Genomic DNA, 55,756 nt, shown 5'->3' with positions numbered 1-55,756 from the left:
CGGGATGGAGGGTTCCCAGGCTGATCAGCTCACGTGGCGAGGCGCCGACTTCTTCCTGGAGCTCCTTGGCGGCGTTCTCCTCGCCGTCGAGGCCGGGACTGCCGCCGCCGCGGGGGATCTCCCAGTGCCAGGACCGGGTGGCATGCCGGAAGTGCTCGATGAGCACCACCTTCCCCTCGTCCAGCACCGGCAGCACGGCCACTGCGGGGTCGGTATGGGGCGCAAGCATGCGCAGGTAGCGGCCCGGCGTTCCGTCGGGGAAGACGACCGGGTCCTGCAGCAGGATCCACCACTGGTCGCGGTAGACGACCTGCCCCTCGGTCATCGGCCAGTGCACGATGCTGATGCCTCCCTCGCCGGGCGGGGTGAGGAACCAGCTCGGCCGGGTGTCGCGCAGGTGCGCGTAGGCGGACTCCGGGGTGTGGTCCATCATGTCCCCGACCTTGACCGACAGGGCGAGCAAGGAAGCGGGAAGCGGCACGGCAGGCGTCACGCGGCGGCCTCCCAGCGGGCCCCGGCCAGATCGGCGGCGAGCTCATCGACGGCCGCGCGGGTGACGTGACCGACCGCGACGAGGTGCGCGATCGGCCCGGCACACGCCAGATGCCACTTCTGAACGACCCACGCGGGCGGCCGGTCGAAGGTGACCGTCAGCGAACCGTGCACCCGCTCCGGACGGACCCCGGCCTCCTCCAGCCGGTCCACCGCGTAGGCGGCGACGTCCTGACAGCGCATCACCAGCGCGGCCATGCCGCTGCGCCCCAGCGATCGCAGCCGTGCCCACATCAGCAGCGACGCCAGGCCTGAGCGCGAGCAGGCCAGGGTGCGGTCGGCCGTCCCGACGTACTCGCCGCCCATGACCTGCGGCATCAGCTCGCGCCGGGTCAGGGAGATCCCGGCGGGCACCGGCAGGCCGAGGATCTTGTGGCCGGAGATGTTCAGGCTGTCGGCGCCGTGCGCGAATGACCAGCTGGGCTGCGGGCTGGTGTGCGCGGCGACCAACCCGCCTGCGGCCGCGTCGACATGCACATGGACCGGGCCGGCCGCGGCGGCCGCACCACGCAGCGCGGCGATGTCGTCGACCGCGCCGCGCATCGTCGTCCCGCAGGTCGCCGCCACGATCGCGCCGCCGGCCGTGCCGCGCCGCAGCAGGACCTGCAGGCGCAGATCGGCGGCGTCCATCGATCCGTCGGGCAGCGACGCCACGGTCACCAGCTCCATGCGCAGCAGCTCGCACGCACGGCCGATGCTGTAGTGCGCCTGGTCGGAGGCGTACACCGGGGCGTCGGGCATGCGGCGGCGGGCTGCGGCGAGCCCGTGCAGGAGAGCCTCGCTGGAGGAGGACGCGACGTACCCGTAGACGTCGGACGGCAGCGCGCCCGCGAGACGGGTGACGTACTCCAGCACGGCGAGCTCGTACAGCTTGGCGCCGATGTCGGAGGCATCGCGGCAGTCCGGGTCTCCGACGTTGTTGAACAGCATGCCGAGCAGCGGCGCGAGCTCCTCCAGCGAGAAGTCGAGGTTCCCGGGAAAGCCGAGCACCTGTTCTCGCTCGTCGCGCATGACAGAGGCCAGAGCGTGGAGCCGGCCGACGTCCGCGGCTGTGTCCGACGGCAGATCCTCGATGGCCAGACCCGCATCCAGCGGGATCGGGGCAGGGTGTGCGCTCACGTCAGCGGCTCCACGCAGGTCGACGGCAAGGGGGCATCCCATCTACGCCCGGCCCGCGCCGTCGTGGGCGTGATGGCGGCCGTGGGCACCGCAGGGCGGGAGAACACGGTGCGCCAACCCCTTCCGGCTCCCGCCCCGCGGACCTCCGTCCCGAGGGCGCCGGGCCGCGTCCGGCGGCGGCCACAGGCCCCGGCATCCGCCCGAGCCCGCACGACGGGACACCCGGCGAAGTCGCCGACCCGGCAGACGGGACAAGCCACTGGACACCCGCGATCGGGCCGGGCACCGCGCCCAGCATCGGCTGCGCCCCGCCCGTCCGCGACGTCCCCGTTGAAAGGCCCCGCCGATGCTCCGCCGTACCGCGATCCGCTCCGTTGTCCCCGCCGCCCTGGCCATGGCCGCGGCCGCCACCCTGACCGTGACCACCGCCCCGGCCGCCCACGCCGTCGGAGAGAACAGCCAGTGCACCGTCAACTGGCCCAACTTCGGCGCCTCGGTGAGCAAGAACGCCTGGAACTACCGCAGCGGCCCGGGCACCGGCTACGCCAGCAAGGGCTACCTCTACCGAGGAGACAAGCTCACCGTCCTGTGCAGCCGGGGCGACTGGAACTACAGCCAGCTCTCGCAGCGCTCCACGTCCGGGATCCCCAAGGGGACCAAGGGATGGGTCCGCAACGACGGACTGGTCAACCTGGCCGGCTGAGCCACCCGCCGCCGCCCCTACCCGACGATGGCAGCGGACAAGGATCCGGCCCAAGCGGCCCCCCAAGCACGGGGGCGCATGACGGTAGAGCAGGCCCTGCAGTTCGACGATTCCCTCTGGCGCCGCTTCACCGCTCTCCACGAAGCCGGGCACGCCATCGTCGCCCTGGCCACGGGCAAGGCCTCCGTCTCCGAGTGCGTGATCGCCCCGACCAAGACCACATCCGGGGACGAGGCCTCCGCGTACACGGAGCTCAGGTGGGACTCGCTCGATGCCCACCTCACCCTGCTGTACGGAGGGGCCGCCGCCCAGCAGCGGTGGCTCCACGAGCAGCAGCTGTGGAGTCCGTTGAGAGACTCCGCGGTGGAGGCCCTGGCGAGCCACGACTACGCGGCGGCCGCGGCAACAGGGGCAGCTCCAGAACAGCTCCGGCAGGCGCAGACCACCGCCCTGGCGCTGCGTGACCGCCACTGGGCGGCCATCCTCGCCGCCGGCGCGCTCCTGGAGAGGAACGGCAGAGTCAGCGGCGAGACCCTCAGCGCACTACTCCACCAACCCCCGGCCACCGCCAGCCCGGCAACTGCACAGACGCCGCTCTCGCCACCGGTAGCCGCCTTCAGCCACTTCATGGACCGGGCCCGGCAGATCGCGGCAGAGTCACAGCGGCGCGCCTCCCACACCCCGGACACCACCGCACAGCTGCCACACGCCCAGTCCGAGTCCCTCGGCAGCCAGCAGCCTGGCCACCGCCACATCCGATAGCCGCCCGCACCCCGGCCCCCTCAGCCGCGACGCCTTCTGCGGGCCCTGGGAAGCGAACCGCCCCCGGGGCGGCCGGGCCCGGGCCCGGTGTCACGTGGCGGACCGACGGCGCCGGTGGCAGCACCAGAAGCTGGGACGCAGCCACCACGGCCGCCCGCAGGCGGGGAAGCGGCGTTGAAGCCCGGCCACGGCCCTGTTGGGCTTGCCGACACAGCGGATGAGCCCCCCGACCCCGCTGCCGCCGCCCGCACGCCGCGCGCCAGCCATGAGCGCCTCGGCGTGCGGGCGGCCTCAACCGACAGGCCCACCCCCGCACCGAGGCAGGCAGCTGATGGCCCACGCGCAGGTCCGCGACGTCCCCCGCACCGCCTCGGCGCGCGGGCCCTTTCCGAAGGCGACGGACTTCCGCCGCCCGGCCCACCCGATGCCCGCTCCGGCCCGCGCCGTTGCGCACACGACTCCGGCCCGGGGGCCCTTCCCGAAGGCGTCCGACTTCCGCCGCCTCACCCACCCCGCGCCCACGCCCGCACCTGCCCCTGCCCCTGCCCGCGCGCCCGCGCCTGCGCCAGCCGGCACTCCGCCGTCCTTCCGGGCCGTACTGCGCCACCGATATTGCAGCCGCCTGCTCATCGCCTCCGTCACCGGCCGCCTCTCGCTGGGCATGGCACCCGTCGCACTGATCCTCGCGGCGCAGGCCGACGGCCACTCCCTGGCCACCGCGAGCGTCCTGGCCGCGCTGTACGGCATTGCCCCCGCACTGGGACTGCCGCTGCTGGGCCGCATCGCCGACCACCGCGGCCTGCCCTTTCCCATCTACCTCGGCGCGGGCCTGGTCGCCGCGGCACTGAGCGTGCTCGCCCTCGCGGGCACCGCCAACCTCCCGCTGACCGCCGTGTGCGTCCTGCTGGCGGGCGCCGGATGCCCGCCCCTGGAGGGTGGACTGCGCTCCCTGTGGCCCACCGTGCTCCCCGACGACGCCCACGTACGCACTGCCTACACCCTGGACTCCTCCACCCAGGAAATCGTCTACGTCACCGGCCCCGCCCTCGCCATCGCCCTGGCCGGCGCGGTCTCCCCGGCCGCCGCCCTCGCCCTGGCCGCCGCCGCGACCCTCGCCGGATCCCTCGCCTTCGCCACCGCCCACCCCGCCCGCACCTGGCGCGCCGAATCCCGCAACCCCGACCGGCTCGGCGCGCTACGCCCGCCCGCCATGCGCCCGCTGCTGGCCGCCCTGGTCTTCCTCGGAGCCACCGTGGGCGCCCTCGACGTCGCCGGGATCGCCTCCGCCGAGCAGCAGAACGCGGCCTGGCTGGCCGGCGCCCTGCCCGCGACGTTCTCCGCCGCCGGAATCCTCGGCGGCATCCTCTTCGCCCGCTTCCAGCCCTCAACCGCCCCCCGCCCCCGCCACCTGGCCCTCATCGCCGCCCTGTACGCGGCCTGCTGGCTCCCGCTGCTCGCCCCGCTGCCCGCCCCGCTGCTCCTGGCCGCGGCCATGCTCCCGGGCGCCCTGTTCGTGCCGCTGCTCACGGTGGCCAGCCTCACCCTGACCTCCCTGGCCCCTCCCGGCACCTCCACCGAGGCCGTCGGCTGGCTCTCCAGCGCCATGCGCCTGGGCCTGGCAGCCGGCACCGCCCTCGCAGGGCCCCTCGGCGGCCACTTCGCCGTACCCCTGCTCGCCGCCGCCCTGTGCACGCTGCTGCTCAGCACCCGCATGTCCCTGCGCCCCTCGGCGGCCGCGGCCACGGCCTGAGTGGCCCCGACGCGGCCCGGTCCCGCACGCCGGGACCACCCCTCAGATGACCGTGCCGGGCCCTGACACCGCACCGCCCTCGCGCCGTTCGCCCGCACTCCGGGCCCACAGGCTCCCCATGAACAGCCTCCCAACACCCCTCTCACCCAGGAGACCATCACCATGAAGATGCGCACCCGCATGGCCGCGACCGCCTCCGTCGCCCTCGCGCTGACCGCCGGCGGCCTGGTCACCGCGACCTCCGCGAGCGCGGCCGGCGGCTGCTACATCACCGCCTCCGCCGCCAACGTCCGCTCCAGCCCGTCGACCGGCGCCCGCATCAACGGCGTCGCCTACCGCGGCTGGGGCTGTACCACCTGGGACTCCGCGTACGTGGGCGGCCAGTCCTGGTACAAGCTCCGCATCGACCGGACGGGCGTGACGGGATGGGTCCGCAGCGACCTGATGCACCACCCCGAGGAGGACATCCACACGTGCATCCCCGAGGACCCCGCCTGCTGACTGTGACTTCCCGCCAGCGGCCGACCGTTCGCAGGCAGCCGCGCACGCGAGGCCCGCTCCCCGTCCGGAGCGGGCCTCGTGTCCATCTGCCGACCAACACGCACGGTCCGTACGACGGACCGCCGCCAGTGGCGGCCGCCGGGTTTCTCCCGCCACCGAGACCGCGGGGCCAACTCCTTTCCCACCCCTAGGGATAAGCGGACTATGCCCCTAAATGTCCCTGGCGGAGCAGGGGCGTCCCTGCTGAGATCACTGCTGTCCGACCACACGTCGCCCCTTCTCAAGGAGCCCCACGATGAACCAGTGCCCGCTCAAGTACCGCCCGTGTCTGACCGTGACCGCCGGCCTCGGCGAGACGCTCTCCGCGCGCCCCTGCTAGCCGGCCGCAGACGCCCGTAGCGACCACGGCGCGTCCCACCCTCAGCGCCCGCCCGGGCCCTCCGTCCAGCCAGTCCGGGCGGGCGCTCTCGCGTCCGGACCCTGCGCATCCCGCCACCAGCACAAGGAGCCCCCTCTCCCCATGCACGCACCTCTCGCCCGCGCGACAACGCGCCTGACCGCCATCACCATCGCCGCCGCAGCAGCCGGCACCCTGTCCTGGTCGGCGGCGGCCGCCCCCGCCCAGTCGGACAAGTACGGCCCCGGCTACGCGATCCCCGACAGCGACGGCAACGCCGCCACTTCCCACATCGGTGCCTACGGCCCCCCGGGCATGACGGTCTACGGCCAGTGGGAGACCTACTGCGCCGACCCCGAGCGCAAGGGGCCCGACGCCGCGGGCGGGTACAGCGGCCCGGCCACCGTCGAGCACTGGACCTCCTCCGTCACAGGCAAACAGGTCCCCGACGCCCACCTCGCCTACGCCTCCTACATCGTCGGCAAGTACGGCCAGACCCAGAACGCCGCCCAGGCGGCCGCAGTCGACGCGGTCGTCTACGAGTGGCTGGCCGGCGGCGCCTATGGCATCGACGGCGCCCGCGGCAAGCAGCGCCTCGGCTACCCGAACGTGTCGTCCACGGCCCGGACCCTGGCCGCCGACTACCTGGAAGAAGCCAAGAAGTACGCGGGCCCCTACCGCCTGACCCTCACGCCGAAGGTCACCGAGACCCCGGCGGGCAAGAAGGTCGCGGTCACGGCCACCGTCACCGCCACGCTCTCGGGGACCAAGGTGCCCGGGGTGAAGGTCCGCCTCACCGAGTCCGGCACGGACGGCGAGAAGGGGCAGGTCACCACCGGCCAGGACGGGACGGCCACCTGGGAGTTCACCGCCGACGCCAAGGGGACCACCACCGTGGGCGCCGAGGCCGACGGGCTGCCCGGCTCCCAGCTCAAGGTCCTGGCCCCCCGCGACGACACCGCCCAGCGGATGCTCCTGGCGGGCGACACCACCACGGCCAAGGACCAGACGGCCATCAAGGTCACCGCCGCGCCGGGCGGTGTCACCATCCGCAAGAAGGACCCGGGCGGCGAGGCCCTGGCCGGAACCTCCTTCCAGCTCCTCGACCCGGCCACCGGCAAGACAGTCGCCGAGGGCAAGACCGGCGCCGACGGCGTGCTGGTCTTCGACAACCTCGCCCCGGGCACCTACCGGCTGCGCGAGACCGACAGCGGCAGCCCCCTGCACGCCACGGTGCCCGACCAGGACATCACCATCACCGAGGGCAAGACCGCGGCCGCCAACCCGATCACGATCGTCGACCCGTTCAAGCAGGGCGAGCTGCTGGTCAAGAAGATCGACAAGGCCACCGGCAAGCCGCTGGCCGGAGCGGTCATCGCCATCAACGCCGACACCGTCGACGCGTCCGGCAAGCACACCAAGGGCAAGGAGCTCACGCAGCTCACCACCGGCAAGGACGGCACGGCCAAGCTCAAGCTCGACGTGACCCTCAAGAACGGCACCACCTACTGGGCCACCGAAGCCAAGCCGCCCGCCGGGTACGAGGCGGACGCCGCCGCCCAGCAGTTCACCGCCAAGCCCGGCGCCCAGGTCACCGTCACCCTCGCCGACACCAAGTCCCCCACCCCGATCAGCCCACCCCCCACCACACCGCCGCCCGCGGCCAAACCCCCGGCCGCCCAGCCGCCGGCCCCTTCCGGACAGCTCGCCCACACCGGCGCCTCCAGCACCACCTGGCTGATCGCGGCCGGCGGCGTGCTCCTCGCGGCCGGAGGCACGGCCGTGTGGGCCGGAAACCGGCGCCGCCTCGCCCGCACCCACAGCGGCTGACGCCGACCTTGCGCTTCGGGCTCCGCACCCCGGTCGGAGCCCGAAGCCACCCGCAGGGCACGGGCAGGCCACCCCTCCCCGCCACTGCGCCGACCCGCAGCGACCCCGCTCACCACTCCACCGGAGCCACTCCGTTGTCCCAGATGACTCTCACCGGCCGCCGCCCGGCCCCGGCCCCGCCCACCGCCCTCAAAGACGTGATGGCCACCCCGCACGTCGCCCGGCTCCTCGCCGGAACGCTCCTGGGCCGCCTGCCCAACAGCATGGCCCCCGCCGCACTCGTCCTCCTCATCACGCACTCCGGCGGCTCCGTCGCCTTCGGCGGCATCCTCAGCGCCCTCTACATCCTGGCCTCCGCCCTCTCCCAGCCGGTCAAGGGCCGCCTGCTGGACTGCTACGGACAGACCCGGGTCTCGGGCCCGGCCGCCTTCATCAACGCCCTGAGCCTGCTCACCCTCGCAACGGTCAGCGCCCAGTCCCAGCCGGTGCTCGCCACCGCCCTCGTCGCCCTCGCGGGCTCCTGCACGCCCCCGCTGGAGGCAGGCCTGCGCGCGCTGTGGTCGAGCGTGCTGCCCGACCCGGGCCAGCGCCGGGCCGCACTGGCCGCCGACACCGGCAGCCAGGGCCTGCTGTTCGTGACCGGCCCCCTCCTGGCCGCTTTCCTCGCCAGCCAGTACGGCCCGGGGACCGCCCTGGCCGCCACCGCCGCCACCGGAGTCACCGGCTCCCTCATCGTCTTGACCTCCGCGCCTTCCCGGGCCTGGAGTTCCCCCGCCAAGCACCACGGCACCCGCAGCGCCCTGCACAACCGCGCGCTGCTCCAGCTTCTGTTCGCCCTGGCCGGCGTCGGCGTCGCCAACGGCGCGGTAACCGTCTGGGCCGTGGGAATGGCCGAGCGCCACCAGATGGACATGCTCACCGGCCTCATCCCCGGCGCCTACGCCGCGGGCTCACTGATCGGAGGCCTCCTCTACGGCCGACGGCCCTGGCCGGGATCCACCGTCTCCCACCTCCTGGCCGGCACCGCCGCCTTCGCCGCCGCCTGGCTGCCCCTGCTCACCCTTCCCGGCCCCCACCCGGCCATCGCCCTCGCCCTCCTCCCGGGCCTCTTCCTCCCCGTCGTGATCACCAGCTCCTTCATGACTGCGGACCGTCTCGCACCCGCCGGGAACATCACCGAGACGTACGCCTGGATGATCTTGTCCCTCGGCGTGGGAACGGCCTCCGGAACCGCCCTGGCAGGCGCCCTCGCCGCCCACCCGCTCGCCGCCGCCACGCTGCCCCTGGCCGGGGCCGCCACCGCCCTGACCGTCCTCACCGCCGCCCGGCGCCGCGCCGCCACGACCGTCACCCGCTGAAAGGCCACAGCGGACACCCGGACCGAAGGACAGCACCGTGCCCGAGACCAGCCGCCTGTACGCGCTCACCAGCACCTACACCAACCCCTGGTGGCCGGCCGAGCCCGGCCCCTCCCTGCTCATCAACGACCCCGTCATGGCCGCGCGCTGGTACCTCGACAACGAGCAGGAGGAGAACCTCGCCGTCGCCGCCCGGATCAGCACCGACAACGGCGCCACATGGCAGGTGCTGCCGCCACGCGAACTGTGGGCGCACACCCTCCAGCACCTCGATTCCGCCGCCCAGAGCCCGGAGGAACCCGTACGGCACGCCGCGGCCGCGCTGCGCGAGCAACTCGACGCGGACGCCACCGCGTGGATCGACCGCCGCATCCGCTTCGTCGAACCCGACAACCCCGCCCCCTACCGGCCGGACACCCCGACCCTCTTCGGCTGGCAACGCGGCGGCGAGGTCTGGGCCCTGGCCCTGGGCACCGTCCCCCCGGACCCCGTCCTCGAACGCCTCACGGCCCAGTACGCCGACCCGCAGCCCGAAGGCCCCGACCAGGCACGCGCCGCAGCCCGCCAGACCCTCGACGCCCTCGCCACCGCCCAGTCACCCCAGGGCACCGACGTGCCCGAACTCCTCCAGGCCTACCAACGCCTGGAACTGCTCACCTTCCCCGCCGGACAGCTGCACGCCCTCGTGCTCCCCGCGCAGGACAACATCCTGAACCAGCTCGCCACCCGCCTGCCCGAGACAGCCGACGTCAGCGCTACCCACCCCGACCCCGAGCACCCCGTGCGCAAGGCCGCGGCGACCTATCTGCACCGGCTCGCACGGCTGGGCCCCGGCCCCCACCCGGACAACCCCTCCGTACGCGAGGCCCACGACGCGCTGACCGCCGCCATCGCCGAATCGGCTGCCCGCACTGAGCCGACCGCCCCGGACGGCCCGCCCACGGCGCTGCCCGGCCACCCCAGGCTGCTGACCGACCTCGAGGCGGCCGCCGCCTGGCGGGCCCGCTCGCCGGCCGCGCGCCGCGATGCCGAGATGTACATGGACGACCTGGTCCGCGCGCACACCCGCCTGGTCACCGCCTCCGCAGATGCGGCGGCACAGGGGGTGGGATGGCTCAACGCCCGGCCGCGCGACCCCGCCGAAGCCGCAGCCGTCGACTCGCGCGACTACTTCGAGCAGAGACTCAAGGACCTCAACGCCCGGCACAGCGTGCTCATGCACGGCTCCGTCCTGGCCGAGGCAGAGACGGCCGCCGTGCAGGCCAAGCACCAGGCCGTCGTGGACGCCGCGCAGGCCACCCTGCCGCTCACACCCCGCACGACCGTCGCCGAGACCGAAGCCGACCACGACGCCTTCATGGCGCACGTCACCACAGCCGAACAACGCATCGACCAGGTGCTGGCCGAGCAGCGCCAGCATGCCCGCAACGCCCTGCAGCGGCACTTCCCCCAGACCGCCATGTACGAGCTGCGCACACGCCTCATGGACCGCGCAGGCCTCGGTCCCGACTCCTACCAGCAGGCCTACCAGGCCGTCGGCGACACCGGCCGGGCCCTGGAAGAGCTCAGCAGCCGGCTGGCGAGCGGGACAGCGGAGTTCGGGCAGCCCCCGGTCACCGCTGAGCAGGTCGCCGCAGCATCCGCCCGCCATGCCGCCGCCGAGCAGCACTTCGACGACCTCTCGGTGAGCCAGCCCCGCACGCTGGAAGCGCTCAACGCACTCGACCGGATCAAGGGGCTCGCCCCGACGGGCCCGGAGGGACGAGCCGCCCGCATCGCGCAGATCACCGCCCAGTCACGCGAACGAGCCCAGCACACACCCTCCGAGGCCGAACCCGTCGGAGGCCTCTCACGCAAGGCCCAGCCGTCCGGGCACATCCACGACGGCCAGGTCCCGCAGAGCGCTCCGCGCCCTGGAATGCGCTGAAGCACCAAACCCGGCCGCCAGGATCCGGCTGCTGCGCTCAGGCGCCGGCCGGGACCGCCTCGGCGTTCTCCTGCGCCGGTACCTCTGCCGCGGGAGCGGAGGCCTTCGGCCACGTGTAGAACACGGTGCCCTGCTGGTTGCTCTTCTCGAGCACGCCCTTCGTCGCGAGCTTCTCCAGAGCGGCGCGGACGACGGGGTCTGACTTTGCGCGCTCGGGATGCGCGGCCTCCAGCTCGGTGCGGATCTCGGTCACCTTCTTCGGCTCGCCAGGCTGCAGGGAGAGCACGTCCGACAGGAGCTGCCCGAGGGTGGGCTCCGACGGCTTCACGGCCTCCTCAACTGCAGGAACCGTGGCCGCGGCATTCTTGGCGGCCGCGGTCTTCTTCGCCGGGGCCTTCTTGGCGGCCGCCGTCTTCTTGGCCGGGGCCTCGGCGGTCTTCTTGGCCGCGGTCTTCTTCGCCGGACCCGCGCCGTCGGCTTTCTTGTTCGCCCGGGGCTTCGGCACGGCAGCCTCCGCTACGCCGACGGCCACCGGAGCGGCGGCCACCAGATCGGCGCCCGTGGGTGCCGGGGCATCACCCACGGGCGGCATGGACTCCATCGCCGCGGTGAGCCACTTCTCCTCGGCATGGAGCTGGGACAGGCGGGCGGTCAGCGTCGCCTGCTCGGCCTGGTTCGATGCGAGGTCGGCGGCCAGCTGCTCCGCATACTTGCTCTGGATCGGGGTGTTGACCGGTTCACTGGCCACGGCAGTCCTCGCTCCTCAAGGGGATGTGCGTTGGTGCCGGATGCTACTCGTTGCAGGCCACAGCCGGTTGGCGTATCACTCATACCGTCCTCTGCCCAATCCCCCGACGGTCGCGTACTTCCGGCGGGGGACTGCGCACACCACACGCAGCGGGTTGCCGCGCGTCGGGCCGACGGAGTGGGCGGGTACTCAGCGGGGGAGCAGTGCCACGGCTTCCTCGGCGAGCCCCGCGACCGCCCTCTGGTACCGCTCCTGTGATCCGCTGGTCGGGTAGTTGCTCATCAGCGGCAGGGCGGTGGAAGCAACGGCGTGGCCCAGGGTGTCGCAGGCGGCGCGGATTTCCGGGCTGGGCTGCGCGGCCCTGTCCGTCGTGGGCACCAGCACATACCGGTGCCGGCCGCGGAGTGGGGGAAGGCCGTCCAGACACCATCCGGCGGATTGCGCGACCCTCGCTTCGGCAGCGGCGGTCTGCTCCTCAGCGGATAGTTCGCGGGTGACGTCCGCGCCGGCCTCCGTGTCCCACCCCCTGGGGCTGCTCTCCACCCGCTGCAGGTGAGCGGCCCATCCGGCTAGTGCGTCTGCCCACCTCGCACCCCAGCGGTCGGCGGCGAACGGTTCCACCTCGTCCAGGAACTGCTTTTGGATCCGGGCTTCGAGATCGTCGAGGTGCTGGTCGCTGGGGGAGTAGGTGTCTCCAGCGCCAAAGGGGTTGTCGTCCTCGTCGAGGTCGGAGGGCTCCTCGTCCTTGCCGGACAGAGATCCCGGTGACCAGCGCTGGTAAGTGTCTGACAGCCACGTCCAGATCTCGCCGCGTTCGGTCAGCTGGCGCTCGGTGACCGTGGAGCCGGGCGCCTTCGTGGGCGCGTTTCGCCAGGGCACGAGAACGAGGTCCGCGCCGGATGCTGCGGCCGCCGGAAGTCCGGTGGGGGAGGCGTCGATGACGACATGGCTGAACCGGGCGTCGAGGTCAGGGTGGCGCAGCAGGAGCGCGAGCTGGCGTGCTTGTTCCTCGCCGTCTCGGTCTACCGACACGCTCGCGAAGGTGTGGGAAGAACCAGGGGGCTGGTGGAGATGGGCGGCTGGGTCCTCGATCATCACCCCAAGTGGGGACGGGGCATCGGGACCGTGGCTCTGGTGATCGCCATCCCACGACCGTTGCCCCGTCCTGGCGACGGCGGTCCGTAGGAGGAGGACACGGTGCCCCTGCTGCGAGAGCGCCTCGGCCAGACCGGCCGCGAGGGAGGTACAGCCGTGGCCGCCACTGGCGTTGCAGACCGAGATGATCCGCGGGCGGGCGGCAGCGTGCAGCTGTTCGGGGTGCGGCCCGTCCAGGATGCCGGGCGCCGGCAGGTGTTCGCTGAAGTCCAGCAGGCCGGATTCGGCGAACAGGCGGATGCGGCGCAGGACGGTACTGGCTGCCCCCTGGCCGTCAGGCCGGTTCATCCAGGCTGGATACGCCGGCGCTGACGGTGCCGGTACAGCTGCCTTCGCGGCGGCAAGGGCCTCGCGATGGTCCGCCGGGAAGAGGAGCGCGCCCCCGCCTACTGTCAGCTCGAGCACGGTGCTTCGTCCGCCCTGAGGCTCGGGATACTGCCCGCCGGCCGGGTTGGTGGGCAGGTGGCTGAGCAGGCGGCGCAGTACTCGCTCGCGGTGGGGCTCGGCGATTGAGAGGAGGAGTGAGTCCTCTCGGGGGCCCACCCACGACAGCGCGAAGGGACCGCCGAGGGCGCCGGGGTGATGGGCGCCGAACTCTGCGACGAGGGCGGACAGCGTGCGGGCTTCAAGAGCGCGCTGGGCATCACTGGCGGCTTGAGGAACGAGGCCGCGGTGGCTGCGCACCTGGTGGAAGGCGGTCTGGTGCGGCTCGCCGGTGTACGCGCTTCGCAGGCGGGCGCGGCGGCTGGTGTTGGTGGACATGGCGAACTCCTGGCCAGCCTGCGTCCCGGCACCGCAGGCTCAAGGAGACGTCCTGTGGGTGTGAGGTGAGGCCCGAGCCCGTGGCACGGTTCGCCGCCCGAAGAAGCGCCAGGTAGCCGGGGTTGGGCGTTGGCGCAAGCGGTCGGGCCGCTCAGCAGCGGCCTGAACCGGCACGGTAGCAGCTTGGCATCCGTCACCGTGCCAGGACGTGCCCGCGGGCAGCCGCCCGGCGTGGATTCCGTGGAGCGCTACGTCCCCAGGTGTCGGCTCCGCCGGACCTCCCGTCGTACGGGACGACAGTTCACGACCTGCCCCACAGCCTCTTGTTCTGCGGAGACTGCGGGCAACGACGGCTGGCCATGGAGGGGAACGGGTGGGCACGGCAGGCGGGATGGGCGCATGAGTACGCAGGGGCAGAGCGGTCACGCTGACTTCCCTCGGGCATTTCAGCAGGAGAAGCGGCAGGTGTGGGCGCGTGACGGGGATACCAAGGCGCTGGTGTACCTGCCCGACGGCCAAGCCGACGGCGAGATCCGCCCGGGAGTGACCTGGCGCGCCTACATCCGGGGCGGCATGCTGCTGTGCCCGATGCCCGGCTGCGGGCCGTTCGCCCGCGTCGTCGCGAGCCCGTCGAGGCGGCACCACTTCGCCCACCGGGCTGGTGCTGACCACGCCAGCGGCACCGGCCCGGAGACCCTGTGGCACCTGAGCGCGAAGGAACTGCTGGCCCGGTGGGCCGCCGCAGAGCCGAGCCTGCACGGTTGGCGGCTGCATATCGACGACACCCCTATCTCCATGCCCGAGGGCTGGCGGCGCCCCGACGTGCTGGCGGTCTCTCCGGACGGCTCCGCCCGAGTGGCGCTGGAGGTCCAGTACTCGACACTGACCGGGGAAGAGTGGCGCGCACGGCACGGCTTCTACGCCCGGGCCGGTGTGGTCGACATCTGGGTCTTCGCCCATCACGGGCCCCAGTGGCGCAGCCGGGCAGCCTCCGGCCCAGCCCGCCGGGAGGAGCTCGCCCACCGCGATCCCGGCTGGACGGCTGCCGTCGGCCTCAGCGGCCTGCACCAGGCGATGCTCCAGGACGAGGTGGTCCCGCTGTGGCTCGACCCCACGGCCCGCACCATAGGTACCGCCACCGCGCTCTTCGCCCCCGCCGCACCGCCCCGAAGCCGGACCAGCCGGCTCGTCCGCAACCCTGCCCTCTACGCCCTGCCCCCGGAACACAACTTCCGCGCCTGCTACATCGCGGCTGATCCACTGGAGGAGTGCCGTATCGACCTGTCTGCCGGCGAGCTCCTCACCTCGGCACGCGCACGGCACCGCCAGGAGCGCATCCGGCTTCTCGCCGATCAGGAAGCCGCCCAAGAACGCCTGGACGCGCTGCAGGAGCGGCAGAGCCAGGACACCGAACGCCGCCGCCAGCAGGAGCAGCAGCGGAGACGGGAGAGAGCCGCGCAGTATGCCGCCGAGCTGGAGGAGGAGATACGGCAGGCGGACCTGCGCGCCCGCGAGGACCAGCGCCTCCGTGAAGAGGAGCTGGCCGCAGTCCAGGCCCGGCTGCAGACGCCGCTGACGGAGGACTATCCGTTGCAGCTCACCCCCGCCCCCACCCCCGCCCCAGCACCGGACCGGCCCAGGGGCTGGTGGCTTCCGAGGCGGCGGCGCCGGAAATGACCAGGCGCACACATCGTGGCGGGACCACCATGGGCAGTCCCGCGCGACCCCGCTGGTTCGCTCATCAACAGATGGCGCCGGAACGGCATAGGCTCGCTGTGGGGATCATGGTTCGACGGGGGAGGGCAGAGGTGCCGAGCACGGGAGCGCACTGGGACGAGGACGCGGCCTGCCGGAACACAAACACCGACGAGATGTTCGTGGAGAGCACGCAGCAGAAGCGCGCGAAGAGCGTCTGCACCGGATGCACGGTCCGCACAGAATGCCTGGCCGAAGCCCTCGACAACCGCATCGAGTTCGGCATCTGGGGCGGTATGACGGAACGCGAACGCCGGGCACTGCTGCGCCGCAGGCCCGACGTCACTTCCTGGCGCAAGGTCCTTGAAGGCGCCCGCGATGAGCAGGGGCATCCACAGGCGAGCTGAGGGGCTCACAAGGCCCGTGGGGTGGAGCCTCAGCCACGGTCGGCCCCTCCACGTAAGTGCTGGTCAGAGCGTTGCGGCTCTCCGGGAAGGGGCTGAAGGGGCCGAGGGCATGCAATCCTCACCGGTCGTGGTGTCAGCGGGGGCAGTGGCTGAAGGGGCCGGGTTCCGCCAAAAGTGCGGTCAGAACAGCATGCCGTCGGAAGGACCGGACTCCGCGCTGCTGGAATCGGGCTTGCCCACGCGACGGCCCCGGGCGCGGTCGGTGAGTTTGCCCTTGGCCCCGGGCTGCAGTGTTCGGGGGTCCACGGCCTCGTGCGGGGTCGCGTCCTGATACTGGCCACCGGGTTCGCTTCGGTCGTTGTCCTTGACGTAGAAGACGCGCCGGCGGTAGCGCCGTGACGGCTCCGTGGGCTCCGCGGTCTCCTCGAGCTCGGCGTACCCCACGATGCGGCCTGCCCTCATCGCTCCACGCGGCTTCCCCGTCCGGTTCCGTGTCTTCTCGAACATCCAGCGGACGTAGTCGTACTTGGCGTCGACGGTCGCCCAGCCCTCGACCCAGACGATCTTCACCTCCTGGGAGAGGCTCGTCGCCCCTGCGTCGGACATCGGTGTCACTCCCGGATACGTCAGTTCGTGGCGGGGGGCCGGCACAGGGGCCGTGAAAGGGGCTGACTCGCGCCCTGCGCCCCTGCCACCCTCTTGTGAGGAAAACAGCAGGTCAGAGAGGTTCTCAGGCGTCATTGGAAAGCTCGCAGGGGCTGAAAGGGGCTGACTTCTTAGATTGTTGAGCTGCAAAGGTGGGACTAGTGATTGGAGGAGATTCCCCAAAGTCGGCCCCTTTCAGCCCCTGTGGGAGGGTCGGGAAGGGCTCTGACCTGCGGTTTCCTGAGGGCGGGACGGGGTGTGCGGACAGCCCCTGCATCGGCCCCTGGATGAGCCCCTGCCTCATGCTCCAGTCCTCTCGTCCGCGCCCGGGGCCAGCAGCCCGAGGCCGGGGAAGTAGCGCTGCCCGTTGGTCTTGGGCAGCTCTCCGGAAGGAATGTTCAGCTTCTGCCGGACGGCGCCACCGAGGTCCCGAGGGGACACGGGCGTCAGGCCCTCCGACTGGCACCACGCCCGGTAGGCCTTCCCCAGATGCGGCTGGAGCACGCGGTATTCGCTGCCGATCACGCAGCAGTCCTTGAGGAACCGGCCGACGGAGTCCTCCGACTCTTCGTAGTCCTGCGTGGCCAGCCTCACCCGCTGAGGGCCGTTGAGCTGGAGATCCTTGCCGTTGAAGTACTGCTTGGCCCCGTCGACCAGCCACTGCAGGATGCCGGGCCCCTCGCTCTCCACCAGCCGGTGGCCGAGGTTGTCGACGACCAGTTCGCTGGGGACGATGCGGTTGAACTCGATGATGCGCATCCGCCGCCAGAAGCCGAATCCGCCGGCCTGCACGACAGGCCTGTGGTTGCCCACGAGCCACAGCTTGTGCGTGGGCGCGAAGCTGTAGAAGTTTTCGTACATGCGGCGTGCCTTGATGCGGTCGCCGCCGGTGAGCAGCTTGAACTTCGCCTCGTCGAACCTGGATCCCTGATTGATCTCCGAGCACACCACCAGCCGCCGCCCCTGGAGGTCGGCCAGCTCGGTCGGGTGGTCGGCATAGGGGGAGGCCATGAGGAAGTTGGGCGGTGCGGAGTCGGCGTACTCGCCGAGCAGGGACAAAAGGACGTCGACCAGCACGGACTTGCCGTTCTGCCCCAGGCCGTAGAGGAAGGCCAGGATCTGCGCGGCCTGATCGCCGGAGATCGAGTACCCGCACAGGCTCTGCAGGTAGGTCTTCATCTCCTCTCCGGCCTCGTCGTCGCCGAAGGTGTCGGTCAGGAAGCGGTTCCACATGGGTGTGGGCATGACCCGCGGCGTGACGGCGGTCGCGTGGGTGTGGCTCTGCGATGGGGAGGCCGGCACCATCCCGCCCGTGCGCAGGTCCACCACCCCGCCAGGGGTGCACAGGGCGTACGGATCGGAATCCAGCTCCTCGGGCTCCAGGGTGAGCTCGGGCAGGGTCTCGGCCATCTTCACCAAGGCGGCCGCCCCCGCTGCGCTGAGGGCGCGCTTGCGGTAGCGAGCCATCTCGCCGTCCGGGTAGCGCACGTTCTCATCGGTCCGGGGATCCCTGCGGGGCATGCTGTTCGCCAGCTGCATGGCGGAGTACCGGATGCCGGTGGTGTTGCTGTCCGGGAGCCATCGGTAGTCCGCCCACCGGTACCAGCCCATGTCGCGCACGTACCGGTAGTAGTCGCCGTACACGGACAGGAACAGATGGGCCATGCCCCAGTCGGTGAGGCTCTCGGGAAGCAGGAGCTGGGGCTGCGCAAGGGCAGTCCCAGCCGTCAGCTGGTGGGCGGCGCGGCCCGGCTGGTAGGACGCGTCGCCCGGGACCCGGCTCGTTGGTACGGCCGAGCTGGCGCTTGTGTAGCTCATGACTCAGCGGTCTTTCGTCGGGTTCAGGGGGCGTCGCTGCCCAGCGATCAGCCCGGACTGGATGATCCGGTGCGCTTCTCGTTCACGGTGCGGGCGGGCCTGCACAGCCGCCTCGATGAGGGCGTTCCGGGCCTCCGCATCGCTCGGCACCAAGCCGGCCGCGACCAGCCCCCCCATGGTGAAGGCGGCCTTGTTGAGCTTGCTGCTCCAGCCGCTGCCCTCCGACAGCCGCTCGCACTCGGCCACCTGCGCGAGCGCCGTGGTCACCACCGCGCTCGCCCACGCGGACTCCGACTGCGGAGCCGCGATCCGCCGAGCCAGGTTCGGAACCCGGGCTACGCGCGGCCGGGGAGCGGCGCCAAGCAGGTGGCCGGTGCGCTGGAGGGCACCGGCCAGCCAGCTCGGCAGCAGGGCGGGAACGCGGACGTCGCCGAGCGCCCGGTAGACCCCGGCGTCGGTACGGGTCCCCGGCGCCACGATGTAGCCGCCCTGAGCACGCACGTCCAACTGCCAGCCCAGTGCCCGTCCGTCGTGGTCGCCGCCCGCGGAGCTGGCCCAGCGGGTGTTGCGGGGAGCGGCGAACCAGAGGTGAAGGCCGCCGGACGGCGTCTGCACCGTCAGCGTCCCCATGTCCTCCACCGCCTCCGGCCCTCCGGCCAGGCGTGCCAGAAGCATGAGGGTGTCCAGCCCGGTGCGCACCTGGCGCGCGTCCTCCGCCGAGACCTCGAAGCCGGGCAGCACACGCTCTGCCTCCACCGGGCCGTCGACATGGCAGTCCACGTCGACCACCACGAGACCGGCCGCCCCCGTGGAGACGCCCACGCCGGGGACCGGCTGCTCGCTCCACCACCGGGCGATCCGCTCGGGCTCGACCGTGGCGGCATAGAAGCCGTGGCACCAGCGCCCCTGTTCGATGCAAGGGCACCCGGCCGGTGCGTGCGGCTCGTACTGGGTGCTCGACAGCCGGCACCGGCCGCAGCCGGGCCGGGGCGTCTTGTGGCCAGCGCGCAGAGGGAAGACCGGCCACCCCCGCCGGGCGCACCAGGCGGCGACTTCGCCCGCCCTACTCTCCACGGCCGCCCGCCTCCCCGTACGGCAGCGCGCCGCCGCGGCCGGCTCCGGCGCCGGGAGCGCCTTCGGGCCAACCGGCCGCCGTCGCGAACGAAGAGGGGTCAGCCGACCAGAGCGGGAACGCTCGCAAGGTCACCATCCCCTTCCTCCGCCACGACCTTCAGCATCGAGGTGGCCCACCGGCCGAGAGGGATCAGGACCAGGGGCTCGGGCGCCTCCACGTCCTGATGCATCCAGTCCGCGACAGCCTCCAGGGCGTGCTGCGCCTCCACCCGGTTGCCGTCGACCACCAGGGTCGTCCGCGCCTCGACGGAGCCGGCCTCCAGCATCTGCCGCGCCAGCGCCATCACCTGGTGGTCGCGCGCGAGAGCCTCCTCGGTCCGCGCGCCGGCCTTCGTCCTGCGGTTCGTGGAGCGGTTGGCACTCAGGGTGGTCGCACAGAGCGCCAGGACGGCGTCAACGGCCTGCAGTTCCTCGGCGGCGGGCATCAGCCCGATCCGATGCAGGTTGCGCAGAGTCTGCGTTCCCACCCCGGCGCGCGCAGCGACCCACCGCTGCGACCGCGGCCGCATCAACTCAGCCAAGTCCAACATCACAAAAGCCCTTGATCTGCGAGCGGCCGCCACCGGCCGACCGTGAAACGAACAGGCCCCAGAGTGAGTGACCCTCTGCCACCTGAAGCTGCGCGTCACTTAACTCCAGAAACGCATGTCTGGTCAAACAACACGCGGTAGATGAGCACACAAGTCCTGCGGGCATGAAGAACCGGCAGGTCAAAATACTTCAATCCGCAGGAAAAGCGGCAACAGGATGCCGATGGGCTTCCCTGGAAGGCCGGTTGCCGTCAGCCGGCCAGTGGATGACCGTCACCCGGGCAATCAAGATCAAATGCCACTGCCCGGCCAGAGACACCGACGGAACCCGCGCCCACCGAGAGCAAGATCCGGCCTGCCCCAACCGGTGCCCGGTCCGGCCCCGTTCCCGCCCTGCGCAACCGGAAGCACATCAACCCGCCCCCTCGTCCCGCCCGACGGGACGAGGCTGCCGCCGGGCTCCCGGTCGGCCCACCTCTGAGCACACTCGCCGTGAAGGACAGGACCAAAGGCGCCTTGGACCCGAACGGAAAGCCTCCTCTTGATTCACCACACCCCCGAAGCCATCCAGGCCGAGATGCAGGAGCGGCTGCGCGTCGCCGGCCATCAGCGCCTCGTCGCGGCCGCGGCCGCGGAGCGCCGCCGCCAGCGCCGTGCCCGCCGCGCCGCCCGTCCCGGCTGGATGCGTCGCGCAGTGCGGACCCTGCGCCGGGCCGCGGCCGAGGGCCTTCGCGTCCACGACAGCATCAAGCAGCAGGAAGGCGCGCCCCGATGACCACCCCCTCCCACGACAACCTCCAGCAGGCCCCCGGTAGCGGCCAGGCCCGGAGGACCGCACGACGACGCGGCGGGCGCCGGGTCCTCGCCGCAGGCCTGGGCGCGGTCGTCCTCGCCGCCGCGCTCACGGCCTGCGCGAACAACGCCGCCCCCGGCCCCGGCAGCAAGAAGAAGCCCACCGCGACACCGAGCACGAAGACGAAAGCCCCGAAGGGCCCGTTCGCGCCCCCGCGCCTCGAACAGGCCTGGAAGAGCGCCCCGGTCACCGGCGACCTCCTGCGCACCAAGCTGCTGGGCAGCTGGCGCACCGACACCGCGCTCTACGTCGGCCGAGGCACCGGCATCACCGTCCTCGACCCGGTCACCGGAAAGCAGCTGGGCACCATCGAGCCGCCCGAGCCCGGCATGAGCCCCTGCGGCATGAGCGACGGCCTGAGCAAGGACGGCCTGGGCGCGCTCGCCTGGCTCAAGGGCGACCCCGACAGTCCCAAGGCCACCTGCGACCACATCACCCTCATCGACACCCGCAAAGGCAACACCGCCCGGTGGACGACCACCGTCAGCGCCGAACTCCTGGGGGGCAAGCCGCTGACCGACGACACCACCCGCCTCGGCTTCACCGGTGACGTCCTCGCCGTCATGACCGGCAACACCGTCGTGGGCCTGCGCACCGACAAGTCCACCGCCTGGACCTGGAAGAACCCCGGCGTCCGGACCGACACCTACGTCCTGAACTGGGACATGGCCATCGGCCCCGACCGCATCGTCGTCCTGCTCGGCACCGAGCACGGTGCCACCTGGACCTACGAGATCGCCACCCTCGACGCGAACGGCAAGCAGCTCTCCGCCACCCCCGAACCGATGCCCACGCCCAAGGACGGAAGCATCGACCTGGTCTCGGCCGCGCCCATGACCGCGCTGGTCCGCCCGGACTCCTTCGACCACACCACACCGCCCGAGCTGGTGACCCTCACCCGCGAGGGCGCCGTCGCCCGGCGCATCAAGCTGGCAACGCAGGCCGGGCCCGCGACCATCGGCCAGTTCAACCTGCTGGGCCGGGCCGAGAAGTACAACGTCCAGCTCACCGACACCACCGTCTACGTCGCCGCTGGCGACAGCCTGAGTATGGAGGGCGCCCCCACCCAGGTCGCCGCCTTCGACCTGGCCACCGGAGCCCACCGCTGGACCCGCCCCGTCGGCGCGGCCGCCCAGCCCCGCTTCGTCGGCGCGGACGACGACACCGTCTACGTCCTCGGCGGCAAGAGCATCTCCGACATGGAGTTCTACGCGTACTCGGCCAAGACCGGCGACCGCACCAAGATCAGCACCGTCAAGGCCCCCGACAGCCTCTTCATGCTGAACTCCGCGATCATCGACTACGCCTCCGGCAGCCTGGCCACGATCACCACCGGCTCAAGTCCCGGACCCGGCGTCTTCATGTTCCGCGCCCCCTCCAGCTGACCCCCAGCCCCGGGCCGCACCACGGGTCCGCGGGCACCTGCAGCCTCCTGCGCCCCGCGGTGTTTCCGCTGGGGGCCACCGCAACACCCCCGCCCGCTCGGCGGGATGCCTTCAACAGCGCGCACCCACAAGGACCTTGGGCCATGCCGGGTGTCATGCGCAACGTCCAGCGGCCAGCGACTGCCGCACCCACCCACCTTCCGGAGACCGACATTCCCGCCATACGCAAAACCCTCGCCGCCACCGCTGTCGCCGCCGCCGTCCTCGCGGGCACCGCCGCCTGCGGCACCGCCGAGAACCTCACCGCCGCGCAGAAACTCGACCAGTCCGTCGACAAGCTCGGCCGGCAGAAGGCCATCTCCCTCGAACTCGGCCTCGACACCGACGCCGCCACCCTCAAGAAACTGGACTCCGGCTCCGCCCCCGGCAAGGAGATGCCCGACCAGGTTGCCCAGCTCCTGGCCGGCGCCCGCGTGTCGGTCTCCGTGCAGTCGAAGAAGCCGCTCCAGGACTCCTCCGACACCGACATCACCGGCATGGCGGTGAAGGTCTCCGGCCCGGACGGCGACCTGCTGGAGTACCGCCAGGTCGGCGACTGGGCCTACCTGCGCGCCGGGGTGAAGGCGCTCGAGAAGGCCGCCGGCAGCAAGCTCCCCGCTCCCGGCCAGCTGCCCCCGGACGCCACCGCGCTCAAGGAGATCCTCGGCGGCGGCTGGGTGAAGATGCCCGCCGACAGCCTCACCAAGAACGCCCCGGGCAAGGACACCGGCCCCTCCAGCGACCCCGCCGCCGACGCCCGGAAGAAGAAGGCCATCAAGGGCCTGCAGGACCTGATCACCCGCGAGGTCCAGCTCAAGGACACCGGAACCAAGAACGGCGCCGACCACATCACCGCCACCGCCTCCTTCAAGACCCTCCTCACCGGCCTGGTCGACGAACTCCGCCCGCTGGCGGGCGACCTTCCGCCGGGCGCCAACCTGCCGACCAGCCAGGACCTCAAAGGCGCCCCGGACAAGCCCGTCACCGCCGACTTCGCCATCAAGAACGGTGCCCTGAGCACGGTATCGGTGGACCTCGCCCCGCTCGCGGACACGGCCAAGAGCAACAAGTTCGCCCTGGTGCTGCGCGTCGGCAAGGGCGAACAGGCCACCGCTCCCGACCAAGCCGCCCAGATCGACCCGGGCGCCCTGTCTCAGCAGCTGCTGGGCGGCCTCGCCCCCCAGCACATCACCGGCGCCGGATCCGTCTGATCCAGCCCAACCGCCGCGCCGGGTGCGGCACCCCCGCACCCGGCGGCCCCGCACGCGCAGCACGGTCCTGACCCCAGCCGTGCCTGACCACAAAGAGGCCCCCATGACGCGTCTGTTCGACCGGCAACTCGCCCAGCCCCAGCCGCCCTCGCTTTACGACTTCCTGCAGACCGTGCAGGCAACTGGCGACGACAGCCCCCGAGCGATGAGAGTCCGCAGGCTGCTGGCCTCCCCGGAAGCGGCGCGTCTGGCCCGCCAGGTCCGGCCCGGCGGCACCGGCTTGTCCGTACGCGAACTCCACGGTGCCCGCGTCGTCGCCGCCGAAGCGGTCCACGACAAGGTCTCCCGTACCCCGGCACCGGAGCTGTTCGCACGCCTGCGCCACCAATCCGTTCTTCCCCGGCACCAGCTCACGTTCATCGAAGCGCAAAAGCTCAACTCCCTGGGGCCGGTGACAGCCATCGGCTGGCTCGTCACCAGCCGCCCGGCCGAGGACGGGTACGCCATGGAGGCCTACTTCTCGACCGAATGGGGCAGGGGCAAGCTCTTCTCGCCCCTTGCCGCCTTCCACTTCGCCCTGGACCACAACGGCCGCTACCGTCCCGAGGCCGGCAGCGACCTCCCGCACGTCGCGATGGCCACCCCGGAGGATCCTCAGCGGCCTGGCCTCCTCCCCGAGATCCTCGACCCCATCGCACAGAGCCTCTCGGGCACCACGGCCACGCTCCTGGCCACGCTGGCCGTCCTCGACAAGGCCGTGCACCTGCCGGAGACCATCCCGGACCCGGCGCAGTCCGCCGCCTACCGGCGCCGAGCCGGCCGGGCCCTGGTGTCGTACCGCAGGATCTCCGCCGACACCCCGGCACTGCTCGATCTCGTCGCCCCTCATCCCGCCGCCTGACCTGTCACGGCAGGCGCCCAGGCCGCGCCTGCCGCGTCACCAAGTGCCGCGCCCCGGCCTCGGCAGGACCACGCCGCCGGACCGGACCGCGGCAGCTACGGCACCTTCCACGCCAGCGGATCCTTGTAGTAGCCCTGGGAGTAGGTCACCTTCCCCACCTTCGCGCCCGCGGGGATCAGGTACGGCGCGCACATGCTGCGGCTCTCGCCCTCCTTGAAGACCGACTCCAGGTCCTCACTCGTGCAGTCCGTCGGTCGGCTGCTCAGGTCCCCGAAGAGCAGCAGCCGGGTCGCCTTGGCGCCGTCGGTCGTCTTCGCGCCGACGTTCGTCATGACCATCGGGCCCTTGACCGGCTCCCCGCCCACATGCCGGGCATCCACGTACACCCACGCCACCTTCTGACCCGCGAACTTGCCGTCCTCGCCCAGCCCCTGCAGATCCTCCGGCTTGCCCTCGACGACCTTCTGCGGGGTGATCAGGAACTTGCCTGTCGTGTCCCACCGAGTGATCTCCTGCTCCTCCTGGCTGGGCTGGCCGAGCACGAGCTCCTGCGCCCCTGCCGCGCCGCCGGGCCGGGCACTCTTCGCGGCCCCGCCCGGCGAGCCGCCCGCAGTGGGGCCGCACCCCACCGTCAGAGCCAGACCGCCAAGGAGAGCCGCCGCCACCAGGGGGCGGTACCGCCGGGACCGAACACTGCGCTGCATCGTCATCGCTTCCTGTCATCCGAACACGGAGAACCACTGGGTCGCGGCCATCGTGGGCACCGCGGCCCAGCCCAGCCCGCGCCCGCCAGTACTCCTCCCGCCTCGCGGGCACGAAGCATCCAGTGGCTCTCCCCGTGTCCCGCCTCACGGGCCCGCCCCCGCCGCACGGCGCCGCCACCACCCCCGCGGCCGCGAGCAGACTTCCCGCACCACGCAACGCCCAGCGAGCCCGCGTCCCACCCCACGGGAGGCGCCGCTGCCGGACCGCGCCGGAGCCCACCGCCGGCCCTAGGCTGCCTCGAGGGCCCGGCACCTCAACCACTGGCAGCGGGAGGACTCTTGGACACCAGCATGCTGCGCACCCCCCTGATCGCGCAGACCGTCGAGGCACTCGTCGCGGACGGCGGCGGACTCATCACCTACGAGCAGGGCATGGGCGGACGGGAGACACTCGTCGCCGCGGCAGCCGCTCTCGCAGCCCGCAATGGATCCCCGCTGACCATCGTGGAGTCAGTGGTCCTGCACGAGGAAACCCGCGCGACGGTCGCCGCGCTCCAGCCCGGCGTGCAGTGCACGGTCATCTCCGCCCGCGACGCCGCACTCCAGCCGCAGCCCGCATCCGGCAGCGTCCTGGCCGTCCACGCCGATCTGCTCAGAGACCCGATCGCCCGTGAGTCTCTGCTCGAACTGGCGCGAGCTGCCGACCACCTCCTGGTGGCCCGCCACGACTACAGCGACCCCAGCCTCGACAGCCTCGCCGGTACTGCCCACCGACTCGATCGACCGTCCTTCATTGCCGCCGCGAACAAGGCCTCCGCCCGTTGGGCCCAGACGTTCGCCCCCACCTACGTCCCGCCGCCGATCGAGCAGCGCGACGGACGCCTGACACGCCAAGAGGCAGCCGTAGGGGACAGAGACGACTTCACCGAGTACTTCGAGCGCAAGCAGCGCTTGATCGCCCAGCTGAACCAGCAGACCACTGACGGGCCGGCTGCGGACGGTGTCGAGTACATCGACCTTGCCGACATCGAGGCAGTCACGCACGCCGACCTCGACCGGCTCGCCGCCGAGGAGCAGGAGCGGATCGCGGCGTTCGTTGAACGTCTTGAGGCGCGGGCACGCGACCGGATCCAGCGTGTCACCCAGGCGGGCGGGACGGACCCTCACCTGCCCCGTGCACCGGCTCAGCAGGACCAGCGACAGGCCACCGCCCACCAGCACCAAGCCTCCGACGGGCGGGCGCCCGGCCGGTAGCACTCTCCGGGATCACTCCACGTCGAGGTAGTACGCACCCGCCGCGGCATCGGCGAAGAGCGTGAACCGGACCTGAGGCGGGACCGTTTTGCTGCCGTCTGCCAGCTCCACGGGCTCAGCGTTGACCAGTACGAACTCGTCGTACCCGCCGACGAAGTCACCCGGCCCGTCTGCCACCCCGACATGGATCGGGGTCTCATCGGGAACTGCGGTGAGCGCGTTCCGCAGCTGCCCTGCCGTCCACACCTGCGGCACGTGATCGAACATCTCAGCCATGGCCAGAGGCTAGGGCGCGCACTGCCCGCTCACGCCGCGCCGCGCCGGTGAGAACAGCTCATCAACTGCGAAGCCGGGTCGCCTCGGCGCCCGCCGCGGCCAGACCGTACGCTGGGGGAGCCGATGGCCAGGGTTTCTGGTCCCGTGGGGCCCGCCGAGTGAGATCCGGGCCCCACAGTCGTCTCCAGACTGCTACGGGCTGCCCGACTGGTCGCCTGCGCCGCGGGCGGTCGGGTCCGGTCTACTGGCCGTCCGTCCCGTCGTCGCCGGGGAAGCGCACGTTCCAGTAGTCCACCGCTGCCGACGGATCAGGGCGGTGCGGCGTCCACGCAAGGCCGTCCACGTCGTGGCCCCAGCTCTTCAGCAGCTCGGACGCCCATTCCTTGGCGCCGTTCACAGCGTCGGCATCCAGCCTGTCGTCCATCACGGCCGTGTGATCGCTGTCGCCGACGCGGTGCAGCACCCACGCCGCGTCGTCGCTGCCCTCCATCGCGTACGCGAGGATCAGCTTTCCCTCATCCTGCATCGTGGCCTCCAAGCCGAGTGTGGTTCATATCGGGGCCAACCATGCCATCGGGTACTGACATGGCTGTTCGGGCCGCAGGCTGTTGCACGATGCCGGCGCCACCGCACCCGTCCTGGAATTCACCGGCGCGCGAGCAGCTCCGCAGCGGACAATCACCCGGAAAGACAGGAGGCGGCCGGATGGTTGCGGAGTTGAAGTTCGAGGACGGCACCCACATCAGACTGCGGGCGCCGGAGCAGCACGGCGTCCCGGCCGTGGGACTGCTTCCTGGGCTGGGCGCGCACCGCCTGGCCGTACGCATCGACGTCGAACCCCTCAACGTCGCCGACGGCGTCAACCACTTCACGCTCGCCGGCGAACTCCGCGCGGCCGAAGGCATCGGCTGGATCGGCTCCTTCCTGCCCACCCTCGTACCGCTGCGCACCAAGGCCACCAGCGTGTCCGCGGAGCTCGTCGTCCCGGTCACCTCCGCGCAGCTCTTGGCCCTGGAAGAGCACCGCGGCGGCCGCGACTTCAGCGTCCTGGTGGATCTGCAGGGAACCCTTCCGCAGAGCACCGCACACCCAGTCGCCCACCTGCAGGAGACCCGGCAGGTCGCCGCGAGCACCTGGGAGCAGCAACTCGCGAGCGTCGGCCTGACCGCCTCGTTCACCATCACCATCCCGCTGCCGATGGCACATGGCCCGATCCGGCAGGCCGCCGAGCACCTGCGCACCGCGGACCGGCAGATCACGGCAGGCGAGTACACGGACGCGATCCGCGAGACCCGCCTCGCCCTGACACTGATGCGGACCCTGGGCGTCTGGCCCACGGGCGGCACCAAGAAGCGGGACGACCAGGACCAGGCCGACCGGTACGGGATCCTCCAGGACCGGATCGCCGCGCAGGCCGACGGCTACGCCGACATCATCCAGGCGGCCTTCAGCCAGGCCAGCGGGCCCCAGCACAACGACGGCGCCATCGCCTCGGCCGCATGGACCCGCGCCGACGCCGTCGCCCTCAACGCCCTGGCGGCCGCCCTGCTGCACCGGCTCAGCAGCGAGACCGCATAGACGCGACAGCCTGCCCGAGCCGAAGCTGGGCCGCCGTCTCGGAGTCGCCCCGCAGCGGGGCCGGCCGTCGACATAGCCCTCACCCCAGGGCAGCGCGCAGCCTGAGCCCGATGCCGCCCTACCGCAGGCGAGGCGACTGGGGTGACGGGGTCTGCTGGGGCGCCCGCAGGCTCTCGAACACTTCCCGAGCCGGCGCAGGCAGGGAGGCGGCGACACGCTGGCGACTTGCCTCCTGGAGCTTGGCGGCCATGGCCGCGATGTCCGCCTCCCGACCCGCGAGCGGATCACCGGCCCCGGCCCGGCGCGGTCTCTGACCTGGCCGCAGTTCGCCGATCTCGTCGAACCGCGCTGTGTACTGCGCACTGGCCTCGCCCCAGTACTCGGGCGCGATGGCCGCGTCGATCGGCTGGTCGAACTCGGCGGTGCGCGTGGCCCAGGGTGTCTGCGGAGACCGCCAGGACATGCCCGTCAGCTCCACCTCGATCCCCGGCGAGTCGGTGTAGGAGACCCAGGTCGTCCGCAGCTCGTGCCGCGGGATCTCCTGGCCGGGCGCCAGCCGCACCCGGAACGCGACATGGGTGACGTCTTCCGCGGGCGCCGGATCGAAGACCTGCTCGTGGGCCATGTCCTCGAACGCGGCCCTGCGGGTGGTGTGCCAGCCGGCGGCGTACGGGAGGCTGCCGTACCCGATGTGGTCCAGCAGCCGCTCGGCCCGCTCGCCCGCATCCCGCCGCTCGTCGTTCATCACCCGGCGCAGCTCGTCCGGCAGCACCAGCCGCAGCCCACCGTGCAGCTCCAGGGCCGCCGGGTCCGGCCCCTGCGCCCGGGCTTGCCGGTACGCCGACGCCCACTGGGCCGCCACCACCTCCAGCCGCTCCCCGTACCGGTACTCGGCCGCGCCATGCCCGTCCAGACCGTTCATCCGGTTCTGGTAGGCGTTGCGGGCCCGTTGCGCCATCACCACGACGGCATCGAAGTAGCGGGCCCACTCCTCCGGCGGCCGGTTGTGGATGTTGCGCTCCGGGGCCGGTTCGGCATACCGGTTCCACCAGCGCGCCCCGTCCTGGGTCCGGCCGCCGTGGTCGATCCATGCCGTCGGGTGCGCCTCGTACAGCGCGTCCATCATCACGGAGGCCAGGTTGCGACCCTGATACTCCGGCTCCACCTCCAGCATCCACACCGACAGAGCCTGTCCGTCCGGGTGGACCAGGAAGTCCAGCCGCCCCGCCGGCACGCCGCCCACCAGCGCCAGCACGCGCCGGGGCGTCCACCCCGGGTCGGCGTCGGTCTGAACGTCGGTCAGCCACAGGGCGGTCCCCGCGTTGTCGAGCTGCGCCTCGGCCCCCGCCATACCGGCCTACTCCCGCGCTGTGGGCAGCCCCACCGCGGCGACGAGGCGGCCGCTGGCGACCCGGACGCCCGGCAGCGCCGACACCGCGGCGGCCACCGCGGCGGCCACCGCCTTCTCCACCTGCTCCGAAGCTGCCGCACCCGGCAGACCCTCAATCGCGCCCGGCTCGACCTCAAGCCCGACCTGCACGGTCAGCAACGCACTCTGCCCGTCAGACACAGCCCCGGCGGAGGGATGGGCGACCAGCTGAGCGGTGCACGAGACCTCTCCCGCACGGTGGGGCTGCGTGCAGGGACCGAAGATCACCTCAGCCACGCCACTGAGCAGCTGCATCAGCCGGGCCACCTCATCGGCGGGGCCGGTCAGCTTCACCTCGGTGAACGCCGGACCGGGCGGGGGCATGTCACTCATCACTGCTCCTGGGATCGTCCAACCCCGCCCCCTTCGGGCCGGGTTACCCAAAAGGGGCGCCGACCTGCGCCCCCGCAGTCAGTCTCGCAGGGTGCCGTGGCCGCTCCGAGGTGAGCCTGCCGCGCTTTCGGGCCAGGCGGTGAGAGACCGGCCACCGGATGCCAGGCCCAGGCATCCCAACCGTGCCGCGCGTTCCGGCAGACGGGAAAGGACCGCACACCCGGTCATCTCCCACAGGGGGCTGGGCGGCAGGCCGCCGCGCACCATGTCCCGCGGGGCGGACCGGCAGACCACCCCGGGCCGGCCCTGCTCCCGTCCGGCGGGACAGCTCCCCTCTCCCTTGCCCACGGCCGACACCACCGACGCACTCTCGTGGCGTACAGGAACGCGGCCGCAGGGGAGGGGCGCCGGTGTCACCAGCCCGCAGGAAGAGCGACAGTCCCAGCCCGGGCGGCATCCACGGGACGCAGCTCATGCTCTCGGCCGAGGTCGAAGACATCACGGCCATGCGCGAAGAACGCGATCTGGGAGCGTACATGCGAGTCCTGATCAGCCCCGCCCCCACCGAGCCCGCCCCCTTGCCCACCGACTTCCGCGACCCGTCCCACATCCCCGGTGCATGGCCCGCTCCACGGCCCCCGGGCCCGGGGCACGCACAGGCCCCGGGAGGGTCCGCCTACTGCGGTTGCCTGCAGTGCCAGGTCCTGGCGGAACACGTCGAGTCCGACGCATGCGCCTGCTCGTCCTGCGCGTACGAGAAGTCGCAGCAGTCGGCTGCCCGCCACGCGGTCTGAACTCCCGGCCCTACAGGACAGTCCTGGCCAGAGCGGCATTCCCGGGCCGTGGCTCCGGCAGCCCCTGAACCGCGTCAGCGGCCACCCAGCCGCCACCCACCCCCTGAACGGCGAGCCCATGCGCTGCCAGGCCCTCCAAGTGCTTGAGGACGGTGCGCTCGGTGAACCCGACCGCCTCGCAGAGCTCCCCCACGCCGCTCTCCCGCGTTCCTGCCGCCCGTAGCGCGCTCCACGTGCGCCGCGCAGGATGGCCGAGACCCCCGTCAGCCTTGCTCGCGAAAGCCGACCCGCCCGGCTCGGGCACCGGCACTGCGGCGGGCCTCCCCTGCGAGGGCAACACCAGACTGTCCCCAACCGACGCCGGGGCCGGCGCGGCCGCGACTGAAGGCGCCCCCTGGGCGGCCCGGTCCCTACCGGTCCTGCTCACCGGCCGAGGGGTACGGTTCACACGGCGGTGCCTGCGGCCCTTCTGATGTTTGCCCATGTCGGCTCCTCCAGCGACTCGCACCCGGCTCCTGATCTCAACGAGCCTGCCAGCCCGTGGAAGCGACATGGACGCAGACGGCCCGGAGAATCACTGACACGGCTCATCACGATGACCTGTCGACGCAGCCGTGCGGTGGCAGCGGTCAGCGGGACCCGGTCAGCTCGTACCGGTAGTCGAGGAGCGTCGCGGGCCCAGTACTGCTCAGGAGCACCACACCCGTGCCCTGGAACGTACTGACAACCACAGAGCGGGACGTCGCGTTGTACACCCGCTCATCAGTGCCGGGGGTGATCAAGAGGCTGGGATCGGTCACGCGGCTCTCCTGGGTGTGCGCCAGGGGCACGATAGCGATCACACCACTCCCGGTCCGCAGCGCGTAGATCTTGCCGCTGCCCGGGGGAACAGGCTGGAAGGAAACCCGTGCCTGCGGGCCCAGGTTGGAGCCGCGCTCGGCGTACTTCTTGAGGATGCTCTTCGCGCTCTCGTTCTCGTGGGAGAGCTGCGCTCCTTCCTTCGTCCCGCCCGTTGCGAAGAGGTCCTCGACCGCCGCGCCCGCCGTGCGCGGCGCCAACGGTCCGACCGCCGTGCCCGCGTCGGCCGTGAGGGCGAGCCCCTGCTTGGTCTCAATGGGCGGCATGGACTTCTCCGGGAAGTTCGCGGCGACCTTCTTCCATGTGTTCGCCGTGTCGGCGGACTTCTCGAAGACCAGCAGCTGGCGCGAGGTTCCTTCGGTGGTGGCCTCGGCTGCGAACCAGTTTCCCCCTTCGGGTATGTAGAAATTCCGCTCTGTGAAATAGAAGGGCTTCTTGTACTCCTGCTTTTCCTTCTCGCTCAGCGTCCCGTACTGCTCGTACTGCGCCTTGCTCCGTGCGTACAGCTGGCCGGCCTCCACGCTGGAGACCAGCTCCGCGTCCTGAGCTGCGTTCGCCCGGTTGTTGACGTCCTGGTAATTGTCGAGGATGGCGTTGGCCTCGGCCTCGGTCACCACGCCGACAGGAGCGGCCGGGGCGCTGGAGCTGGGAGGAGCCGGAGTCGGCTGCGCTCTGCCCGACGGCCCGCTGCAGGCGGAGGCCAGCGTCAGGCAGGCTGCGACCGCGGCGCCGACAGCCGCGCCTCGCGATGCGCCGTAGCGGCGCAGGTAAGTGTGGGTCATGGAGAGCTCATTCCTGTCGAAAGGCCGGTGCTGTCCAACCTGATGCAGGGTGGGCCCCCCGAACCGGCCCGGCACTCGGTCTGCCCGGCAGGCGGGACGGCGTCTGCTCCCCGGGTCCTCCCGGCGGGATCGGCCCGCGCGCGGGTGCCCTTTGCGCCCGGACGAACAGTCCCCGCTGCCCGCCAGGAGCGTAGGCGTCATCAAGTGGGCTGCCATATCCAGCGGAAATGGGAACACCTGACATTTCGCGCGCCGCCGGTGGCGGGAGGCGCGCGCTGAGATCAACCTGATTGCTGAATGCGGCCAACCTTCCTGATACTGAGTTCATCTGTACTTCAGGAAGGTGAGGGAGCCATTCGTGACAGACCAGGAAATACCCTTGCCTGGAACGACCTTGACCCACATGTGCGACATCGAGGTGGAGACCTACCGACGGGCGCTTCGAGGCGAGCTCCTCGAGGAAGACGAGCCCGGCCTCAGGAATCTTCTGGCCAGGGGGGTCCTGGTCGCCAACCCCTTCCACCACGGGATCTACGTACCGACGCCCCCGCACTACCTGGAGACCCAGCTCCACGCGAGCGTGCTCAGGACACTGAGCGCCGCAGTCGAGGAGTTCGCCCAGATCCCCGCCTTCGTGCGCGAGCTCGAAGCGGAACAGCAGAGGCACGGCCAGCCCTTCAGCCCGGCCGCATCCGTCCACCTGCGCAGCGTGGACGCGGTGAACGCTGAGACGATCCGCACCACGATGGGTGCCAGCCGCGAGATCCTCACCGCCCAGCCCGGATTCCGGTCGACGAAAGTCCTCAAAGGGGCTCTGAACCGGCACATGGAGCCCGCACGGCGCGGTGTGACGGTCCGTACGATTTACAGGGCCAGTGAGCGCAGCAACGCGAACCAGAGCCAGTGGGTTGCCGAGGTGACGGCTGCCGGCGCGGAGGTCCGGACCCTGGGCGAGAGCTTCCCCCGGCTGATCCTCGTCGACCGGGCGCACGCCTTCTTCGAAGCCTTCGACGAAGACGGCGTCCTGATCCCCAAGACCGCCTGGTACAGCCAGGACCGGGCAGTCTGCGAGGTACTGGCCTTGTATTTCTATACGGGATGGGAGCGGGCAGACCCGTGGCTGCCCGATGCGAAGGACGAGCCCGCCGGCAGCACCGGGGCGGAGCACAAGACCACGAAGCTCCAGCGGACAATCTTGCGCAGTGTCGTCGCCGGCCGCGGCTACGACCAGATTGGTAAGGATCTCGGGGTGAGCGAGCGGACAGTGAGCGTGCACCTCTCGAACCTCAGGACCGCTCTCGGCTTCAAAACGCTGCCCCAGCTGGCCCACTGGTGGGCGACGTCACCGGAACGACTGCTCTCGTAGACGGCACACGAGGGTGAACCGTCGCAGAGCGGCGACGCTCGCTGCCTCGCGCTTTCAAGATGCCCGAAGGCCGCTGTCGCAGCCGCCTGGCGGCATCGAGTACCACGTTCCTACGAGACCATCCGTACGACGTGGGGTGCCACTACATGTGCGACGTGATGGACCCTGCGCTCGTATGTCCATGCGGTCGGATTCAGCCGAGGGCCGCCGGCTCGGGGGTCGGCCGGGACTGAAAGCTCGAAGCGCGTGCAGACGGCACACCCGCGGACAGGACCGGGATCCGCTTCGTGTACGTCGATCCGGTGGTCGCACAGATTGACCAGGGCCACGAGCGTCATCGCCGCAGTGACGCCGGGCTGCTCCGGATCCTCCGCGTCTCCGGACACGGCCGCGAACCGCTCACGGGCCCGCTCGAACGACCCCTGTAAGACGGCGCCGAGCGAGCAGCACTGCCCCAGGGTTTCAGGTTGGTAGACGACCACGGCACGAATGTAGGCGGGGCCGCACGGCGGCCGCGGGCGAATCGTGGAACCGGCCCGAGCCGCTTTGGCCTCGCCGATCGTGACGATGGGAACTCGCACCGGAATCAGTGTCGGTGCGGGCGCTGTCCGTCTGGAAGGATGAGGAGGGCATCCGGCCCGCTCCCGTCCGTCCGACGGCTGCTCAGCAACCCCTATCACCATGCGGCAAGGACGATCAGCCGCGAGGCGCCGCTGCTTTGCCGGGGTTCCCGAAGGCCTCCAGCCTGGTCGCGTCCTGCTCAGGCGTCAGCTGTCCAACTGGGTCGACGAGCGGGTTGCGGCGGCGGCGCAGGGCCTGGCTCAGCAGATCAGCCGCACGGGTGGCAGCACCACGGGCCAGGACTTGGTAGCCGGGATCACCGAGGTCGGGCAGTGACGCGGAGCCCCTTGGCTCGGGCGACGGCCTGGGCAGGGCCGGGAGGGGCGGAGCGGCGTGCCATTGGCGCCGGTAATAGAGATCGCGGGCGTCCGCTGCGGGAGTCGGGAGGCTCTCGGGCCGGTAGTAAGGCTGTGCGCTGAGGTGCTCGGGGTCGTCTACCAGGGCGAAGAAGTCGGTGGGGGCGTATCCGCCCAGCAGCAGCAGGGTGAGGGGCTCGTGGTCCAGGGTCCGGGCGTAGTACTCGATGAGGGCGGCGATGTGGTCGCAGACCCTCTTGCGGCTGCGACAGGGGCAGTCGGAGTTGCTGATCTCGCTGAGTGTGGGGAGCAGGCTCACGCCAAGGCTGAAGGCGAGGTCGATGATGTGGAGCATCGCGTCGTGGCTGGTGGAGGCGGCGAGGTGGTGGGCGTGGGGGCGGGTGGCGGCGGCGAGCAGGAGCCACTTCTCGCCCGGCAGGCGGGGCCAGAACACGTCGAGTGTGCGCGAGTGGGCGTAGCCGGCGCCGGGATGGGCGGGTTGCACATCCTCGACGGGAATGAGGCCGTCGAGCCGGCCAGGCCACACGGTCAGGTCGGTGATCGTCTCGACGAACGGCATCCCGGCGTTCATGCGCTGCTCGTCGCGGCGCTGCTGCATCAGCTCCCCGTACCAGGCCTCGCGGACACGGTGATCGTCCCCGGCGGTGGCGGTGGTCGGGCGGTGCACGTAGACGGTGCCGTGGAGCTCCTCGTAGGTGTGGAAGAGGACCATCGGTTCAGTGCCTCCGAAGCGCGACAAGGTCGGCGAGCTGGTCATCGCCCAGCTCGGTCAGGCCCAGCTGTTCGGCGCCCAGGACCATGTCGGCGGTTTCCCGTTTGGCGGCCAGGAGCTGGAGGACTTTCTCCTCCACGGTGCCTTCGGCGACGAAGCGGTGGATCTGGACCGGCCGGGTCTGTCCGATGCGGTAGGCGCGGTCGGCGGCCTGGTCCATCACAGCCGGGTTCCACCACTGGTCGATCTGCAGGACGTGTTCCGCGCGGGTCAGTGTCAGGCCGCTGCCAGCCGCACGCAGCGAGAGCAGGAAGACGGGGAACTCGCCGTCCTGGAACCGCTGGACGAGCTGATCACGCTGTCCGGTGGGAGTCTTCCCGGTCAGTCCCTGGTGAGGGATGCCGCGCCGCTTGAGGTGGGTGGCCAGCAAGTCGAGTACCTGCGTGTACTGGCTGAACACCAGCACGGACTGCCCCTCGGCGAGGATCTGATCGAGGAGGGTGTCCAGGAGGTCGATCTTTCCGGAGCGCCCCGCGATGACCGGATCCGGTTCCTTGAGGTACTGGGCCGGGTGGTTGCAGATCTGCCGCAGGGAGGTGAGCAGCTTCAGCACCAGGCCGCGCCTGTTGATGCCGTCGGCCGCCCGGATCTGCTGCAGGGCCTCGCGCGTGACAGCCTCGTACAGGGCTGCCTGCTCGCGGCTGAGCGGCACGAAGGCGTCCGTGTCGGTCTTGGGCGGCAGTTCGGGGGCGATGCCGGGGTCGGTCTTCCTGCGGCGCAGGACCAGCGGGGAGATGAGCGCGGCGAGGCGGGCGGCGGCCGCTGTGTCGCGGCCGGCCTCGATCGGGCGGGCGAAGCGCTCGCGGAACGCGGGCCATGTGCCGAGCAGGCCGCTGGTCGCCCAGTCCAGCAGCGCCCACAGGTCCGCGAGGGAGTTCTCCATGGGGGTGCCGGTCAGTGCGACCCGGCTGCGACTGTCGATCTCCCGCAGCGCCCCGGCGGCGCCGGACAGGGCGTTCTTGACCGCCTGGGCCTCATCCGCTGCCAGGAGCGACCATGGGGTGTAGGTGAGGCGGTCGGTGGAGCGGCGCAAGGTGGCGTAGGTGGTCAGGACGATCGCGTCTGCGGGCAGGAGCTCGAGGCTGCGGGCGGGACCGTGGAACCGGCGGACCGGCACGGTGGGGGCGAAGCGCGCGATCTCCCGCTCCCACGCACCGAGCATGGTGGCCGGACACACCACCAGCGTCGGCCCGGCGGTGGCCGCACTCTCCTGGTTCAGCAGGTGCAGAGCGATCAGCATGAGCGTCTTGCCCAGGCCCATGTCATCCGCCAGGATTCCGCCACCAACCGGCCCGGTGGTCAGATGGTGGAGCCAGGCGAGCCCGCGGCGCTGGTAGTGGCGCAGCTCCGCCTTGAGCCCGGCCGGTGATGCCACCTCGGTGTCCGCGGCGCCGGTCAGGGCGGTGCGCAGGTCGGCCAGCCAGCCGGTGGGATGGACCTCGACGCGCTCCTCGCCGATCTGCCCGGCGCCTGTCAACGCACAGACAAGGGCCTCGCCAGCGCTGACCTGCCCAAGGCGGCGTTCTCGGACACGCCGCAGCAGGGCTGCATCGACTCGCACCCAGCGGTCCCGTAGCCGTACGAACGGCCTGCGAGCCTCCGCGAGGACGTCCATCTCGGCGTCCGTCAGATCGTCGTCGTCCACGGCGGCGCGCCACTGGAACTCCAGCAGCTGCTCCGCGCCGAAGAGACGGTTGGGCGCGACAGCCTCGGGGCGCGGGGCGATGACGGTGCGCCCGGTCAGGGCGCGGACCAGGTCGCGGGGCCAGTGGACGGCGCAGTCCGCCCGGGCCAGGCGCGCGACCGCATCGCCGAGCAGCTCGTCGATCTCGGTCTCGTCCAGTTCCAGAGCCCCACCCCGTCCCGGGTCGTCGAGGAGGCGGGCGAGCGGCGGCCAGGTGCGGGCGGCGCGGCGCAGGGCGAGCAGGGACTCCATCTGCCGGGTGGCGTCCGGTGTTCCGGGCGCAGGCACGGCACGCCACAGGGATTCGGCGTCCTCGACCCGGTGCCCGCCAGCGCTGTCGTGGACCTGGACGACCGCGCGGACCCCGGTCTCACTGTCGTCGGCGTCGAGCTCCAGCCGCAACGACAGCCGTACGCCCAGCGCGGCCTGGCCGGCCATGCGGGGGCCGGCCAGGCGCAGGTGCGGTACGTGCAGGGCGGGACGGTCGGCGAACGCGGCCTGGCCGGTGACCACCGCGGCGCCGGGGGAGCGGGGCAGGAAGTCGGCCATTGCGTCGAGATACGCGGACAGCAGATGACCGGGGTCGCCCATGGTCGGCCCATGGCCCGGGGAAGAGTGCGAGAGCGCGCTTGCGTGTGCTTCCGGCGGCATGGCCGCGAGCAGTGCGTCGAGCTGGTTCTGCCACGGCCCGGGATCGGTGGTCTTCCACGCGTCGTACCCGCGCGCGGTGAGCGTCGGCGCCAGTCGGCCGTCAGCCACCAGATGCAGCGCCATCAGGGCTGCGGCACCCCAGAACCGGCACGCCTCGTGCCCATGGTCATGGGTGCGGCAGTGCACCAGCAGCGGCCAGGCATCCTCCAGCCCGAGGGTGTAGTACGGGACGCTCCCGGTCTTGGCCTTGCCGCCGGACCAGCGCACAACGGTGGTGCCGCGCTCACTGAGCCGTGCCTGGGGCGGCACGGCGAGCTGGTCGGCCGGGCCCATCGCCGCGGCCGGACGCCAGAACACGAAGCGGCCAGCGCGCGGCGGATCCGCAGGTACGAACATCGCCGGGTAGTCCGTGAGCTGATACTGACCCAACGACCCTTTCCCTTCCCCCATGTTGCGTCACCAGGGCTCTTTCCCAGCCTGGCAGCACCGGCCGGCTCCCCCGCGCCCCTACGGCGATTACGTCCGAACGAGTGAATGGTGTGGCCGGAAGCCTATGCGAGCTGGTATCCGGCGCTTGGCGACGGTCAACTGCCGTGCTGGGAACGGGCAGAGCGGTACCTCGGGCACGGGCAGACAACCGGCCAGTGGCATCTACAGGGTGGTTGACCACCGGCCGCGGGACAGCGTGGTCTGTCCGTCGGGGGTGATCGTGACCCGTGCCCCGGTCACCGGCAGCTCCCCGCCGATGATGAGGCGGTCGAGGATGCCGGTCAGCAGGTCCCACAGGCGGCGGGAGCCGCCTTGGTGGACCGTTGGCAGGTCGCGGGCTTTCGTGGTCCTGGCGCGGGCCCAGGAGCCGTCGGGGTGGGCCATCCACACGGTGCGGCCGCCGTCTTCGTGCTGCTCGGTGCGGTGCTCGATGCCGGGCGCTTCCAGTTCCAGGGTGGCCTGCACGGCCCAGGAGTCCGGGACGTAGGTGAGCGGGTAGCGGCTGACGGATCTCTCCCCGTCCTCGTCCGCGGCCTTCCATACCTCGGCGGCCGCCACGGCGTCGTCGTAGTCGTCGCCGTGGCGGGTGCGCATGAAGGTGGCCTGGTCGGAGGAGATGAAGCCGCGGGCGCCGCCGTCCGGCGTCTTGTCGGCGACGAGGATCATCGCGGTGCCGGTGATGGTGGTGACCAGCCGGCCCCCGGGGCGCAGCGCGGTCAGCCACGAAGCGGGCACGGGCCGGACGGAGACGGTGGACACGATGCGGTCGACGTCGGCGGGCAGCGTCTGGGTGATGTCGCAGACGGCGGTGCGCGGGTGCAGGCCGATGCCGGCCAGCCGGTCGGTCGCGACCTCCACGAGGTAGGGGTCGACGTCCACGCTGGTGACGAGGTGGTCGCCCAGGCGGCTGCAGGCGAGGGCGGTGCCGTATCCGGTACCGGTGGTCACCAGGGTGCGGGAGCCGTCCGCGAGCATCGCGTGCCGGTACATGGTGGCCATCAGGCTGGGCAGCGTCGAGGACGAGGTCGGCCACCTGCCGTACGGCACCATCGTGCCCGGTTCGACCTGGTCGGCGTGATCGGTACCGATCCGGGTGACTAGGGTCTGGTTGCGGTAGGCGGCCTTGAACCAGGCTTCGGGGTCGTCTGGCCCGTTGCGGACCACCCGGCCTCCTGTGCCGCGCTCCCACCAGTTCGGCACGAACAGGTGCCGGGGAGTGCAGGCGACCGGCTTCCACCACGGCGACTCCGGCCGAAGGTGCCCGTCGGCAAGACGGCGTGCGTGGCTCTCCCAGTCCAGGTCCAAGTCCCTGCGCGTCCTTCCGTGTCCGCTCGGTCGAAGGTCAGGAATCGTCGGCCGGGCCACACGGCCCGGAGTTGTCCGGTCCGCACGCGCTGTCGTCATTCGGCGCGCAGTCAGGAGGGCACAGGGCCGCCCCGGCGCGGCGCGGGATGCTCGCGGTCACCTCGGCCCACCGGTCGCTGGCCAGCACCGACGCCAGGCTCGTGTTCTTGACGCTGCCCGCGGTCAGGAACCGGCCCATCTCGCACACCGACACGCTGCCGTTCGGGAGGACGGCCGCCTTCTGGTCCCCGCACCGCCCGCACAGCGACGCGGTGGAGGGGATCGTGGTGCCCGCGGCGTTGCCGACAGCCCGCACCTGGCTGACCTGTACCTCGTGGACGCCGAGGGCCTGCATCTCGGCGCGGGCCCGCTCAGCGCGTTCCAGGTCACCCCTGTCGAGGATGGCGACCTTCAGCCGGATGCCGCGCCTGACGGCCTCGGCGATGTTGGCGCGCGTCGCCTTGTGCGAACCGGTCCGGCCGGTGACCGCGTCGTGCTCGGCCGCGAGGCTGCTGTGATAGGTCGTGGCCAGGCGCACGCTGGGGTGCTCGAAGAGCCGCCAGTGTTCACCGCGGATCTGGAGCAGGTTGCTGTAGACCCGGACGCGAAGACCTGCGTCGACGGCCCGCTGCAGCATCCGGGCGAACGCCGGATGGAGGGTCGGCTCGCCCCCGATGAGCTGGAGGTCCTTGACGCCGAGGGCGACGGCTTCGTCGATGGTCCGGTTCCAGTCCTCCTCGGTCATGCTGCCGTGGTCCCGGGTCGGCCCCGAGCCCGCGTAGCAGAGAGCAGGGCAGGTGAGTTGGCAGCGGCCGGTGATCTCCAGCGCCAGGAACCGCAGGGTGATGGAAGTGGGCGGGGCCTCCAGCGCGATCGTCATGACGCGATCGTAGGCCGCGTACCGTCAACCCGAGGGTTTTTGCGGCTATTTGGATCTCGACGGCGCAGCTGGACGTCTCGGCTGCTGGTCTTCTCCTGGGCGGGGCTCGGCGATGACCAGCTCGTTGCCGAGCCCGGCGAGAGCGGGGGATGAGGAACAGCGGCGGCAGACTACGTGCCTGTCTGACCGTGATCACCCCACGGTGGGCTGGGTGGCCGCCAGAGGGCCCCTGCTGCCGGTAAGGATGAGGATGGGGCCTCGCAGGCCCCGCAGCTGCCCCGAAAGGTGATCATGAGCGGATTCTCTGACCTTGGTACGGGCCCCTACGAGGCTCTGCGGAGGGGCCGGACGGCCGTGGACCGTTTGTCCGCACTCCTGGGGGACAACGGTGGGACCTTGCGCGAAGTGACCGCGACACAGGTCTTGCTGGCCGAGGCCAGCCCGCGTGTCCTCTTCCAGGAGTTCACCTCAGCCGAGGAGGCGGCAGCCGGCGCGGACTGGATGTGGTGGTGGGTGGACCGGGACGGCACCTGCTTCGGCCTCCTCGCCCAAGCGAAGATCCTCAAAGTGCGCGGCCGCCGGTGGACTGTCGACTTCGGGTACACGACAAAGGGGCACTCCCAAGCCCAGATCACCAAGCTCATCGAGGCGGCCGAGCCGTACTCCGTGCCCGCGGCCTACGTCCTGTACTGCGGGGACCGGAAGTACAGGGCGACTATGGAGTGCGTCCGTACTCACCGCGGTGTGCCGTGCCGGGACCGTGAGCGGGCCGGGGTGTCAGTGGCGTGCGCCCTGGTGGCCCAGGAGGCCACGAAGTCTCACCAGAACGCTGCTGGTGTGGAGGTCTTCCACGACGCGGTACCGCTGGAGGACATTGCGAACCCCGTCGAAGGGCTGGACGAGCCGGTCCACCCGTTGACACGCGAGCTGGACGAGGAACTTGCACGGTTCCTCCGGCAGCCGCAGAGGGGGGCCCGCCGTGTGGCCAAGGAGCTACTGCGCCCACTGGAGCGGATCAGGCTCGGCCAGTTCACCAGCGCAGCCACCCTGGAACGTTCGGCGTCGACCGCCGGCTCCCTCTTCCGGGACGTTCCCGCCGACCGCGGCCACTTCTCAGTGCCGTACCTCGACCACGTACTGCGCGGCCTGCGTACCGGTGTCCCCGACTACGTGCGCGACGTCATGGAGGGACGTACCTCTTCAGTCGGGATGGCCAACGCACTGGGGGGAATCGTGGTGATCACCGACGCGGATGCCCTCGGATAGCGAGCGACGGATCGTACGGACGGTCCCGGCCGCACGATCCGTCGCCGATGTTGAACCCCCAGAGCCTGCCCGTCAGACGTCTCAGCCGGCCTGGTGGGCCGCGTCCCGCCCAGCGGGCCGCCGGACGATGTTGTTGCCCGCCCGGCGGGAGAGCGCACGGCGAGGAGGCCAGATCGGGCAGCCCGGGGCTGGCACCGGCCTAGTCTCGGCTGGCTGCCCCGATGGACGGGCGCACCGGGAAAGGGAGCCGCCACCATGACCGACCAGCCGGCTGAAGCGACCAGTACGGGCCCGGACCCCACCCGCCTGACGCTACGGGTCGAGCACACCGCCCCGCTCATCGACGTTCCTGGGCTGGACCTCTGGCAGGTACAGATACAGGCTGACGGGGACCCCGTAGGGAGCCTGCGAGCCGTCCGCGGACTGTACGCGGGCGCCCGGCGGGACGAGACCGACTATGAGTGGGGCGAGACCTGCTCCGTCATGGAGGGCATGCCCTCCATCGACCTGGCGGCAGCGTCCGAGCAGGACTGGCTCCCCGAGGAGGACAAGCAGCTGGCTGAGCTTCGCTCCCGGCTGTCCGCTTGGGGAGGGTCCTGTGCCGTGGTGGCCGAGCAGCTGCTGAGCGATGAAGTAGTGGGGCTGAGGGAATTCGGGTCCCTCAACGTGCTCGTCTTCGACCAGTTCTTCCTGTCGGCACCCTGGAATGATCCCGTCACCGCGGCTTGCGCGATCTCTGCGGTGGCCGGCCGGGCGGCCGGTGGTGACTTCCTGCTGGTCTTCCCCGCAGGGACGGCCACGGGAGGAGCCGATGCCGCCCTCCTGGAAGAGGCGGGACGCCTGCTGTGGGCGGAGCAGTACTCCGACGACCTGTACTGCCTCGACCTCAAATTCGACCATGGAGAGGGCCTCGCAGAGGCCTGGGAACTACTCCTCTCCCGGGTCCCAAGCTGAATGCCGCGCTCGGCCGGAGCGGTCACCGCAGGACGTTGCCACCATCTGGCGCGCCCGGACAACGATCGCTCGATCGAGATGGTGCCCGCCCAGGCCCCACCTCGCCCCATGAACCCGCTCCAGACACCGCAGGGCTCGACGTAGCCACCCGAAGGGAAAATGGCCTCTGTGACCGAATCCAGCTCCGATGACGCCAGTAGCTCGTCGCCGGCCAGGGGCGCGCACCCGATTCACTCATGGCAATCCGACGAGATCGATAGCCTCAACAGCCCTGTGGGCGTCGTGGGGACCCTGCTGTCAGCCTTCGTCTTCGCCTGCCTCTTCACGTACACCCTGGCGCACTACCGATCCTGGGACGGCATAGCAGCGTTTGTACTGTCCGTGCTTCTGGCGCTCCTGGGGGCCCTTGCCGTAGTCCCCTACAGCCTGACGAACAGCGCAGGGCGGGCGGGACTGGGACAACGCATCTTCATGTGGGGAGGTGGCGCGGTTCTCGCAGGCCTCGAGCTGTCCGCTGCGGTACTCGGTGATGCGACCTTCTCCATGGCGGCGCTGATCGGGATGGTCGCTGCCCTTGTGATCCCCAGCTTCGGGGAAATCCTGGCTATCGGGGCGGCTGCCGAAGAGTCCTACTAGAGATTGTCCGGCCGAACACGGGGGTGGGGCCCGGTCGGTCGGGCATCATGCGGCGGTGAGCATCATCGTGAAGTTCTTCGTGGCACCGGACGATGCGGCCGCTGCCCGCGTTGTTGGGGGCGGACCGGGGCTCGCATTCGAGTCTGTCTCGTTTGGCAACTTCGATTCCGAAGGTGCTGCGGTGGAGTGGGAGTGCCTCTTCTTCGGAGACGACTTCGAGGAGCTCCTGGAAGGCGGCGAGCCGCGTATTGTCGCTGGTGAGGACGATGACGGATGCATCGTCTTCGCGCTCTCCGCTCGTCTGGTGGATGCTCTGGCCGAGGCGGAACCGTTCCGGCTGCTTGAGGTCGCCGCGGAGTGGACCAGACAGCGGGCCGAAGACGGCGAAGAGATCAACCCTGATGTGGCCGCCGAGGTGCTGGGAAGCCTGGGCACTCTGGCCCGTGGGGTAGGAGCACATGGCCACGGCGTGTACTGCTGGGTCGCGTAGGGGTCAGGTTCGGAGCCCAGCCGGACAGTCTCCAGGCCGAACGAGGCGGTCTCCAGCATCATCAGTGACTCCAACGGCCAGAAACCAGCGCCCAGTTATTGCGATCATCGCAATCTGTTGCGATGATCGCAACATGCATCCGATCGTTGAACTCGCCGCCCTAATCCACCCGATGCCCGAACCGGGCACCCCCGACCCGGACGACATCCTCGCCGACGTGCGCGAGGACGTGCACCGCCTGCGCAGGGAGTACGCCGACGACCTCGAAGCCACCGCCTTCGGCAGCGACACCGACCCGCTGATCGCGGCCCTGCAGAAGGAGCAGGGGGCCAAGGAGGCGGCGGACCGGCGCATCCGCACCCTCCTGGCCTACGCCCGCGAGTTCCACCCCCCGCGCCGTTACTCGCTCCACGAGCTCGGCGAAGCCTCCGGCTACACCTTCTCCGGCGTACGCACCGCCTACGGCGACCCCGAAATCACCCTCGTTCAGGGCCAGATCGGCCGCACCCCGCGGCGCGCCGCCGAGGAGCAGGAGTCGCCGTGACCGTCCAGCCGGCGCGCAACGCCCCGCCGCAGGCCCCGACAGCGCATCACCTCGCGCGCCATCCCTCTCTGCCCCCCTACCTGGAGACGGCCGCCGACCTCCGCCAGCAGATCCACTCCGGCCACCTCCCGCCCGGCCACCTGCTGCCTCCCCTCCGCGTCATGGCCGAGCACTACAAGATCGCCATCGCGACCACGCGGTCCGCCCTGCGGGTCCTCCAAGACGAAGGCCTGGTATACACCAGGCAGGGCCGCGGATCGTTCGTCGCAGAGCCCCCGTACTCCGTGACGCCTACCGGAATCCCGCCCACCTGCGAATGCGCGCGGCTGGAGCGACGCCTCGACGAACTCACCGCCGCTCTCCGAGACCTGCTGCAGCCGCCGCCTCAGAGCCGGCTCGGCCGAATGACAGCAGCTCAGAGCGGGTGACCGTCAACAACGGCGTGCGCGCACCTCCACCGGAACCGACGCTCTGCGCGAGCCGGACAGACCCGGCCTGCCGCACGCACTGCCGGACCACGCGGCATGACCACTACGCTCCGAACCGCAAGGGAGGGACACCACCGATGCTCAAGGCACTCCGCGACGTCACCGTCCGTATGTCCGGCCGAATCCCCGAACAGGACATCGACCTGCGCACCCTGTACCGCCTGCGCATGCCCAACGGCAACTACAACCCCGGCCGGATCCTGGAAACCCACCGCCTCTGGGAACGCCGCTGGAACGACGCCACCCCCTTCGTCTCCGCCGAGACCAAGCCCTCCCGCACCGAACACCGCGTCGTCGGCCTCCTCGCGGTGGCCGACCACACCGTCGGCGCAGGCAGCCCCGAACACCTCGAAGCCCTGCGCCAGGTACCCCTGCTCGTCCTCGTCGACGACCCGGACCAGGCGCGCCAGGCCTTGATGTCCTTCCAAGAGGAGATGTCCCGCCTCGGCCCGGAAGAGCGGGTCGGCGGCCTCGTCTTACAGTCCCGCACCTTCATGCGGAACATCACCGTCGCCGACCCCCACCGCATCCGCCCGCTCACCGTCTGACGAGCCGGTAGAAAGGACCGTCCTCCATGACCTCCACCAGGGATGACCACAAGGCCGCGATCGAGGCCGCCAAACAGCGGATCCCGTCGCTGGAGCAGCTGTTCCTGGGCTGGCCGACGACCCGCCCCCAGATGCCCAACGCGGCCCACGCCGAAGCCGAACTGTACGAGACCAGCGGCTTCGACGACCCCAGGCTGGTGCTCTACACCGGGATCAGCCGCCTACCCCACCTGACCGTGGGCTGGGCGCTGTTCGGGTCCACCCGCAACGTCCACCCCGGCCACCCCTCCCTCCCGCACGCACTCCGGGAGGCACTGACGGATCCCGACGCCGCGCGCGCCCTGCAGTTCATGGCCGCGGACCACCAGGAGACCGACGAGGCCGCCACTGAGACACTCTCCGACCCCCGGACCGTCCGTACACTCGCCGGCCTCGCCTCGACCGCACACCTGGACCACCAGGGGCAGCCACTACGAGTCGACGTCGGCACGCAGATCTACGCGTACCACCCAGGCCCCCTCCGCCTGGGCTCCACCACCACCGACCTCGTGTGCATCGGCAGCCCGATCTGGATCGCCGGAGCCTGACAGCAAAGACGGCCGAGCGCCGAACCGGTCCACCCAGTTCCGACAAGGGGCACCAGGCGCGCCGCGTGCGGTAGCGGCCTACGCCCACGGGGCCCGTCAGCGACGGGACTCCGCAGCAGCCTTGCGCCTGGCCTCGACCTCGGGCGGAAGCGGGAGAACCGGCACGTCGGCCGGGTTGCTCGGACCCTCGTCATGAACACCATCGGGTCCGGCGACTGCCGACCAACGACTGACCTCGCGGGCCTGGTGCGCGGAGACTTCCCACAGGGAGTGGCCCACTCCCATCGTGTCCGCAGCGCCCATGTCGAACCAGTTGATCCGCATGTACCCGCCGTACAGGGCCAGCGCCGTCGCCATCCACTCCACCGCCCGCGGGTCGACGTCGGCGGCCCACCCGTCGCAGTGGGGGTGCGTCTTGTACTCGAAGTAGCCGAAGCCCTCCTGCCGGGCGAAGGCCGGGAGAGGGCCGGACGCTGGCAGCCGGCCGCGGCCGTCGCTCGACAGATACATCTCGCGCGCCGCGCACCCGGGATCGTCGCAGGACACCTCGGTGTCGGACAGCCGCAGCCACAGTGCCACGGTCACGTCCTGTCCATTCTCGGTGGGTGCCGACCACAGCCGCTGACGGCACTGCGACGCCTCGTGATCGCGCAACCGCCACTGCTCGGGGTGGTCATGCGACAGGCGGTGGAGGTAGTGGCCGACCAGGCGCCACGCCTCCTCGGCCGACGGAGTGATCGCGTGGGCGGTCTCGGCGCTCATGCGCCGGAGTGTAGAGCCGGGGGAGAGACCTCAGTTACGCGAACGCCGAGATTCAACCCGAGGAGTGGATCAGCCGAGCCGGAGACTTGCGCTGAGCACAACGGGCAGGACCTGCACTCAGCGCAACCCACTCACAGGCCTTGTTCGAGTACGCCGGCAGACGCACTTCCACACACGCACCCCGGGGCCGGTAGAGGGCCGGGCCCGGGGAGCGCGGCGGCCCATGGGGATAGGCGCTGGCTACGGAATCTCGTTCAGCACCCGAGCCGCCAGCTCAGCCTCGCCCTCGGCCAGGACAAGGCTTCCGTCCTCGTCTTCGGTCCATTCCCAGCCGTCGCCGAGGTCGGAGAGGTCCCCGGACCAGACGAGTTCGTACTCGCCTTCCTGGAGGAACACATCGTGAACGATGGCGAGGCTTCCGTCCGGCTCGCGGGCCAGGACGAAGCGGCCTCCCTGCTCCAGAACGGCGCTGACGTGGGCGGTGGTGACAGTCTCATGGGTCGTCATATGTCCTCCAGTGACAGAACAGGGCCTACCAAGGCAGGCGGTATCGACGTGGCTGCGATGGCAGCAGACATCCCCGGGCGGGGGCACGCGATTCCCGTACGTGCGGGAGGACGGAGGGCATGGGCGCGATCAAGTCCGGACCGCGTGCCCTCCTGCACGACGAGCGTATGACTCCGCAAGTGTGGGCCTGCGAAGCCACGCCGGAACGCGCCGCGAGCCCCTGCACGGATCGAACTCAGGTCGGCGCTCAAGCCCTGGCACAGTCCAAGTAGCGGGCGCCCGCCCTACGAGGAGCGACGAAGAATCCGGGCCGCCTTGCACTGAGCGCAAACCCATCCGGATTGCACGAGGTGCAATCCGGCGCAGTACAGCCGACTTGCATCTCGTGCAACACCTTCACCCGGTGGCGTCCCCGCGCTGCGCCAGCTCATCGACCGCCCAGCCGAGCCCCCACCCCGCGTAAGCCTCAAGCGCCTCCTGCTCCAGTCCAGCTCGCCGTTCACGTGCCTTGTTCAAGCGCGCCAGGAGCCGTACCTCCACGCCGTCGACGGTGACGGTCCAGTCGGCCCGCACCGCATGCCGTCCACGCGCATCGACGAGAGGACCCACCTCCCCGACGTACTGTCGCGCAGCCTCTACAACGGCCTGCGCCCTTTCCCCCCGCGGCCGCCTCACCACAGCTGCCCCCGAGGGCTTCGCGGGCACCACGACTCCGCGTTTGGCCAGCGCAAGCACCTGCTGCTCATCCAACTGCCCCCCGCGCCGCAGCTGGCTATCCAGCCACGCCCCGAGGTCCTCACCGCCGTACGCGCGACTACCCGCCATCAGTTCCTCGACCGACCCGCCGTCGGCGACATACAGGTCCAGCAGCACCAGGTGCCGCTGCCACGCGGCATCCCACGGCCCCTGAACCCGCCACGGCACCCCCAGCCCATCGAGCTCGGCCTCAAGGCGCGCGCCGGGCCGCCGCGCCTCGGTCATCAGCCGGCCGACAGCCACCTCCTGCCCGTCGACCTCGAACGTCTCGGCCTGCCGGGGGAGTAGGTGCCTGCGTGCGTGCGCGTAGGCGACCAGCTCCCCGGCAGGCCGAGACGTTCGAGGTCGACGGGCAGGAGGTGGCTGTCGGCCGGCTGATGACCGAGGCGCGGCGGCCCGGCGCGCGCCTTGAGGCCGAGCTCGATGGGCTGGGGGTGCCGTGGCGGGTTCAGGGGCCGTGGGATGCCGCGTGGCAGCGGCACCTGGTGCTGCTGGACCTGTATGTCGCCGACGGCGGGTCGGTCGAGGAACTGATGGCGGGTAGTCGCGCGTACGGCGGTGAGGACCTCGGGGCGTGGCTGGATAGCCAGCTGCGGCGCGGGGGGCAGTTGGATGAGCAGCAGGTGCTTGCGCTGGCCAAACGCGGAGTCGTGGTGCCCGCGAAGCCCTCGGGGGCAGCTGTGGTGAGGCGGCCGCGGGGGGAAAGGGCGCAGGCCGTTGTAGAGGCTGCGCGACAGTACGTCGGGGAGGTGGGTCCTCTCGTCGATGCGCGTGGACGGCATGCGGTGCGGGCCGACTGGACCGTCACCGTCGACGGCGTGGAGGTACGGCTCCTGGCGCGCTTGAACAAGGCACGTGAACGGCGAGCTGGACTGGAGCAGGAGGCGCTTGAGGCTTACGCGGGGTGGGGGCTCGGCTGGGCGGTCGATGAGCTGGCGCAGCGCGGGGACGCCACCGGGTGAAGGTGTTGCACGAGATGCAAGTCGGCTGTACTGCGCCGGATTGCACCTCGTGCAATCCGGATGGGTTTGCGCTCAGTGCAAGGCGGCCCGGATTCTTCGTCGCTCCTCGTAGGGCGGGCGCCCGCTACTTGGACTGTGCCAGGGCTTGAGCGCCGACCTGAGTTCGATCCGTGCAGGGGCTCGCGGCGCGTTCCGGCGTGGCTTCGCAGGCCCACACTTGCGGAGTCATACGCTCGTCGTGCAGGAGGGCACGCGGTCCGGACTTGATCGCGCCCATGCCCTCCGTCCTCCCGCACGTACGGGAATCGCGTGCCCCCGCCCGGGGATGTCTGCTGCCATCGCAGCCACGTCGATACCGCCTGCCTTGGTAGGCCCTGTTCTGTCACTGGAGGACATATGACGACCCATGAGACTGTCACCACCGCCCACGTCAGCGCCGTTCTGGAGCAGGGAGGCCGCTTCGTCCTGGCCCGCGAGCCGGACGGAAGCCTCGCCATCGTTCACGATGTGTTCCTCCAGGAAGGCGAGTACGAACTCGTCTGGTCCGGGGACCTCTCCGACCTCGGCGACGGCTGGGAATGGACCGAAGACGAGGACGGAAGCCTTGTCCTGGCCGAGGGCGAGGCTGAGCTGGCGGCTCGGGTGCTGAACGAGATTCCGTAGCCAGCGCCTATCCCCATGGGCCGCCGCGCTCCCCGGGCCCGGCCCTCTACCGGCCCCGGGGTGCGTGTGTGGAAGTGCGTCTGCCGGCGTACTCGAACAAGGCCTGTGAGTGGGTTGCGCTGAGTGCAGGTCCTGCCCGTTGTGCTCAGCGCAAGTCTCCGGCTCGGCTGATCCACTCCTCGGGTTGAATCTCGGCGTTCGCGTAACTGAGGTCTCTCCCCCGGCTCTACACTCCGGCGCATGAGCGCCGAGACCGCCCACGCGATCACTCCGTCGGCCGAGGAGGCGTGGCGCCTGGTCGGCCACTACCTCCACCGCCTGTCGCATGACCACCCCGAGCAGTGGCGGTTGCGCGATCACGAGGCGTCGCAGTGCCGTCAGCGGCTGTGGTCGGCACCCACCGAGAATGGACAGGACGTGACCGTGGCACTGTGGCTGCGGCTGTCCGACACCGAGGTGTCCTGCGACGATCCCGGGTGCGCGGCGCGCGAGATGTATCTGTCGAGCGACGGCCGCGGCCGGCTGCCAGCGTCCGGCCCTCTCCCGGCCTTCGCCCGGCAGGAGGGCTTCGGCTACTTCGAGTACAAGACGCACCCCCACTGCGACGGGTGGGCCGCCGACGTCGACCCGCGGGCGGTGGAGTGGATGGCGACGGCGCTGGCCCTGTACGGCGGGTACATGCGGATCAACTGGTTCGACATGGGCGCTGCGGACACGATGGGAGTGGGCCACTCCCTGTGGGAAGTCTCCGCGCACCAGGCCCGCGAGGTCAGTCGTTGGTCGGCAGTCGCCGGACCCGATGGTGTTCATGACGAGGGTCCGAGCAACCCGGCCGACGTGCCGGTTCTCCCGCTTCCGCCCGAGGTCGAGGCCAGGCGCAAGGCTGCTGCGGAGTCCCGTCGCTGACGGGCCCCGTGGGCGTAGGCCGCTACCGCACGCGGCGCGCCTGGTGCCCCTTGTCGGAACTGGGTGGACCGGTTCGGCGCTCGGCCGTCTTTGCTGTCAGGCTCCGGCGATCCAGATCGGGCTGCCGATGCACACGAGGTCGGTGGTGGTGGAGCCCAGGCGGAGGGGGCCTGGGTGGTACGCGTAGATCTGCGTGCCGACGTCGACTCGTAGTGGCTGCCCCTGGTGGTCCAGGTGTGCGGTCGAGGCGAGGCCGGCGAGTGTACGGACGGTCCGGGGGTCGGAGAGTGTCTCAGTGGCGGCCTCGTCGGTCTCCTGGTGGTCCGCGGCCATGAACTGCAGGGCGCGCGCGGCGTCGGGATCCGTCAGTGCCTCCCGGAGTGCGTGCGGGAGGGAGGGGTGGCCGGGGTGGACGTTGCGGGTGGACCCGAACAGCGCCCAGCCCACGGTCAGGTGGGGTAGGCGGCTGATCCCGGTGTAGAGCACCAGCCTGGGGTCGTCGAAGCCGCTGGTCTCGTACAGTTCGGCTTCGGCGTGGGCCGCGTTGGGCATCTGGGGGCGGGTCGTCGGCCAGCCCAGGAACAGCTGCTCCAGCGACGGGATCCGCTGTTTGGCGGCCTCGATCGCGGCCTTGTGGTCATCCCTGGTGGAGGTCATGGAGGACGGTCCTTTCTACCGGCTCGTCAGACGGTGAGCGGGCGGATGCGGTGGGGGTCGGCGACGGTGATGTTCCGCATGAAGGTGCGGGACTGTAAGACGAGGCCGCCGACCCGCTCTTCCGGGCCGAGGCGGGACATCTCCTCTTGGAAGGACATCAAGGCCTGGCGCGCCTGGTCCGGGTCGTCGACGAGGACGAGCAGGGGTACCTGGCGCAGGGCTTCGAGGTGTTCGGGGCTGCCTGCGCCGACGGTGTGGTCGGCCACCGCGAGGAGGCCGACGACGCGGTGTTCGGTGCGGGAGGGCTTGGTCTCGGCGGAGACGAAGGGGGTGGCGTCGTTCCAGCGGCGTTCCCAGAGGCGGTGGGTTTCCAGGATCCGGCCGGGGTTGTAGTTGCCGTTGGGCATGCGCAGGCGGTACAGGGTGCGCAGGTCGATGTCCTGTTCGGGGATTCGGCCGGACATACGGACGGTGACGTCGCGGAGTGCCTTGAGCATCGGTGGTGTCCCTCCCTTGCGGTTCGGAGCGTAGTGGTCATGCCGCGTGGTCCGGCAGTGCGTGCGGCAGGCCGGGTCTGTCCGGCTCGCGCAGAGCGTCGGTTCCGGTGGAGGTGCGCGCACGCCGTTGTTGACGGTCACCCGCTCTGAGCTGCTGTCATTCGGCCGAGCCGGCTCTGAGGCGGCGGCTGCAGCAGGTCTCGGAGAGCGGCGGTGAGTTCGTCGAGGCGTCGCTCCAGCCGCGCGCATTCGCAGGTGGGCGGGATTCCGGTAGGCGTCACGGAGTACGGGGGCTCTGCGACGAACGATCCGCGGCCCTGCCTGGTGTATACCAGGCCTTCGTCTTGGAGGACCCGCAGGGCGGACCGCGTGGTCGCGATGGCGATCTTGTAGTGCTCGGCCATGACGCGGAGGGGAGGCAGCAGGTGGCCGGGCGGGAGGTGGCCGGAGTGGATCTGCTGGCGGAGGTCGGCGGCCGTCTCCAGGTAGGGGGGCAGAGAGGGATGGCGCGCGAGGTGATGCGCTGTCGGGGCCTGCGGCGGGGCGTTGCGCGCCGGCTGGACGGTCACGGCGACTCCTGCTCCTCGGCGGCGCGCCGCGGGGTGCGGCCGATCTGGCCCTGAACGAGGGTGATTTCGGGGTCGCCGTAGGCGGTGCGTACGCCGGAGAAGGTGTAGCCGGAGGCTTCGCCGAGCTCGTGGAGCGAGTAACGGCGCGGGGGGTGGAACTCGCGGGCGTAGGCCAGGAGGGTGCGGATGCGCCGGTCCGCCGCCTCCTTGGCCCCCTGCTCCTTCTGCAGGGCCGCGATCAGCGGGTCGGTGTCGCTGCCGAAGGCGGTGGCTTCGAGGTCGTCGGCGTACTCCCTGCGCAGGCGGTGCACGTCCTCGCGCACGTCGGCGAGGATGTCGTCCGGGTCGGGGGTGCCCGGTTCGGGCATCGGGTGGATTAGGGCGGCGAGTTCAACGATCGGATGCATGTTGCGATCATCGCAACAGATTGCGATGATCGCAATAACTGGGCGCTGGTTTCTGGCCGTTGGAGTCACTGATGATGCTGGAGACCGCCTCGTTCGGCCTGGAGACTGTCCGGCTGGGCTCCGAACCTGACCCCTACGCGACCCAGCAGTACACGCCGTGGCCATGTGCTCCTACCCCACGGGCCAGAGTGCCCAGGCTTCCCAGCACCTCGGCGGCCACATCAGGGTTGATCTCTTCGCCGTCTTCGGCCCGCTGTCTGGTCCACTCCGCGGCGACCTCAAGCAGCCGGAACGGTTCCGCCTCGGCCAGAGCATCCACCAGACGAGCGGAGAGCGCGAAGACGATGCATCCGTCATCGTCCTCACCAGCGACAATACGCGGCTCGCCGCCTTCCAGGAGCTCCTCGAAGTCGTCTCCGAAGAAGAGGCACTCCCACTCCACCGCAGCACCTTCGGAATCGAAGTTGCCAAACGAGACAGACTCGAATGCGAGCCCCGGTCCGCCCCCAACAACGCGGGCAGCGGCCGCATCGTCCGGTGCCACGAAGAACTTCACGATGATGCTCACCGCCGCATGATGCCCGACCGACCGGGCCCCACCCCCGTGTTCGGCCGGACAATCTCTAGTAGGACTCTTCGGCAGCCGCCCCGATAGCCAGGATTTCCCCGAAGCTGGGGATCACAAGGGCAGCGACCATCCCGATCAGCGCCGCCATGGAGAAGGTCGCATCACCGAGTACCGCAGCGGACAGCTCGAGGCCTGCGAGAACCGCGCCACCTCCCCACATGAAGATGCGTTGTCCCAGTCCCGCCCGCCCTGCGCTGTTCGTCAGGCTGTAGGGGACTACGGCAAGGGCCCCCAGGAGCGCCAGAAGCACGGACAGTACAAACGCTGCTATGCCGTCCCAGGATCGGTAGTGCGCCAGGGTGTACGTGAAGAGGCAGGCGAAGACGAAGGCTGACAGCAGGGTCCCCACGACGCCCACAGGGCTGTTGAGGCTATCGATCTCGTCGGATTGCCATGAGTGAATCGGGTGCGCGCCCCTGGCCGGCGACGAGCTACTGGCGTCATCGGAGCTGGATTCGGTCACAGAGGCCATTTTCCCTTCGGGTGGCTACGTCGAGCCCTGCGGTGTCTGGAGCGGGTTCATGGGGCGAGGTGGGGCCTGGGCGGGCACCATCTCGATCGAGCGATCGTTGTCCGGGCGCGCCAGATGGTGGCAACGTCCTGCGGTGACCGCTCCGGCCGAGCGCGGCATTCAGCTTGGGACCCGGGAGAGGAGTAGTTCCCAGGCCTCTGCGAGGCCCTCTCCATGGTCGAATTTGAGGTCGAGGCAGTACAGGTCGTCGGAGTACTGCTCCGCCCACAGCAGGCGTCCCGCCTCTTCCAGGAGGGCGGCATCGGCTCCTCCCGTGGCCGTCCCTGCGGGGAAGACCAGCAGGAAGTCACCACCGGCCGCCCGGCCGGCCACCGCAGAGATCGCGCAAGCCGCGGTGACGGGATCATTCCAGGGTGCCGACAGGAAGAACTGGTCGAAGACGAGCACGTTGAGGGACCCGAATTCCCTCAGCCCCACTACTTCATCGCTCAGCAGCTGCTCGGCCACCACGGCACAGGACCCTCCCCAAGCGGACAGCCGGGAGCGAAGCTCAGCCAGCTGCTTGTCCTCCTCGGGGAGCCAGTCCTGCTCGGACGCTGCCGCCAGGTCGATGGAGGGCATGCCCTCCATGACGGAGCAGGTCTCGCCCCACTCATAGTCGGTCTCGTCCCGCCGGGCGCCCGCGTACAGTCCGCGGACGGCTCGCAGGCTCCCTACGGGGTCCCCGTCAGCCTGTATCTGTACCTGCCAGAGGTCCAGCCCAGGAACGTCGATGAGCGGGGCGGTGTGCTCGACCCGTAGCGTCAGGCGGGTGGGGTCCGGGCCCGTACTGGTCGCTTCAGCCGGCTGGTCGGTCATGGTGGCGGCTCCCTTTCCCGGTGCGCCCGTCCATCGGGGCAGCCAGCCGAGACTAGGCCGGTGCCAGCCCCGGGCTGCCCGATCTGGCCTCCTCGCCGTGCGCTCTCCCGCCGGGCGGGCAACAACATCGTCCGGCGGCCCGCTGGGCGGGACGCGGCCCACCAGGCCGGCTGAGACGTCTGACGGGCAGGCTCTGGGGGTTCAACATCGGCGACGGATCGTGCGGCCGGGACCGTCCGTACGATCCGTCGCTCGCTATCCGAGGGCATCCGCGTCGGTGATCACCACGATTCCCCCCAGTGCGTTGGCCATCCCGACTGAAGAGGTACGTCCCTCCATGACGTCGCGCACGTAGTCGGGGACACCGGTACGCAGGCCGCGCAGTACGTGGTCGAGGTACGGCACTGAGAAGTGGCCGCGGTCGGCGGGAACGTCCCGGAAGAGGGAGCCGGCGGTCGACGCCGAACGTTCCAGGGTGGCTGCGCTGGTGAACTGGCCGAGCCTGATCCGCTCCAGTGGGCGCAGTAGCTCCTTGGCCACACGGCGGGCCCCCCTCTGCGGCTGCCGGAGGAACCGTGCAAGTTCCTCGTCCAGCTCGCGTGTCAACGGGTGGACCGGCTCGTCCAGCCCTTCGACGGGGTTCGCAATGTCCTCCAGCGGTACCGCGTCGTGGAAGACCTCCACACCAGCAGCGTTCTGGTGAGACTTCGTGGCCTCCTGGGCCACCAGGGCGCACGCCACTGACACCCCGGCCCGCTCACGGTCCCGGCACGGCACACCGCGGTGAGTACGGACGCACTCCATAGTCGCCCTGTACTTCCGGTCCCCGCAGTACAGGACGTAGGCCGCGGGCACGGAGTACGGCTCGGCCGCCTCGATGAGCTTGGTGATCTGGGCTTGGGAGTGCCCCTTTGTCGTGTACCCGAAGTCGACAGTCCACCGGCGGCCGCGCACTTTGAGGATCTTCGCTTGGGCGAGGAGGCCGAAGCAGGTGCCGTCCCGGTCCACCCACCACCACATCCAGTCCGCGCCGGCTGCCGCCTCCTCGGCTGAGGTGAACTCCTGGAAGAGGACACGCGGGCTGGCCTCGGCCAGCCCAAGACTAGCTGTCGCGTCGCACTTTCGCTGGGGCCCACCCGTTGTCCCCGGGAAGTACTGCAAGCTGATCCTGGCCGTCCCTCCGCGAGAACTCGTGGGGCCCGTACTCGAGACCTGGAAAGTCCGCTCGCTGATCGCCTTTCGGGAACTGCAGGGGCGCCTGCACGAGGCCTACATCCCTCGCCCA

At 70.9% G+C, this 55,756-nt stretch carries 57 protein-coding genes (1 of these 57 cut by a window edge); 28 read left to right on the top strand and 29 right to left on the bottom strand.

The window, feature by feature from the left end; translation table 11 throughout:
• Together OG730_RS41505 and OG730_RS41500 are read right to left on the bottom strand one after the other, a co-directional pair.
• Window positions 1-493, bottom strand: partial view of an NUDIX hydrolase gene (locus OG730_RS41505; RefSeq protein ID WP_327309727.1) — the 5' portion only. It extends 203 nt beyond the left edge of the window; the window shows 493 of its 696 coding nt (coding positions 1-493); the start codon lies at window positions 491-493; its stop codon lies off the left edge, out of view.
• Window positions 490-1,671: a pyridoxal-dependent decarboxylase gene (locus OG730_RS41500; RefSeq protein WP_327309728.1), complete on the bottom strand. Its 1,182-nt coding sequence runs from the start codon at window positions 1,669-1,671 to the stop codon at window positions 490-492. The genes OG730_RS41505 and OG730_RS41500 overlap by 4 nt, the downstream gene beginning before the upstream one ends.
• Before the next feature lie 346 nt (window positions 1,672-2,017).
• On the opposite strand from OG730_RS41500, the gene OG730_RS41495 reads away from it, so the two are divergent.
• The 7 genes from OG730_RS41495 (at window position 2,018) to OG730_RS41465 (ending at window position 10,899) form a co-directional block, all read left to right on the top strand.
• Window positions 2,018-2,374 carry an SH3 domain-containing protein gene (locus OG730_RS41495; protein ID WP_327309729.1) on the top strand — a complete coding sequence of 119 codons (357 nt, stop codon included), beginning with the start codon at window positions 2,018-2,020 and terminating at the stop codon, window positions 2,372-2,374.
• A gap of 78 nt (window positions 2,375-2,452) precedes the next feature.
• Window positions 2,453-3,136 (top strand): hypothetical protein, encoded by a 684-nt coding sequence (locus OG730_RS41490; RefSeq protein WP_327309730.1) that lies wholly within the window; start codon window positions 2,453-2,455, stop codon window positions 3,134-3,136.
• Window positions 3,137-3,467: 331 nt separating this feature from the next.
• The gene (locus tag OG730_RS41485; protein WP_327309731.1) at window positions 3,468-4,886 is read left to right on the top strand and encodes an MFS transporter; all 1,419 of its coding nucleotides are present in this window, start codon (window positions 3,468-3,470) and stop codon (window positions 4,884-4,886) included.
• Between the two features lie 162 nt (window positions 4,887-5,048).
• Window positions 5,049-5,387, top strand: a complete 339-nt coding sequence (locus tag OG730_RS41480; protein ID WP_327309732.1) for an SH3 domain-containing protein — start codon at window positions 5,049-5,051, stop codon at window positions 5,385-5,387.
• Between the two features lie 520 nt (window positions 5,388-5,907).
• Entirely contained in the window at window positions 5,908-7,614 is a 1,707-nt protein-coding gene (locus OG730_RS41475) for an MSCRAMM family protein (RefSeq protein ID WP_327309733.1), read from the top strand.
• Between the two features lie 143 nt (window positions 7,615-7,757).
• A complete protein-coding gene (locus OG730_RS41470) occupies window positions 7,758-8,972 on the top strand; it encodes an MFS transporter (RefSeq protein ID WP_327309734.1) in 1,215 nt (404 codons plus the stop codon).
• A 37-nt stretch (window positions 8,973-9,009) separates the two neighbouring features.
• Entirely contained in the window at window positions 9,010-10,899 is a 1,890-nt protein-coding gene (locus tag OG730_RS41465; protein WP_327309735.1) for a hypothetical protein, read from the top strand.
• Between the two features lie 37 nt (window positions 10,900-10,936).
• Here OG730_RS41465 and OG730_RS41460 read toward each other — a convergent pair whose 3' ends face one another.
• Together OG730_RS41460 and OG730_RS41455 are read right to left on the bottom strand one after the other, a co-directional pair.
• Window positions 10,937-11,647, bottom strand: coding sequence for a hypothetical protein (locus tag OG730_RS41460; RefSeq protein WP_327309736.1), 711 nt, complete (start codon window positions 11,645-11,647; stop codon window positions 10,937-10,939).
• 189 nt (window positions 11,648-11,836) lie between these two features.
• A complete protein-coding gene (locus OG730_RS41455) occupies window positions 11,837-13,564 on the bottom strand; it encodes a hypothetical protein (RefSeq protein WP_327309737.1) in 1,728 nt (575 codons plus the stop codon).
• A 399-nt stretch (window positions 13,565-13,963) separates the two neighbouring features.
• On the opposite strand from OG730_RS41455, the gene OG730_RS41450 reads away from it, so the two are divergent.
• On the top strand, window positions 13,964-15,241 hold the full coding sequence (locus tag OG730_RS41450) for a competence protein CoiA family protein (protein WP_327309738.1): 1,278 nt from the start codon (window positions 13,964-13,966) through the stop codon (window positions 15,239-15,241).
• Between the two features lie 107 nt (window positions 15,242-15,348).
• Window positions 15,349-15,666 carry a WhiB family transcriptional regulator gene (locus tag OG730_RS41445; RefSeq protein WP_327309739.1) on the top strand — a complete coding sequence of 106 codons (318 nt, stop codon included), beginning with the start codon at window positions 15,349-15,351 and terminating at the stop codon, window positions 15,664-15,666.
• A gap of 180 nt (window positions 15,667-15,846) precedes the next feature.
• Here OG730_RS41445 and OG730_RS41440 read toward each other — a convergent pair whose 3' ends face one another.
• From OG730_RS41440 to OG730_RS41425, 4 genes are all read right to left on the bottom strand, one after another.
• Window positions 15,847-16,272: a DUF6009 family protein gene (locus OG730_RS41440; RefSeq protein WP_327309740.1), complete on the bottom strand. Its 426-nt coding sequence runs from the start codon at window positions 16,270-16,272 to the stop codon at window positions 15,847-15,849.
• 339 nt (window positions 16,273-16,611) lie between these two features.
• Complete coding sequence (locus tag OG730_RS41435; protein ID WP_327309741.1) at window positions 16,612-18,129, bottom strand: DNA primase family protein; 1,518 nt, start codon at window positions 18,127-18,129, stop codon at window positions 16,612-16,614.
• Between the two features lie 3 nt (window positions 18,130-18,132).
• The gene (locus tag OG730_RS41430) at window positions 18,133-19,203 is read right to left on the bottom strand and encodes a bifunctional DNA primase/polymerase (protein ID WP_327309742.1); all 1,071 of its coding nucleotides are present in this window, start codon (window positions 19,201-19,203) and stop codon (window positions 18,133-18,135) included.
• 98 nt (window positions 19,204-19,301) lie between these two features.
• Window positions 19,302-19,688, bottom strand: coding sequence for a hypothetical protein (locus OG730_RS41425; protein ID WP_327309743.1), 387 nt, complete (start codon window positions 19,686-19,688; stop codon window positions 19,302-19,304).
• Window positions 19,689-20,334: 646 nt separating this feature from the next.
• On the opposite strand from OG730_RS41425, the gene OG730_RS41420 reads away from it, so the two are divergent.
• The 4 genes from OG730_RS41420 to OG730_RS41405 all read left to right on the top strand — a co-directional run bounded on the left by OG730_RS41420 (window position 20,335) and on the right by OG730_RS41405 (window position 24,182).
• Window positions 20,335-20,568 carry a hypothetical protein gene (locus OG730_RS41420; protein WP_327309744.1) on the top strand — a complete coding sequence of 78 codons (234 nt, stop codon included), beginning with the start codon at window positions 20,335-20,337 and terminating at the stop codon, window positions 20,566-20,568.
• Window positions 20,565-22,031, top strand: coding sequence for a hypothetical protein (locus tag OG730_RS41415; RefSeq protein ID WP_327309745.1), 1,467 nt, complete (start codon window positions 20,565-20,567; stop codon window positions 22,029-22,031). Before OG730_RS41420 ends, OG730_RS41415 begins: the two co-directional genes overlap by 4 nt.
• A 143-nt stretch (window positions 22,032-22,174) precedes the next feature.
• Complete coding sequence (locus OG730_RS41410; protein ID WP_327309746.1) at window positions 22,175-23,281, top strand: hypothetical protein; 1,107 nt, start codon at window positions 22,175-22,177, stop codon at window positions 23,279-23,281.
• 103 nt (window positions 23,282-23,384) lie between these two features.
• Entirely contained in the window at window positions 23,385-24,182 is a 798-nt protein-coding gene (locus OG730_RS41405; RefSeq protein WP_327309747.1) for a hypothetical protein, read from the top strand.
• A 95-nt stretch (window positions 24,183-24,277) separates the two neighbouring features.
• On the opposite strand, the gene OG730_RS41400 is transcribed toward OG730_RS41405, so the two are convergent.
• Window positions 24,278-24,886: a hypothetical protein gene (locus OG730_RS41400; protein ID WP_327309748.1), complete on the bottom strand. Its 609-nt coding sequence runs from the start codon at window positions 24,884-24,886 to the stop codon at window positions 24,278-24,280.
• A gap of 339 nt (window positions 24,887-25,225) precedes the next feature.
• Here OG730_RS41400 and OG730_RS41395 point away from each other — a divergent pair, with 339 nt between their 5' ends.
• The gene (locus tag OG730_RS41395) at window positions 25,226-26,140 is read left to right on the top strand and encodes a hypothetical protein (protein ID WP_327309749.1); all 915 of its coding nucleotides are present in this window, start codon (window positions 25,226-25,228) and stop codon (window positions 26,138-26,140) included.
• A gap of 12 nt (window positions 26,141-26,152) precedes the next feature.
• Here the strand turns inward: OG730_RS41395 and OG730_RS41390 are convergent, their stop codons facing one another.
• Both OG730_RS41390 and OG730_RS41385 read right to left on the bottom strand, forming a co-directional pair.
• The gene (locus OG730_RS41390) at window positions 26,153-26,416 is read right to left on the bottom strand and encodes a DUF6225 family protein (protein ID WP_327309750.1); all 264 of its coding nucleotides are present in this window, start codon (window positions 26,414-26,416) and stop codon (window positions 26,153-26,155) included.
• Between the two features lie 241 nt (window positions 26,417-26,657).
• Window positions 26,658-26,942, bottom strand: a complete 285-nt coding sequence (locus tag OG730_RS41385) for a hypothetical protein (RefSeq protein ID WP_327309751.1) — start codon at window positions 26,940-26,942, stop codon at window positions 26,658-26,660.
• Between the two features lie 179 nt (window positions 26,943-27,121).
• Between OG730_RS41385 and OG730_RS41380 the strand changes: the two genes are divergently transcribed.
• Entirely contained in the window at window positions 27,122-27,994 is an 873-nt protein-coding gene (locus OG730_RS41380; RefSeq protein WP_327309752.1) for a hypothetical protein, read from the top strand.
• A gap of 118 nt (window positions 27,995-28,112) precedes the next feature.
• Here OG730_RS41380 and OG730_RS41375 read toward each other — a convergent pair whose 3' ends face one another.
• Together OG730_RS41375 and OG730_RS41370 are read right to left on the bottom strand one after the other, a co-directional pair.
• A complete protein-coding gene (locus tag OG730_RS41375; protein ID WP_327309753.1) occupies window positions 28,113-29,345 on the bottom strand; it encodes a hypothetical protein in 1,233 nt (410 codons plus the stop codon).
• 6 nt (window positions 29,346-29,351) lie between these two features.
• Window positions 29,352-29,756, bottom strand: a complete 405-nt coding sequence (locus OG730_RS41370) for a hypothetical protein (protein WP_327309754.1) — start codon at window positions 29,754-29,756, stop codon at window positions 29,352-29,354.
• A gap of 410 nt (window positions 29,757-30,166) precedes the next feature.
• On the opposite strand from OG730_RS41370, the gene OG730_RS41365 reads away from it, so the two are divergent.
• On the top strand, window positions 30,167-30,550 hold the full coding sequence (locus OG730_RS41365; RefSeq protein WP_327309755.1) for a hypothetical protein: 384 nt from the start codon (window positions 30,167-30,169) through the stop codon (window positions 30,548-30,550).
• 629 nt (window positions 30,551-31,179) lie between these two features.
• Here OG730_RS41365 and OG730_RS41360 read toward each other — a convergent pair.
• On the bottom strand, window positions 31,180-32,190 hold the full coding sequence (locus OG730_RS41360) for a DUF8094 domain-containing protein (protein ID WP_327309756.1): 1,011 nt from the start codon (window positions 32,188-32,190) through the stop codon (window positions 31,180-31,182).
• A gap of 403 nt (window positions 32,191-32,593) precedes the next feature.
• Between OG730_RS41360 and OG730_RS41355 the strand changes: the two genes are divergently transcribed.
• Window positions 32,594-33,556, top strand: a complete 963-nt coding sequence (locus OG730_RS41355) for a LuxR C-terminal-related transcriptional regulator (protein WP_327309757.1) — start codon at window positions 32,594-32,596, stop codon at window positions 33,554-33,556.
• Window positions 33,557-34,252: 696 nt separating this feature from the next.
• On the opposite strand, the gene OG730_RS41350 is transcribed toward OG730_RS41355, so the two are convergent.
• The 4 genes from OG730_RS41350 to OG730_RS41335 all read right to left on the bottom strand — a co-directional run bounded on the left by OG730_RS41350 (window position 34,253) and on the right by OG730_RS41335 (window position 40,314).
• Window positions 34,253-35,206 (bottom strand): hypothetical protein, encoded by a 954-nt coding sequence (locus tag OG730_RS41350; protein ID WP_327309758.1) that lies wholly within the window; start codon window positions 35,204-35,206, stop codon window positions 34,253-34,255.
• Between the two features lie 4 nt (window positions 35,207-35,210).
• Entirely contained in the window at window positions 35,211-37,997 is a 2,787-nt protein-coding gene (locus OG730_RS41345) for a DEAD/DEAH box helicase (RefSeq protein WP_327309877.1), read from the bottom strand.
• Between the two features lie 255 nt (window positions 37,998-38,252).
• Window positions 38,253-39,389: a methyltransferase domain-containing protein gene (locus OG730_RS41340; protein ID WP_327309876.1), complete on the bottom strand. Its 1,137-nt coding sequence runs from the start codon at window positions 39,387-39,389 to the stop codon at window positions 38,253-38,255.
• A gap of 43 nt (window positions 39,390-39,432) precedes the next feature.
• Window positions 39,433-40,314, bottom strand: a complete 882-nt coding sequence (locus OG730_RS41335; RefSeq protein ID WP_327309759.1) for a radical SAM protein — start codon at window positions 40,312-40,314, stop codon at window positions 39,433-39,435.
• A 405-nt stretch (window positions 40,315-40,719) separates the two neighbouring features.
• Here OG730_RS41335 and OG730_RS41330 point away from each other — a divergent pair, with 405 nt between their 5' ends.
• The 8 genes from OG730_RS41330 (at window position 40,720) to OG730_RS41295 (ending at window position 45,827) form a co-directional block, all read left to right on the top strand.
• Entirely contained in the window at window positions 40,720-41,580 is an 861-nt protein-coding gene (locus tag OG730_RS41330) for a DUF6615 family protein (protein WP_327309772.1), read from the top strand.
• A 255-nt stretch (window positions 41,581-41,835) separates the two neighbouring features.
• Window positions 41,836-42,534 (top strand): hypothetical protein, encoded by a 699-nt coding sequence (locus tag OG730_RS41325; RefSeq protein WP_327309761.1) that lies wholly within the window; start codon window positions 41,836-41,838, stop codon window positions 42,532-42,534.
• A gap of 168 nt (window positions 42,535-42,702) precedes the next feature.
• Window positions 42,703-43,170, top strand: coding sequence for a hypothetical protein (locus OG730_RS41320; protein WP_327309762.1), 468 nt, complete (start codon window positions 42,703-42,705; stop codon window positions 43,168-43,170).
• Window positions 43,171-43,225: 55 nt separating this feature from the next.
• Window positions 43,226-43,660 (top strand): hypothetical protein, encoded by a 435-nt coding sequence (locus OG730_RS41315; protein WP_327309763.1) that lies wholly within the window; start codon window positions 43,226-43,228, stop codon window positions 43,658-43,660.
• A 133-nt stretch (window positions 43,661-43,793) separates the two neighbouring features.
• Window positions 43,794-44,204, top strand: coding sequence for a hypothetical protein (locus OG730_RS41310; RefSeq protein WP_327309764.1), 411 nt, complete (start codon window positions 43,794-43,796; stop codon window positions 44,202-44,204).
• Complete coding sequence (locus OG730_RS41305; RefSeq protein ID WP_327309765.1) at window positions 44,201-44,632, top strand: GntR family transcriptional regulator; 432 nt, start codon at window positions 44,201-44,203, stop codon at window positions 44,630-44,632. Before OG730_RS41310 ends, OG730_RS41305 begins: the two co-directional genes overlap by 4 nt.
• Before the next feature lie 137 nt (window positions 44,633-44,769).
• Window positions 44,770-45,240, top strand: a complete 471-nt coding sequence (locus tag OG730_RS41300) for a hypothetical protein (protein WP_327309766.1) — start codon at window positions 44,770-44,772, stop codon at window positions 45,238-45,240.
• A gap of 26 nt (window positions 45,241-45,266) precedes the next feature.
• On the top strand, window positions 45,267-45,827 hold the full coding sequence (locus OG730_RS41295; protein WP_327309767.1) for a hypothetical protein: 561 nt from the start codon (window positions 45,267-45,269) through the stop codon (window positions 45,825-45,827).
• Window positions 45,828-45,923: 96 nt separating this feature from the next.
• Here the strand turns inward: OG730_RS41295 and OG730_RS41290 are convergent, their stop codons facing one another.
• The 3 genes from OG730_RS41290 to OG730_RS41280 all read right to left on the bottom strand — a co-directional run bounded on the left by OG730_RS41290 (window position 45,924) and on the right by OG730_RS41280 (window position 48,095).
• Window positions 45,924-46,589 (bottom strand): hypothetical protein, encoded by a 666-nt coding sequence (locus OG730_RS41290; RefSeq protein ID WP_327309768.1) that lies wholly within the window; start codon window positions 46,587-46,589, stop codon window positions 45,924-45,926.
• 240 nt (window positions 46,590-46,829) lie between these two features.
• On the bottom strand, window positions 46,830-47,096 hold the full coding sequence (locus tag OG730_RS41285; protein ID WP_327309769.1) for a hypothetical protein: 267 nt from the start codon (window positions 47,094-47,096) through the stop codon (window positions 46,830-46,832).
• 396 nt (window positions 47,097-47,492) lie between these two features.
• Complete coding sequence (locus tag OG730_RS41280; protein ID WP_327309771.1) at window positions 47,493-48,095, bottom strand: hypothetical protein; 603 nt, start codon at window positions 48,093-48,095, stop codon at window positions 47,493-47,495.
• A 53-nt stretch (window positions 48,096-48,148) separates the two neighbouring features.
• Between OG730_RS41280 and OG730_RS41275 the strand changes: the two genes are divergently transcribed.
• The 3 genes from OG730_RS41275 (at window position 48,149) to OG730_RS41265 (ending at window position 50,383) form a co-directional block, all read left to right on the top strand.
• Entirely contained in the window at window positions 48,149-48,814 is a 666-nt protein-coding gene (locus tag OG730_RS41275; protein ID WP_327309770.1) for a hypothetical protein, read from the top strand.
• Between the two features lie 396 nt (window positions 48,815-49,210).
• Window positions 49,211-49,477 (top strand): hypothetical protein, encoded by a 267-nt coding sequence (locus tag OG730_RS41270; protein WP_327309769.1) that lies wholly within the window; start codon window positions 49,211-49,213, stop codon window positions 49,475-49,477.
• A gap of 240 nt (window positions 49,478-49,717) precedes the next feature.
• Window positions 49,718-50,383: a hypothetical protein gene (locus OG730_RS41265; RefSeq protein WP_327309768.1), complete on the top strand. Its 666-nt coding sequence runs from the start codon at window positions 49,718-49,720 to the stop codon at window positions 50,381-50,383.
• 96 nt (window positions 50,384-50,479) lie between these two features.
• Here the strand turns inward: OG730_RS41265 and OG730_RS41260 are convergent, their stop codons facing one another.
• The 8 genes from OG730_RS41260 to OG730_RS41225 all read right to left on the bottom strand — a co-directional run bounded on the left by OG730_RS41260 (window position 50,480) and on the right by OG730_RS41225 (window position 55,632).
• Complete coding sequence (locus tag OG730_RS41260) at window positions 50,480-51,040, bottom strand: hypothetical protein (RefSeq protein WP_327309767.1); 561 nt, start codon at window positions 51,038-51,040, stop codon at window positions 50,480-50,482.
• 26 nt (window positions 51,041-51,066) lie between these two features.
• Entirely contained in the window at window positions 51,067-51,537 is a 471-nt protein-coding gene (locus OG730_RS41255; protein WP_327309766.1) for a hypothetical protein, read from the bottom strand.
• Window positions 51,538-51,674: 137 nt separating this feature from the next.
• A complete protein-coding gene (locus tag OG730_RS41250; RefSeq protein ID WP_327309765.1) occupies window positions 51,675-52,106 on the bottom strand; it encodes a GntR family transcriptional regulator in 432 nt (143 codons plus the stop codon).
• A complete protein-coding gene (locus tag OG730_RS41245; protein ID WP_327309764.1) occupies window positions 52,103-52,513 on the bottom strand; it encodes a hypothetical protein in 411 nt (136 codons plus the stop codon). Before OG730_RS41245 ends, OG730_RS41250 begins: the two co-directional genes overlap by 4 nt.
• Window positions 52,514-52,646: 133 nt before the next feature.
• Complete coding sequence (locus OG730_RS41240) at window positions 52,647-53,081, bottom strand: hypothetical protein (protein WP_327309763.1); 435 nt, start codon at window positions 53,079-53,081, stop codon at window positions 52,647-52,649.
• A 55-nt stretch (window positions 53,082-53,136) separates the two neighbouring features.
• The gene (locus OG730_RS41235) at window positions 53,137-53,604 is read right to left on the bottom strand and encodes a hypothetical protein (protein WP_327309762.1); all 468 of its coding nucleotides are present in this window, start codon (window positions 53,602-53,604) and stop codon (window positions 53,137-53,139) included.
• 168 nt (window positions 53,605-53,772) lie between these two features.
• Complete coding sequence (locus OG730_RS41230; RefSeq protein WP_327309761.1) at window positions 53,773-54,471, bottom strand: hypothetical protein; 699 nt, start codon at window positions 54,469-54,471, stop codon at window positions 53,773-53,775.
• A gap of 255 nt (window positions 54,472-54,726) precedes the next feature.
• Window positions 54,727-55,632 (bottom strand): DUF6615 family protein, encoded by a 906-nt coding sequence (locus OG730_RS41225; RefSeq protein WP_327309760.1) that lies wholly within the window; start codon window positions 55,630-55,632, stop codon window positions 54,727-54,729.
• Between the last annotated feature and the right edge of the window lie 124 nt (window positions 55,633-55,756).

Source organism: Streptomyces sp. NBC_01298 (assembly GCF_035978755.1).
In the GTDB taxonomy this organism is placed as follows: domain Bacteria; phylum Actinomycetota; class Actinomycetes; order Streptomycetales; family Streptomycetaceae; genus Streptomyces.
Note: the sequence above shows the minus strand (reverse complement) of the source record. Positions and strands in the feature narration are given on the sequence as shown.

Excerpts from the sequence above, each read along its gene's own strand:
- OG730_RS41495 (WP_327309729.1), top strand. The coding sequence starts at position 2,018 with ATGCTCCGCCGTACCGCGATCCGCTCCGTTGTCCCCGCCGCCCTGGCC.
- OG730_RS41490 (WP_327309730.1), top strand. The coding sequence starts at position 2,453 with ATGACGGTAGAGCAGGCCCTGCAGTTCGACGATTCCCTCTGGCGCCGC.
- OG730_RS41485 (WP_327309731.1), top strand. The coding sequence starts at position 3,468 with ATGGCCCACGCGCAGGTCCGCGACGTCCCCCGCACCGCCTCGGCGCGC.
- OG730_RS41480 (WP_327309732.1), top strand. The coding sequence starts at position 5,049 with ATGAAGATGCGCACCCGCATGGCCGCGACCGCCTCCGTCGCCCTCGCG.
- OG730_RS41475 (WP_327309733.1), top strand. The coding sequence starts at position 5,908 with ATGCACGCACCTCTCGCCCGCGCGACAACGCGCCTGACCGCCATCACC.
- OG730_RS41470 (WP_327309734.1), top strand. The coding sequence starts at position 7,758 with ATGACTCTCACCGGCCGCCGCCCGGCCCCGGCCCCGCCCACCGCCCTC.
- OG730_RS41455 (WP_327309737.1), bottom strand. The coding sequence starts at position 13,564 with ATGTCCACCAACACCAGCCGCCGCGCCCGCCTGCGAAGCGCGTACACC.
- OG730_RS41450 (WP_327309738.1), top strand. The coding sequence starts at position 13,964 with ATGAGTACGCAGGGGCAGAGCGGTCACGCTGACTTCCCTCGGGCATTT.
- OG730_RS41445 (WP_327309739.1), top strand. The coding sequence starts at position 15,349 with ATGGTTCGACGGGGGAGGGCAGAGGTGCCGAGCACGGGAGCGCACTGG.
- OG730_RS41440 (WP_327309740.1), bottom strand. The coding sequence starts at position 16,272 with ATGTCCGACGCAGGGGCGACGAGCCTCTCCCAGGAGGTGAAGATCGTC.
- OG730_RS41435 (WP_327309741.1), bottom strand. The coding sequence starts at position 18,129 with ATGAGCTACACAAGCGCCAGCTCGGCCGTACCAACGAGCCGGGTCCCG.
- OG730_RS41425 (WP_327309743.1), bottom strand. The coding sequence starts at position 19,688 with ATGCCCGCCGCCGAGGAACTGCAGGCCGTTGACGCCGTCCTGGCGCTC.
- OG730_RS41415 (WP_327309745.1), top strand. The coding sequence starts at position 20,565 with ATGACCACCCCCTCCCACGACAACCTCCAGCAGGCCCCCGGTAGCGGC.
- OG730_RS41410 (WP_327309746.1), top strand. The coding sequence starts at position 22,175 with ATGCCGGGTGTCATGCGCAACGTCCAGCGGCCAGCGACTGCCGCACCC.
- OG730_RS41405 (WP_327309747.1), top strand. The coding sequence starts at position 23,385 with ATGACGCGTCTGTTCGACCGGCAACTCGCCCAGCCCCAGCCGCCCTCG.
- OG730_RS41400 (WP_327309748.1), bottom strand. The coding sequence starts at position 24,886 with ATGCAGCGCAGTGTTCGGTCCCGGCGGTACCGCCCCCTGGTGGCGGCG.
- OG730_RS41390 (WP_327309750.1), bottom strand. The coding sequence starts at position 26,416 with ATGGCTGAGATGTTCGATCACGTGCCGCAGGTGTGGACGGCAGGGCAG.
- OG730_RS41385 (WP_327309751.1), bottom strand. The coding sequence starts at position 26,942 with ATGCAGGATGAGGGAAAGCTGATCCTCGCGTACGCGATGGAGGGCAGC.
- OG730_RS41380 (WP_327309752.1), top strand. The coding sequence starts at position 27,122 with ATGGTTGCGGAGTTGAAGTTCGAGGACGGCACCCACATCAGACTGCGG.
- OG730_RS41375 (WP_327309753.1), bottom strand. The coding sequence starts at position 29,345 with ATGGCGGGGGCCGAGGCGCAGCTCGACAACGCGGGGACCGCCCTGTGG.
- OG730_RS41370 (WP_327309754.1), bottom strand. The coding sequence starts at position 29,756 with ATGAGTGACATGCCCCCGCCCGGTCCGGCGTTCACCGAGGTGAAGCTG.
- OG730_RS41360 (WP_327309756.1), bottom strand. The coding sequence starts at position 32,190 with ATGACCCACACTTACCTGCGCCGCTACGGCGCATCGCGAGGCGCGGCT.
- OG730_RS41355 (WP_327309757.1), top strand. The coding sequence starts at position 32,594 with ATGTGCGACATCGAGGTGGAGACCTACCGACGGGCGCTTCGAGGCGAG.
- OG730_RS41350 (WP_327309758.1), bottom strand. The coding sequence starts at position 35,206 with ATGGTCCTCTTCCACACCTACGAGGAGCTCCACGGCACCGTCTACGTG.
- OG730_RS41345 (WP_327309877.1), bottom strand. The coding sequence starts at position 37,997 with ATGTTCGTACCTGCGGATCCGCCGCGCGCTGGCCGCTTCGTGTTCTGG.
- OG730_RS41335 (WP_327309759.1), bottom strand. The coding sequence starts at position 40,314 with ATGACGATCGCGCTGGAGGCCCCGCCCACTTCCATCACCCTGCGGTTC.
- OG730_RS41325 (WP_327309761.1), top strand. The coding sequence starts at position 41,836 with ATGACCGACCAGCCGGCTGAAGCGACCAGTACGGGCCCGGACCCCACC.
- OG730_RS41310 (WP_327309764.1), top strand. The coding sequence starts at position 43,794 with ATGCATCCGATCGTTGAACTCGCCGCCCTAATCCACCCGATGCCCGAA.
- OG730_RS41300 (WP_327309766.1), top strand. The coding sequence starts at position 44,770 with ATGCTCAAGGCACTCCGCGACGTCACCGTCCGTATGTCCGGCCGAATC.
- OG730_RS41295 (WP_327309767.1), top strand. The coding sequence starts at position 45,267 with ATGACCTCCACCAGGGATGACCACAAGGCCGCGATCGAGGCCGCCAAA.
- OG730_RS41290 (WP_327309768.1), bottom strand. The coding sequence starts at position 46,589 with ATGAGCGCCGAGACCGCCCACGCGATCACTCCGTCGGCCGAGGAGGCG.
- OG730_RS41285 (WP_327309769.1), bottom strand. The coding sequence starts at position 47,096 with ATGACGACCCATGAGACTGTCACCACCGCCCACGTCAGCGCCGTTCTG.
- OG730_RS41270 (WP_327309769.1), top strand. The coding sequence starts at position 49,211 with ATGACGACCCATGAGACTGTCACCACCGCCCACGTCAGCGCCGTTCTG.
- OG730_RS41265 (WP_327309768.1), top strand. The coding sequence starts at position 49,718 with ATGAGCGCCGAGACCGCCCACGCGATCACTCCGTCGGCCGAGGAGGCG.
- OG730_RS41260 (WP_327309767.1), bottom strand. The coding sequence starts at position 51,040 with ATGACCTCCACCAGGGATGACCACAAGGCCGCGATCGAGGCCGCCAAA.
- OG730_RS41255 (WP_327309766.1), bottom strand. The coding sequence starts at position 51,537 with ATGCTCAAGGCACTCCGCGACGTCACCGTCCGTATGTCCGGCCGAATC.
- OG730_RS41245 (WP_327309764.1), bottom strand. The coding sequence starts at position 52,513 with ATGCATCCGATCGTTGAACTCGCCGCCCTAATCCACCCGATGCCCGAA.
- OG730_RS41230 (WP_327309761.1), bottom strand. The coding sequence starts at position 54,471 with ATGACCGACCAGCCGGCTGAAGCGACCAGTACGGGCCCGGACCCCACC.